The sequence below is a fragment of the Niastella sp. sgz303648 genome (genome assembly GCF_059587045.1).
Genome location: NZ_JCAPSW010000031.1, coordinates 1 through 42,708 on the forward strand (window position 1 = coordinate 1; position 42,708 = coordinate 42,708).

A 42,708-nucleotide genomic window follows, 5' to 3' on the forward strand; every position below is an offset into this window, starting at 1 on the left:
ATGTGTCATAATGTGTCATTTTGAGTGCCCACATTTGGATTTCGCTTTTTGATGACCGTATATTTGTTTTAACAAAGGTACCCAAATGAGTAACCGAAATCACTGGTCACTACGTAGCCAGGTTAATAAGTCAGATTACTTCAATTGTTAAACCGGTATATTGATTTGACTCACTTAACCTGAGGATCTGCCAGCGAAGAAAGTATACCAACAGGCGCCATTTCATCCCGTACGGCCCTGCTTTCACTAAACTTCATGTGACATACGTCAAAAAATAGCTTTAGGCGGTTACGCCAAAGTTTTTATTACCGAAGCGCGGTGCGCAATCCGGCGGGACAGGTTATTGCTTTGATAAGTAGCGATGGAAATTCGATTCATTAACTTATAAAAATTAAAAATCATGAACAACAAACTAATATCTATTAAGAGAACACGCCAAAGTGATCTGATCACTATTAGTCAGCGGGTAATAGAAAAGATGGAGAACAATCCAACATTTCCTAATCCACCCGCAGCACTTGCAGATCTTAAAAAGGCATTGCCCGAGTATCAGACTGCCCTTGCCAACGCCCAGGGACGCGACAAGATGATGGTGTCTATTAAAAACGACAAAAAGGCCATCGTGTTGCAATTACTGTCAACACTTGCCGACTATGTAACGGTAATCTGTAAAGGCGACAGGACACTGTTGCTGAGCAGCGGATTCGATGTTACGGGCGAAGGCGGTAGTACGTTGCCACTTGCCATCGAAAAACTGGTGGTTGAAACGGGGCAAACCGGTGAAGCAACAACGCGTATCAAAAATGCAACGGCTGCCATAGCCTTTGTACATCAGTACGCCACCGAGTCGCCCGGTTTAAACACCGCCTGGACCAGTGAAGGAAGTTCTTTCGGCTATTACAGGTTCGAAGGACTTACTTCAGACAAGCGCTACTGGTTCCGCGTTGTAGCCATCGGTCGCAACGGTCAAAGGGCCTACTCCCCTGTTGTTTCGAAGGTAATTCAGTAAAGAGAAAACAATTATTATTTAACAAAAATGAGCCCTGACCGAGAGGTTGGGGCTTTTTTGGGGTTAACCTCGTCACCAGGGACTCCTTCAGGAATATATATGCGCCATTCCTCCGTTAAGCATTCTGCAAAATAATAATCAATCGCTGTTATTTTCTTTCTATTTTTAAAATATGCGTATTCGAAGCAACAACAGGTATGGTCAATGTACCTCTATAGCTTTTTTCGTGAAAAGTTACTCCCGGTACATACCCAACACCAGCCCGAAACGTATAAAGGAAATGTTTATTCGGCAGCTTGAATATTCTTTCGTAATTGACAGAGATATAGCTTTTGCTATGTCCTAAACATTCAATAAAAGCGGTGTTTTTAAGAATTGTCGTACTCGTATCCTTTGGAAACGGGGGGATCTTGAACTGGCTGTAAGAATGAAAAAAGAACAACAGGAAAAAAAGCAATATACAGGGTCGAATTACCATTGTGTTACTCATTGAGCGCATTTCATTTCTTTTAAGATCGCACCGGATTCAGGATAAGTCAATCCTCTATTCGCGTATGCTTTTGGGTAGGGCGTTATTTTTAGCGATCTGTTAAATGTAAAAGAATTTTTACCATTCCTGCCATGCCCTGTTTAATTTTAAACAAACTAATATAATATTATCTGTTTTTTATTATGTAACCAATGAAATTGCCCTTCACTCATTTTATTTATGACACCCTCTTTTTCATTTCCGGATTATAATTTTGTCGCCTTTTTCCAAATCAACTCATACCCCCAATATTACCTTTGCCCTATGACAAAATAATACTGAATTTAGCCACAACATTAGATGGCTTTATCGAAGGGGCCAATGGCGAATTGGACTGGTGCAAAAGACGTCGAATTCGACCCCTTTGAAATCATTGGGTACATTCTCATACCTGTAAGTTAATCGGGCCAGTCGGGTGTATTTCTGTTGAACCCACTTGCGAGAGACTATAACCTGCTTCAGTAAGGCATGATAAATAATCGTACAGGTTAAATACAACCGCCGGCCATAAGTTTTCGGGATAATCACCGCCAAACGTTATACCTGCCTGAAGGCCCAATTGCTCCATCTCTATCTACCTGCAGCTGTTTTAATACACAAACTATAAATTAATTTGAAACAAGAGCCTATGTGTCAAAGTTCATACTCAGCCCTCTTTAAATTTATATCTTATCGTAAAACAGATCTCTAAAACATTGCAGCACATATTCATGGGGTATACGCTCCTGCTCTAACCGGTTTTTGTCAGGACAACCTTTCAAGCATTGGTATAAGGACGACTCTTCTTCAGTCAAATTCAACGGTGCAGTTACATTACTCTTTGTTCCATTACAGCACAGATACTTGAATAAGTCATATACGGTTTTATTCATTAAAACAGATTGGGTTTGTGGGAACATGCCACGTAATGCGGAGAGTATTTCAAAACCTTGCACATCAATATCTCCCCAATAGTATAATTTTATATCCTTTAACCAAGATACGCGCTTCAGGTCATGTAAAGCATAACCACTACCAAAAATGACTATTGTATCACGGAGTTGTGGCAGGGTAAGGAAGTTTTCAATATTACTATAATTGGTTTTATTCTCCATTATAATAACCCTTTTGCATGGCAAATTCAACATAGCCAAATCATGTAAAGTAATACCAACATGCGAAATACCGCTGAAGTATTGCGCCAGCTCTTTGAAAATGGAATCTCCGATCAATTCTTTGAGCAGACTTTCCAGAATTCCTTTATTTTCTTCATGTTACCTGCGGGAAATACCCGCGCAACCGCAACTGGAAAGCTGGTTGATGATAAATCCGCTCAAGGTTATAATTAATGCAGGAAAATGGCTCGGCTTACTACGAGTGTGCCAATGGTTTATCTCAAAGTTGGGTGTTGTAAGGGTCTTATCGCCTCGAATTATTAATGGAAAAATTTCCCGACTTTCCACCCAGGCGTTGAGCACTTCAGCTATTTTGTTTTCCGCCTTTTTAGATATGTCTTTTGGTTTAATCAATTGTATTGTGATTTAGTTCATTTTTCTTTTTGTTCGTAATACTGAGATATTTTCAAGTTTAAAAGTTACTAAACTTTTAGAGGTTGTCCTATACAGGTTTACAGAACAGCTATGAATATCAGTTAGCAGCTCTCGAAGGAGAACTTATCTCCTCCCCATTTGTACAAACCATGACCGGTGCGAAGAAAACGGGTAACTGTCACCATATGTACGATTCACACGTGCAAAAGCTTGCATTCAATTATCAAATATTCGTACCTTTCACCTTTGAGCTAATCGAAAAAGGAGGTATTATGCCAGCAGTGACAACAAAAAAGGAACAAACAAGCAATGTAACCATTGTAAAGAAAATGAGGGACTACAGTAACGAACCTGCTTTTAAGAAAAAGACTGAAAACGCAATTAAGTTTTTGAAGAAACATGGTATACCAGAATCATTTAAAAAAAAGAAATAAAAGTGTAATTAGTAATTTAATCATAAAATAAGACCCCACATGTTATTTACAAATACTTGTGGGGTTTTACTTTGTAAGCGAAAAGCGATATCTGGTATTTAAGGCTAAGTGTCTGGGTTATTTGGGTTATTAACCGTCGATCCACGGATTTAACCAGGCACAAAACAGTACCATAGGTATGCAATGCCTGCAATTCGCTCATGGGTCCAAAAAAATTACACGCTCGAAGCGAGCCTTATCGCCTTCCCGTCTTGTACAACGAACAAATTTTGCGAGAGACTATAACCCGCTTCAGTAAGGCATGATAAATAATCGTACAGGTTAAATACAACCGCCGGCCATAAGTTTTCAGGATAATCACCGCCAAATGTTATACCTGCCTGAAACCAATCCCACAGCTCACGCCGGATATATGTTACAGGAAATTTTTTAAAGAACGCGGTTACAACTGTTACAGGGTTTGCCAATTGCTCTTTTGAAAGTAATGCCGGTTTTTTACCGGTTTGGGCTATTTAATTCAGGGTGATGTTCACTAATACTACACAGCGCGTCAATCAACAACAGCAGCTCATTATAAAAAGATAGTAAACAAGACCGCTGACCGCCAAAGGCATATTTTGTGCTTTCTGATACCAATCCAACCTGAAGCCAGGCAGCCAGACTTTCTTTTATAAACTCCAGCGATTCAATTTTAAAAACTTCGCTGATAACGTGCAAAGGATCATCGGTCACTCTTTCGATGAGGCGTTTGGGTTTGTTGAATGGATCTTCAGCAGAAATATCCTGTTCATCTGCATTTGAGCTATCTTTTGCACTACAGGCGGAAAGCTTTAAACGATTATTATGCCCGATGCCATTTTGATAAATCAGCCAGGCAGCCTCCACCAGTTTTTGCACCTCATTATGTGTAGATACATGTTGTTTTGATTCGATGGTAGGTTTGGCAAGCGCATCCTGCAGCCAGTTATCAAGACAGCCTCTGATATCCGGCAAATGGTAACAATCAAAAAATTGATCCAGAACAAGTGCAGGATGCTCAATTTCCTGAACGGATAAGTGAAGTGGTTGGTTATGCCACGCAGGCAGGTGGCCGGCGGTGCTTTGGTTTAATGGCTCTTTCATGTGGGTGGTTTTAGGTTACATGAAATGGTTTGAGCCTGCAGCAAGGGCGGTTTTGAGCCGGATAAAACAGGCCCAAAACAATAAGGTTGAAACCTGCCTGCCCTTTGTCCGACGGGCTCTGACAAGCCCACGCCTTTCGGCGACCACATTCAAAGAGCATAAGCAGGCCCAACCCTATTTGCGATATATAGATTGGGCGCTTACTTAGCCTCACATGTGGTGAATTGTCAGATTCGTCGGGAGAGACTCAGTATCGCGGTACTCACGGTACCAGTTATATTATTTCAAATTTATAGAACCCTGTAATTTTTTTTGCTTAGTATGACTAAGTAAAATGCCAGGTTCCCAAAAAACAAAATTTGAGATGGTTGTAATTAATAAGATTACAGAAAATGCGAAGGAAGAAAAATCTTTCACAGGATGAAATTGCCGTTATCTTAGGACTAACCAGAGGGTATATTGGTCAAATCGAAAGTCCTAATAGTCCGAGTACCTACAACCTCAACCATCTTAACCGGTTAGCTTACGAGTTTGGCTGCTCGCCACAGGATTTTTGCCAGGGAAGGCGGTGGTGGAGGGAGATTGGGAGTGAGGGAAACTAATTAAGTTAAGATTGGTTATTGGGTGAAGGGATTGAATGACGTCGAATTCGACCCCTTTGAACCAAAATATGCGATTTTCCCGTTAAGCCAGTCCAATATAGCCATATAAAATATTGTGAAATCAATTTTATACAATGACTTTGTTAATAAGTCTCGGCATAAAATAATTTAATAGTTCTGCATTTCGGCATTAGGTTCTAATCAATGACCTTATGTCCTGACCGTTATAAATTAGCCTATAAAGTATCATTTCCCTTCCTAATCTACCCGCAGCCATGGCCGAGCTTAAAAAAGTATTGTCCGAGTATCAGGCTGCCCTTTCAAGGCTCAGGGATGCGATAAAGAAATGATGCCTGTTAAACACGACAAAAGGCCATTGACCTGCAATTACTATCATCACTCGCCCAGGTATGTAACGACAATCTGTATTAGCGACAGAACCCGGTTGCTTATCAGCGGATTCGATGTTGCAGGCAAAGGCGGTAGTATGTTGCCACATACTAACTGGGACAGACTAGTGAAGCAACCACGCTTATCTAAAATGCAACGGCTACCATAGCCTTTGTACGTACGCCATTTTGATAAATAAAAAGTTGATCTAACTCAAACAAATAAAAGTTGTGTCGATTTGTAATAAATTTATATAATTTAATACATTGAACTGCCGGTCATATCAATGTGACTGAGAGGGCGAAGCTATGGAATAAAGATAAAGGCCAAAGCTTCTACACTTCAAACCAATTTATATATCTATAAAGAATATACGAATATGTATATTATGCAAGTAATTTCATAATGAAATAACATGACAAGAACAGAATATTTAGAGTCTATAGAAGGCCAATCCTACGAAAGGACAAAGCGTTGGATGAAGACAAACTATTTAATAATTAAACAAGAGCCAAAAAGCAAAAAAAGCATAACAAGAGAAGAAAAAATATTTTTTAGGAAAGAGGTAAAGCGTCAACTTAAAGAAAGGAACCGAAAATCTCATATCGGAGATATAATTTTAGAAATTGATTTTTATACTACTAAACATAATCCCCCATCTCTTCAAACCTTAAGTAAGAACTACCTTGATTTACTTCATAAAGATATTGAAGAAGATAGCTTAAAAGGAATACTCTTCAAAGACGACAAACAAGTTAAAATCCTTATAGCGAATTACCATCTTGACATATTTGGAGGGCAAGAACCGGAGATTAGAATTACATCTTATTCCCTCTCAAGTTTCATACAAGACATCGAACTAACAGACAGAATTATTTCTAACAGATTCATCGATGCTGACTCTTTTATGCATCATAGATTTATTGATACAATTGAACGAGATAAAAATAGCTTTGATTCTTTAGATTATTTGGAAGATCTCAAATTCTTAGAAAAAAATAAAGTAAAGCATGTTAATCAAACAGGACAAGCATTTTATGATTTGCAAAGGCATTTTCTAGTAAGGCAAATTCAAGAAAAATATCTAAAGCAAAATGAAATTGGGATTAGAGATTTGACTTCCATATTTCAACATAATTTCTCATATAACAAGAAGTATTCAAAAGATAATAAATTTCAAAAAATTTGGAGTATAACAAGAGGATATATTTATTTCACTTCTAATTTTATCAACTTAGGAAATGCTCCAATTGAAGATGGAGAAACAAAACTATTTAAAAGCAAAACCCAAGAACAACTAAAAGAGTTTAAGGAAAAACACAAAATACTTTTTCCATTACTCCAACCTGTAAATGTTACGATCACTTTTGTGCCGCCCAAACATAACGTTATTGACTTGGACAATTTAGCAAGATACATTGTGCCATTTATAAATCAAATTTTTCAACCTCCAGCAACGCATCACTTATCATATGACAAAAAATATTTTAATCCCTTATTGAAGAGAGAAGTGGAAATTACTCAGAGATTTCCACCATACTCTATCACAGGGTATCAACTTATCCATATTCCGAGGAAGCAAGATGATCCAGAGGACGGAAGGATTGATTTTATAATTACAGATGGCTTGGGACTAAAATCAAATGTATGGCACTTAGTAGATGATATAATTGACAAATGGGAGAACCGATTTTGATTGTTCTGATAAATTAAGACACAACAAACAAATTCAAAAATTAGGTTTGGCAAAAACTTGGCTTAGCAAATCGTACATTAATTTGTGATTTGCTACTCTGCTTTAACTTCATCAGAGAATACTGGGAAAGAATAACTGCCTAGCGGATAACCATGTGATTTTACGGGTGACTGCTCCAAAGTAATCTCCATCACATTGCACGGCAATCAAAACAAACCGCTAATATTGTATTTGTTCATCTAATAGTTGATTAATAGCATGGGAGGAATTACATTTACAATAAGAAGTTATTTGGATAATCTTATTGAAATAGTCAGTATCAAATCAGGATTAATACTAACTTATGAGGAAGTAAGAAATTTCCTACATGAAAAGCATAGTGATTGGTTTTTAAAGGAAGAAGATATAGATAAAGGAATGCATATTCGGAGTGAAACTTTTGACGCTCATGCCAGTTTCCTTCGGATTAAGGTAGGAAATATTACACCAGGCATGGAAAACCCTCATCTTTTTTCCGGAAATTTAATGAAATGGGTAAAAATAGGTTACAATCCAGTAGAAGCCTTAGAAGTAATAACCAATTATGTAAGAAAACATCCCGGTCAAGTTACTGATCCCTCGATTCTTGTGCAAGAAATAACGTCTCAAACAGGCTTTCCTCATGAAATGGCCATTGACATATTAATAGATGTTGCACACGCGCATGAATCCAGTAATTTTATTCACCCTACATCACCAAAAAATTGGAAGGATGGAACACCTTTAAGTAATTTATTTAATTGTGAAATCAAGGGAGAAGAAAATCAATTTATACCACAAAGATTTTTGGATTACTTAGCCGTAAACCAAGACAAGTTAGAGATCATGCATTGGCACAACTTTGAACAGTTTTGTGCAGAATATTTTGCTAGGCAAAATTACAAAGTTGAACTTGGGCCAGGAACGAATGATGGTGGTATAGATATCCGTGCCTATGATAAAAGCATTTCAGAAAAGCCTACTATTGTAATCCAATGTAAACGACATAAAAAAAGCAACAAAGTAAAAATTGAAGTAGTGAAAGCTTTTTACGCAGATGTTCTTTTTGATGAAGCAAAACATGGTGTTCTAATTACCACATCATACATTGAGCCAGGTGGTAAGACGATTTCCAGTGTACGTGAATATCCCCTCTCTTTTATAGAAAATGAGCAGGTAAAAAAATAGCTGCCACTATGTGGAGGTATCATAAGCCTAAGTGACATTACTTTAAGTTTTTTTTCTTTTTAAATTGAAAGATAATGAAATTAAAATATCCGGTTGAATAACCAATTTGATAAATACAGGTTATTATATTTCGTGAAAGTCCTTGAACAATGCGAAGGTGGTTTTTCGATAAAACATTTGGAAGGGAAGAAAAGTTATGTTACCGAGCTACAATTCGAAATGCTCCATTTTCTATGGATAATTTATGTATTCGGCAATTGTTCTATATGGTCTATAATTTTTTCAAAAAAGGTTTTGACCCAATCTCCATCTTCGGTAGTTCGAGAAGAATTATACAATCGTATTATTTCTGCCTGTAAATGTTCTAAAAGTATAGTCTTGTCAATATTATCCAAATACAAACTTAAATCTTCTACATAAACTGTATACAGATTTTTTGTAAAGGAAAATGTATATTGAATCGGGGATTTAAAAAAGATTTTCACTATATCATTTGACACTGAATCTAAAAGCAGATGTAATTCATCCAATTGTTGGCTAAAGAGCAGCCCTGACTGTAAAAGGCGTTTGTTGATTTCAGAAACATCTTGCCCCTCCGCTAATTCTACAACCATATTAATAAATTTTTTCCCTTTTGTCACTTCTTGTTCAATATTCTTTTTGGATGGCACAACAATTTCCCCTTTAGATTTCTCTATCTTATGGTAAACCTTTACTATTTTATTAGCTTTATCTTTTACAACAAATTCATAATGTGGGTTATTAATAATCTTAATATAGGGATCATATATTTTTGCTCTGGCTGATTCAGAATACTTTTCTGCAATTATATTTAATTGATTTATATCATTGTAATCAATATTAACAACATCTTTTTCATATTCTGGTAAAAGATTATGTTGCCAATCAGAGAAGCCATCTAATTCAATTTTTTTGACGACATCGACACCTACTAGAACTTCAAAACTCCCAAACCGTAAACCAAAAAGCCTAGGTGATAAAATAGCCTTTGCTTCACTTAAAAGACGGTTATAATCGGTAGCACTATTTATCACAGCTTTATACCTGTTCCAAAAATTCTCCTCAATAAAACCATTAATAGATCGAGTTAATCTAGAAAGGAAACTGCCAGCATCGTGAGTAGTAACAGCTCTTGCAAAATTTAAAACAGTAGGACTAATGTTAAAAATAATACTTTTCTGCTTCATTAACACTTTGTAATAATTGTCACTTCTTTCATACTCATCAATAAATTCAATGGCAAATTTGGGTAGCGGCAGTTTGTAAAAGGATTTAGATTCTGGTAAATAATCTGATGGAATTCTCTTAACTTCAATTGGAGTTACATTAGAATAGTTCAACTGATCATCGATATCTACACTGAAAACGTAATCTTTGTCCTCGAACGCAAGCAAATCTCGTAGGCTAATTTCTTGAGTTAAATAATAATAAAGATTTTCATCTTTTACTTTCCAAACCAGCCAGCGATTATAAGAATTATCATGATCAACCCAATAAAAAAAATAATATTGATTCAAATCATCATTGAATAATGATAGAATAGGGCCATCATAATTCAACAAATCTCCTATTTTTTTTAGTCCTGAGATTGGAAGTGAATTTTGACTATATGTTGGAAGAAGAAATAACATTATAAGGAATGTAATATTGAAAACTTCGGATCTAAAAGTACGCCAATAAACTCGAAAAATATGAAATGACCATGTTCATCAATAAGACTTGCCACACCATCATCAACTGTTAAGTTTCCTTGTGCAAGATGAGTATATCCTAATAACTTTGTGACCTTGCTTACGCCACCCATCGCTTCAGCATTTACCTTAGATGCTTCAATACTATCAAAAAATGATAATGCACACATCCCACATTTAATATTATCTGATGGATCATTTTTTCTTGGCTTTTTCCCTCTATTCTTATCGTATATAAGGTTAGGTAAAAAACTTTGCCCATCCGAAAAGTCTTCCTTCACCCAGCGATAAGTTTTCTTTTCTATTGGGTTACAACCATCTGGACATTGTACAGTAAGATTTAAACTATCAATAAGAGATTGATACTTAAGAGGCTTGTTCATAAACTATCGTGATGGTGAATTTGCCTGCCCAATATAAAAAATTGATAATTAAAATACAAAAGGTGTTTTACACGTTTTTACCTAATTAATGTTGTTTTTCCGAAAAAAACAGATAATTCAATGATCTACTATAATATGTGATTCAGATTGGAAAACAAAAATCGAACCAATGACCTACTGCTTAGCTTACCCGCTACAGGTTTCCCTGCATCACGCTGTGGCGTGAATTGTCATCTGGACTATATCTTCAGCATTTCAGGTGTGTTATGTGTAGTCTCTACAGAGCCCTTTCAGGATTCGCTATCCTCCTTTTAATAGAATTCCCTTTACCATTCAGTCCCCCCTGAGCCACCCGCACAACCTCTTTGAGCCATAAGCGAAACCCGCTAAGGTGCGCATAAACGCCAATCTTTGTGTAGTTAAATCAAATAGCAACAATGGCAACAATAGCAACAACCACAAAGATCCCCTCGGCAAAAATGGCCCACTCGTGTCTAACCCGGATTAGGCTGTATGCGCATGTCATCAGTATGGGGAGGCCCGGTGAATGACGAAAGTGAAAGTATAGCTACCATTCAGATGGCATTGGATAGCGGCATCAATTTTTTGAATACAGGCGACTTTTACGGCAGCGGCCACAATGAGCTGCTTGTAGGCAAAGCCATCAAAAGCAGAAGAAACGACGCCTTTATAAGCGTAAAGTTTGGCGGCATCGTCTACGGCGGTCGATTTCTCGGCCTTGACCTGCTTCCCATAGCCATCAGGAAATTCATCAATTATTCTTTGGTGCGGCTGGGTATCGATACCATTGATTGTATCAGCCGTGCCGGCTGCCCGGTGAGGATAATTATGAAACATCGTCATAACCCTGCAGGAAGATCCGGTACTTCCCATTTTATCCCGCCATTTGATTTCCTCCCCCCAAACTAAAATCTGTATTATATTTAGTAAATGAAACCAATCCTGCTAATGATTGCAGTTATGGCCTCATCTGCACTATTTGCACAGGCGCCCGTAGAAAATTATCCTGTTGACGCTGCCAGTGTGGAACAACCGGGTGTGCCAAAAGGAGAAGTACTGAAATTCACTTTTGATCATTCTGCCATCTTTCCTGGCACCTGGCGTGAATACTGGATATACATACCTGCCCAGTACCGGCCCGATAAGCCTGCCTGTGTGTACGTGAACCAGGATGGTATACAATGGAATGCACCTACGGTATTCGATAATCTTATTTACAGAAAAGAAATGCCGGTTACCATTGGGGTTTTCGTTACGCCGGGCAGGGTAATGCCCGATACAGCTGCAAGCAGTACAACAGCACTTCCACGCTTTAACCGTAGTTTTGAATACGATGGATTAGGAGGCGCTTATGCCCAATTTATTTTGAACGAGATCTTACCCGAAGTTGAAAAACAAAAAACAACCGACGGTCGGGCAATACGTTTGTCCAAAAGCGGTAACGACCGCGCCATTGGTGGTTCCAGCAGCGGGGCTATTTGTGCCTTCACGGCGGCATGGGAATATCCCAATGAATTTTCGCGCGTATTCAGCGCCATTGGTACGTATGTAGGTCTACGTGGCGGTGACCGCTACCCGGTGCTGATCCGAAAATACGAACCAAAACCGATAAGGATCTTCCTGCAGGACGGGGCCAATGACAACAACAAATATGGCGGCGACTGGTTTAAAGCAAATGAAATGATGGAACGTTCATTCACCTTTGCCGGTTATGAAGTAAATCATGTTTGGGGTGAAGGCGGTCACAACCACAAACAGGGTACAGCCATTTTCCCCGAAGCCATGCGCTGGCTTTGGAAGAATTGGCCGGCGCCGGTAGCGAAAGGAAATTCAAAGAACGAGTTTTTAAAGGATATACTTATTCCCGGTGAAGACTGGCAATTGGTAGCACAAGGGTACAAGTTTACAGAAGGTACGGCAGCTAATGCGGCCGGAGAAGTTTTTTTCCAGGATATACCCAATGCAAAAACATATAAGGTTGAACCAGACGGGAAATTGGTTACGATAAACCCTGATTCCAAAAGAGCAAGTGGTACCAGCTTTGGCGCCGATGGTAAACGGTATGTGGTAGCCGGCGCCAACAAACAAATTATAAGCTATGATCAGCATGAAAAAGAAACAGTAGTAGCAGATAGCTTTCCCGGCAATGATCTTGTTGTAGCCGGCAATGGAAATATCTACGTTACAGTACCCGATGGCGCCGCCAAACCGGGTAAGATCTATCTTATCAGGCCCAATGGAGAAAAACTGGTCGTGGATGAGGGTTTAAAATACCCAAACGGTATCACGCTATCACCCGATCAGACACAGTTATATGTCGCTGAATCGGCATCTCACTGGATATGGATATACGAAATCCTGCCTGATGGGAAACTTGCCTATAAACAACGCTATGGCTGGCTGCATGTACCCGATACGGATGAAAACGCCTGGCCCGACGGCCTTAAATGTGATACAGCAGGAAGAGTATACACGACAACACGCCTGGGCATACAGGTACTTGACCAGATAGGCCGTGTAAATGCTATCATACCAGTGCCGTCAGGCACGCCTTCCAATTGCTGTTTTGGCGGCGTAGATTTTAATATCATCTATGTTTCCTGCGGCGACAAAGTCTATCGCCGCAAACTCAAAGTGCGTGGCAGCAATACATTTGAAAACCCGCACAAACCGGTTACGCCAAGGCTTTAAAAGTATTTGAATCCCTCCCTTATTGATGGTCATTTTGCAGTTAACCATTTTGTTCTATATTAATTCCCCGAAGTAGCCTTATCAAACACCCGCAAATAATTAGCGCCTCCGATTTTTTCTATTTCTTCTTCGGTAAATCCTGTTTGTAGCATGGCACACGCTGGTCTTTTAGGATGGCAGGAACTTGACAAAGATCAAGAATTGTTGAATTATATCTAACTGTTGTATTATGTAAATAACAGACCGTCAAGTCAACAATAACAGCACGTCTTGTTAAATTAACGTTTGTGATTAATATGTGTAAAATTGAAAAAGTTGAAACCGTTTTAAGCTCAATTAAAATAATAATATTGTATCTCTACCTCCATAATCCTGAAAAAATCATTGCTATCTCTTGATGCCACTTTTTCTGTAGATACCGACCAATATTTCATTGATTCCTCCATGGTACCAGGGTAAACATATTGTTTAACCAGTCAATCATTTGTTTATCAGCTACAATACTGTGGTTGAGCAGGCGAAGCTTTATACAATAAACCTGATTTTGGGCAATGAAAATAAAATTTAAAAACCACTGCAATGCGTCTATATCTGCAAGTTACCAGGAATAGCAAACCCATTTCATTTAATTATCAATCCTATTTAACTGGAGCTATTCATAAATGGTTAGGAAATAACGAACATCATGGCGCGTTAAGCCTGTACTCATTTTCCTGGTTTGAAAATGTAACAACAAGAAAAAATACCGGAATAATGCTTAATAACGATTCCTATTTTTTCATTAGTGCCTTTGAGGAAGATTTGATAAAGAAAATTATCAAAGGTATTATGACAGACCCTTCTATTTGCTTCGGTTCCGAAGTTGCAGAAATACAAATTACGGACACGCCTACCTTCTCTTCATCAGAAAAATTCTTTGTTGGTAGCCCTGTTTTTATTAAAAGAAGATTTGATAATAATGAAAAACATATTACATACGATCATCCCCAATGCAATTATTACTTAACCGAAACACTACAAAAGAAATTAAAAGCAGCTAACCTGCCTTTTGAAAATATACAGGTACGGTTTGACCCCTCCTATTCTTCTCCAAAAACAAAAATTATCAGGTATAAAGAAATAAGCAACCGCGTAAACATCTGCCCGGTAATTATTGAAGGCTCTCCTGAGCAAATTGCCTTTGCCTGGAATGTAGGAATTGGCAATTCTACGGGAGTAGGTTTTGGCGCTTTAAAATAAATACGTATGCATTACCATATTGTAAAATATTCAGGTCCCTTTGGTTTTATTAAACCCTGGACCGCGGTTCGAGACGGCGAAACATTTAGCCAACAGTTTTTAACACCTTCTATTATCGAGGGTATGGAGAAAAAACTATTCCCGGAATTATTGTCCGCAAATGGCTTGCAAGGCTATATTGTTGGTCATCGAATTAACTATACCGGAATAAGCCGGCAGCAGGAACAAACCTGGTCAAAGGCCTGGGTTGAAAAAAAAGGTGAGCCAATTATAGAGCAACGATTGGTCCATAAGAAAGGAAAAGAAGAGTATAAGCAAGTTACTATTCCTACTGTTACCCGGCGTCCTGCAACAGGTATCCTGACCAGAGGTGTTTTAATTGAACCCAATCTTTACCTGGCTTTTTCCTCGCCCGAATTGGCTGGTAAAGCCACTCTCCAGCATTTGTGCCTGTGCCGAAATGAAGATGTATTGTTACCTGAAGAAACATATGAGGTAACTCAGTCAGCGTGGGAATCAGACTTGTTTCCTGGCTTTGAATTATTATTCGGCAATATGGAAGAACCTACTTTCAAGGTAGGCTATAACCGGTTTGCCAATGCGGTTCCCATGTATGGCAAAGTGATCTCTTTTGGGGATCCCATTCGTAAAAGAACGGATTATTTATGATACCTGCACCACAACAGTTGCTGGCCAAAAGTAAACGCAACGGAGGTACTACCCTGCGCGATCATACACAACATGTAATGCAGGCCATAGAGCATATAACCAAAGCGTTAGGCTGGTCAGATGTTACATTACCCCTACAAGCCGCCGCCTTACACGACCTTGGCAAGGCACATCCCAAATTTCAGTTACAATTACAGGAAGCAGACGGCTTAAATCCGTGGAAGTCGCTTCACGAAAAAAAACAGTGGACATTTGTACATCGCCATGAATTGTCCTCCCTGCTGCTATTACCCTGTTTTGAGCAGGAACATTGGGACATATTAATAGAAATGATTGTATCCCACCACAAGTCGCTAAAGGAAGATGTCAGCCAGCGCGGACTTATGGATATAATAGCAAATGACGGAAGAGATGCTCCCTTTAATAATCACATTAAACAGGGAGAAGATTGGATTCCCCTGGCTGTTGAAATACTACGAAGTTTTGGATTCCAGGTGAATGATATTGAGCAGGCAAGTGCCAGAGTAGCGTGGGAGTATGTTGTAAATTATTGCAAAGACCGGTTACAGCATAATGAATGGTCAAAATGGCGGGGTTTGTTAATGGCTTCAGATCATTTTGCATCTGCCATGGTTGACCGTACGGCCACTGAATTAATAAGTAGATTTTGTATTCCCGATACTTCTGTATTCAATCCTGTTGAACCCGGCGGTAAGTTATTTCCCTTATCAGATATTCCAGTAAACGATCCTCGCATCCATACGCTTCTGGTTGCGCCTACAGGTGCAGGTAAAACCGACTTTTTAATGCGTCGTTGCTCCGGCAAACGTATTTTTTATACACTACCCTTCCAGGCGTCTATTAATGCCATGTGGGTACGCTTTCGGAATAAGATGCCAGGAACAGCCATTCATTTACAACACGCGGCAGCTCCCCTGGTCTTGAAACACGAAAATCCCGACAACTTTGAAGAAGAATATCCATTACATGGTTTGGTGGGCAGTGCAGTAAAAGTGCTGACCCCTCACCAGCTGGCCGCCATTGTATTTGGCTTACCAGGGTTTGAGGCTGTAATGCTGGACCTGCAAGGCACTGCTGTGGTGCTTGATGAAATACACACCTATTCAGATGTGAGCCGTAGCATGGTGTTGGAAATTGTGAAAGTATTATTGAAGCTAAATTGTTCCATACACATTGGAACGGCAACCATGCCTACGGCCTTATACCAGGAATTACTTGATTTACTTGGCGGTGATGAAAAAACTTACCAGGTTACGCTACCTGCCCATCAATTGCAATGGTATAACCGGCACAATGTATACAAACTGGCCAGTTGGGACGAAGTGAGTGACATAATAGCGCAAGCTATGGCAACCAGCGAAAAATTGTTAATCGTTTGCAACACCGTAAAAAAGGCGCAGGCTGTATTTAACCGGCTACAAGAAAATTACGGCCATTATAAACACCTGCTTATTCACAGTCGTTTTCGCCGGAAAGACCGGGCCCAAAAAGAACAATTGCTGCGCGATGAATTTGAAAAGGGAACAAATCCTTGTTGGGTAGTTGCTACCCAGGTGGTGGAAGTGAGTCTTGACATCAGTTTCGATCGAATGATAACGGACTGTGCTCCCCTGGATGCGTTGATCCAACGATTTGGAAGGATCAATCGCCGGCGCACGAAAGAAGGATTGGGAAAACAAAAACCTGTATATGTTGTGGCGCCTGAAGGCGATCAACGGCCTTATGACCGGCAGGTAGTCGAAAAAACTTTTTCGGTATTACCCGATCATGGCACTACCCTACAGGAAGATACATTGCAAGCCCTGCTTGATGCTGTTTATCCAAATACGCCAACACCTGTAGATATCGCAGCCCACCTCGTTTGGGAAAATGGCAGCTTCCGTTTACCCCCGCTTTGCAACCATCAATCATCTGTATTACAGGAAACATTGGAGATCAATTCAGCAACCTGCATACTGGAGAGCGACCGGAGTGCTTATGAAACCGGCACCTGGGATATCCGTGCCGGTTTGGAAATTCCGGTTTCCCGGAATGCCATCATTCGAACAGCCCGATTGCATGGTTATTTGCAATTAGAAATAGCGAGCAAACCGTTTGTGGTACCGCAGGCTGAAAGCGAACACCAGGATAAAGGTTTGGTATTCCGTGAGCATGATAGCTTTTTATAATAGTATCAATCATTCATTATGTATACAAGCTATATAGGGTTAAAATTTTTAGATCTGTATAACCATAGAACGGGTAACTGCTACACCGCAGAAGAGTTTTTTGATAAAGAAATGTATCCCTTGCTTTTTGACGATGACCGGCATCTGATGCACGTATCCAATTCTCCATTTTTTCAAAGTCCTTCAGACAAAGAACTCAAACAGTCGGGCCTTACACGATCTAAATTGCAATATCAAAAACTTCAACAAAAGATAGCCCAGGTTGCAGTGCATAGAAGCGAACAACCCGATGCTTCTATTTACGTAGGATATGCAGCGAACGGTCCCGATCAAACTACAGCAGGTCAGGTAAGCAATATAACCTGGGAAACTTCGACCAATGAACTATACGCTTCCTGGATAGGAAATGCGCTGTGCGCGAGAGTGGAAGGCAGCCAATGCCTGTTGATAGATAGTGAGCCCGTACTTTGGCATTTATATGAAGGGTGGAAAGTATATCGTCAATATATACAACCAGTACAACAAATGGATGGCAGGCAAATAGAAACCTGGAATGGTTACTGGCTGGCTAAAGGAGCGTTAAACCAAAAGCCGGACCCGCCAATCAAAGGAAATAAACTGGACACCTATCCCTGGGTTGAAGTGCTCGCCAGGCTGTTGCAATGGCATAGTAACCAGACTTTGCCCGTTTACATTTTTAGTTTGGGACAAACCAACACCACGTATGGATTTATCAATATTCACTTTCCACAATTGCAATGTTTAAGTGAAGCCCGATTTACTTTAAAACAAGGCATTTTTTCTTATGAAGAAGATGACGCAGTATTCTGGCAACAATATATACCGGATTTCTCCTTAAGGGAAGCCTGCCAGTTTGGTGAGATCGGATTACGATCATTACGCCCAAAGGATTTTGGAAAATTGATGGAAGGAAAATACAGCCCCGTAAAGCTTACTGATAAAAACAAACAAACATTCTTCAATATTCAAACCTGGATTATTGCTATGCTTAACAACAAATCAGACCTGCAACAGTTAGCTTCCGAACTGGCCGCTGAATTGGTGGCCGCAGAATCGAAAGGAAATGGCAAAGAAAGAGGTAAGATGACAGATAATGCTGAATCTAAGTCTCTGTTCGAGGCCAAAGGGCTTACCACTTTTATTGAAGCCTTGACATCCTTCCTTGAAAAGAACGAATCAGCCAAATCTGTTTGCCGGGCGGTTGCCGACCAGTCTATACGCATCCCGGGAGAACAATTTCCCCTATTCAAAGCATTGATACGCTTTGAATATACCTTCCAAAAAAATAAATAAACAACCCTTTCTAATTAAAACAATATTAACAATGAATCCATTTTTGTATGTACGCGTATTACGTCATTGCGAACACACCGTGTTTAGTGTAGCCGATGGACAGAAATATTACAAAGAACCAATATTCGGAGAAAAGATCGCTTACTCAAGCGGACAGCAAATAAAACGATCGGTCCTGGATGCCATGACGAGCCGATTAAATATACCTTTTGCTCCGATAACTTTTAACTGGACCATCAACAAAGAAGATAAAGCCGAGCAGGGAGAGGCCTGGTCACTCTGTGATCCCTCTTTTCCCGACCAATTAATTGGTGGATACATGAAAGCTGAAAAAGATACAGCAACTGTGAAACGGCGAAGTCCTTTATCTATTTCGGCTATGCGCCCTTTACATCCTTTGTTGGGCGGACTGGAAGATAAAGGAGAAGCCATGTCATTTGACAGAGGCTCTACTGCAGACAGGCATAAAGTAAACGTTTTCCGTGAGGTTGGAGGGAAAAGGGAATTGATGACAGACGAAGATGTGGCAAACTGGTTGCAAACGAATAAACGGACACTGCCACCACGAAAATGGATAGAGCCACAACAGCGCGCTTCCGGTCTTTTCGTATATGATGTAGCCATAGACCTGCGTACCCTGTTTTGTGTTTCAGTGAACCAGATGGAACCGGAAGTATATCCAGAGACATTAGAAAAACTGAAAGGAAGTGGCTGGCAGGAAACAGAAAATGTTTTTGGTCGGTGTGTGGTTTGTCCTGAGGCAGACCGCAAGAGGATCATTGAATCATTAACTGATGCCTTATTGAACTGGCGTATCACCAGCAATCAGTCGCGAACTTTTTCGTTGATGGAAACGCTGGCGGTTGCCATTAGCAACAATGCTAATCAGGTAGCTTATGCCGTACGAGCTGAGCTGGATACGGAATCGGACTACAAAGCCAGGCCGGTTATTGACGAAACAGCCCGGGCCCAAATGTTCCTCACCCCTACAATATCTGCATTTATTAAAGGTACATCAGGCAATGCCCAGGCATTGGATGATGCGGCCGCTTATTTAATTGAACAAATGCAGGCTTTTCCATTTGAGAAACAAATGGTTCAATAAGCTAACTTTTACCTGCCATGCATATTACAGCAACACACATTAGTTACTTTCACATCTGCCACCGGAAACTTTGGTTATTTACACAGGGAGTTTATATGGAACATACGTCAGACAACGTTGCTGAGGGAAAACTGATTGGAGAAACCAGTTACCGTCAACGGGCAGAAAAATATACCGAAATAGAGATTGGAGGTAGTAAGATAGATTTTTATGATGCTGCCAGGAAAGTGATTCATGAAGTTAAGAAAAGTAACAAAATGGAAGAGGCCCATGCATGGCAGGTAAAATTCTACATCTGGCTGCTGGAAAACGCAGGCGTTGAAAATGTAACTGCAATTATTGAATATCCCACATTAAAACAAACACGGCAAATTATTTTTGGAGACGAAGATCGCCGGTACATTCTTCAAACAATAAAGCAAATTGAAAACATAGCACGGAGCCAACAGTGTCCTCCACTTATAAACAGTAAAATATGCAAGCAATGTGCATACTATGATTTTTGTTATATTAATACTCCATGAAAAAAAGCTATTATCTTTTTAATCCCGGCCGCATAAGCCGCAAAGACAACACACTTCAATTTACGGCAATCAATGAGGAAGGTGCAGAAGGTACAGTTAAATACATTCCAATTGAAACGGTGGATAACCTGTACGCTTTTGGCAGCCTTGATGCTAACAGCGCTTTGTATAATTTTTTGGGTAAGGAAAAAATCAGTGTTCATTTTTTTGATTATTATGAGCATTACACAGGTTCCTTTATGCCAAAAGATTATTTGTTATCAGGAAAAATGGTAATAGCGCAGGCAGAGGTGTATCAAAACCCAGACAGAAGAACAATATTGGCAAAAAAAATAATTGAAGGAGCGGTTGCTAATATGCTGAAAAACCTGAAATATTACAATAATCGGGAAAAAGACACTTCCTTGCAAATTGCTGCAATAGAGGCGCTGCAGTTTTCTATAGCAACAGCCCCGGATGTAGAATCACTAATGGGCATCGAAGGAAATATCCGAATACATTATTATGCAGCTTTTTCAACAATAATTAACGATTATAATATGGGGCCGCGAGTCAGGCAACCGCCCTCAAACGAATTGAATACCATGATTTCGTTTGTGAACAGTTTATGTTATACGCTTTGCCTTGACATGATTTATCACACCCAATTAAATCCGACCATTAGTTTTTTACATCAACCAGGCGAACGTCGGTATTCGCTGGCGTTGGATTTGGCTGAAATATTTAAACCAGTGCTGGCCGACCGGTTAATATTTACATTACTTAATAAAAGGCAGGTTCAGGAATCAGATTTTGATATACATCTAAATAAATGCATGCTAAGAGAAACCGGCCGCAAGAAAGTAGTAAAAGCATGGGATGAAAAATTGAATGAAACAATTAAACACAGGTCGCTAGGCCGAAACGTTAGTTACAAGCACCTTGTAAAACTGGAATGCTATAAATTGGCCAAACATATTTTAGGGATTGAGGAATATCAACCATTTAAAACATGGTGGTAGAGCATCTTCAATGACATACTCAGTTTAACCATTTATAAAAGCATGTACGTAATATTAGTATACGACATTGAAGAAAGGCGGGTTGCTAAAATGCTTAAGTTGTGTCGACGTTATTTAAACTGGATACAAAACAGTGTATTTGAAGGAGAACTCACACAAGTGAAACTAAAAGAATTATTACAGGAGGTCAAACAAATTATGGATGAAGAGAAAGACAGTTGTATTATATTTAAAAGTCGTGAGGAAAAATGGCTTGACAAGCTAGTGATTGGGAAGGAAAAAAATGAGTTGGATAATATATTATAGTCGTCGGTGAAAAGAAAACCAGAAACAAACTGATTTATATTACTCCAACTAAACTACTTAAATCATTGAAAGTCATAAGCATATTTAAGTCGTCGCTCCCTAAGGTGACTTATAGTATTGGGAACAGACGATTTTTTTCTCACAATCAATACCATTATTACTTGTAAGTACATTCAACATCAATGAAATAATAATTTGTTATAAACGAGTTTGAATCGCACCATATAGGAATTGAAACAACAAAGCAAGCAACGGTTAATGGAAGGCTTGGCTGGTTTGAATCGCACCATATAGGAATTGAAACACCGGTAAATCATTTTCAGCGGAAACAACCTTCCAGTTTGAATCGCACCATATAGGAATTGAAACGTTAGTAAAGAAGAGGCAAAGCAACTACTCGAAGAAAGTTTGAATCGCACCATATAGGAATTGAAACATACTTAATAGTAACTTTTACCCACTCATAATCGATTGTTTGAATCGCACCATATAGGAATTGAAACATATTGGGCATCGTTGCAGCGTGTGACAGACGAGCTGTTTGAATCGCACCATATAGGAATTGAAACCTGGTAGGGTACGGTGGAGAAGATAAAGTTTATTGTTTGAATCGCACCATATAGGAATTGAAACGAAAGTTTTCCACAACTATAAGTCGTAACCCCGGTACGGTTTGAATCGCACCATATAGGAATTGAAACGTTTAATAACCTGGCTGCACTTTGTCAGCGTTGCGTTTGAATCGCACCATATAGGAATTGAAACTGGATGGCAGCGACAAAAATGAAATCACGCTCAATGGTTTGAATCGCACCATATAGGAATTGAAACCATAAAAAACAACCCTGCCGGCTATTTGCCAACTGAGTTTGAATCGCACCATATAGGAATTGAAACATTTATAAAGTAAGCTCCGTACCAAACGGATCAGAAGTTTGAATCGCACCATATAGGAATTGAAACACAGGATTAGTAAAATGGAAAGAAACTATACAATATGTTTGAATCGCACCATATAGGAATTGAAACCTGGTTAAGTATGGTCAATCCTTTACCTGCACCTGGTTTGAATCGCACCATATAGGAATTGAAACTTGCGGGTACTACTGTATTCATTGGGTTCGACTCCAAGTTTGAATCGCACCATATAGGAATTGAAACATATAACTGTAGCGGAAAATTGTTTTGCTATCATGGTTTGAATCGCACCATATAGGAATTGAAACTTTAGAACAGGACAGGATGATACCTATATTTCGCCGGGTTTGAATCGCACCATATAGGAATTGAAACTTGCGTGTATTGATCAGTCAACAGGCATCAATCGTGTTTGAATCGCACCATATAGGAATTGAAACATTGTAGTGGTAGAGCCAGTAGATACAGCCGTCATGTTTGAATCGCACCATATAGGAATTGAAACTCGACTGGCGCGGCCAGCAATTCAACAACGACCGGTTTGAATCGCACCATATAGGAATTGAAACACTGTTGATACTGTTTTCTTCCCGCATGGAAAATTTGTTTGAATCGCACCATATAGGAATTGAAACATGAGTTAGAGGCCGGCAAGCTATATATTTCCACCGTTTGAATCGCACCATATAGGAATTGAAACCAGAAGAAAAAAGGCAGATTAAGGCAGGGCTCCATAGTTTGAATCGCACCATATAGGAATTGAAACCTGTATACGTCAAGTTAAACGGCTCCTGAAAGCCGTTGTTTGAATCGCACCATATAGGAATTGAAACACAGTCTAAAGAGGCTGAAATGAATGCCTTCGCTGTTTGAATCGCACCATATAGGAATTGAAACTAACTGCACCTGAAATGTATAAACTCGGGTTTGCTAGTTTGAATCGCACCATATAGGAATTGAAACTTATTTTTTTCAATAAATATGCTTGTGGGCTGTCCAGTTTGAATCGCACCATATAGGAATTGAAACATGGATATCAGGATTGTTTTTCCTGGGCTTTCGAGTTTGAATCGCACCATATAGGAATTGAAACATGATAAGATTATATGCGCCTATGAGCGCCTTTTTAGTTTGAATCGCACCATATAGGAATTGAAACGTGCCTGATCACAGTAATGAAGGCTGCGCCTATTTTGTTTGAATCGCACCATATAGGAATTGAAACGTGCCTGGCGCCGATGCTCTTCATCAGTGATCGCATAGTTTGAATCGCACCATATAGGAATTGAAACTCCTTCATCCCCTGAATAATCGTTTCGAAATCGGTAGTTTGAATCGCACCATATAGGAATTGAAACAGATGAATCAGCGGGATCGAAAACATAAAACTTATGGTTTGAATCGCACCATATAGGAATTGAAACATTGCTGCCCCGGTCACTGTTGCTGTTGTAGTACTGGTTTGAATCGCACCATATAGGAATTGAAACTTCGTTTCAGATACAGTTATTGCTACGCTTCAAAGTTTGAATCGCACCATATAGGAATTGAAACTTTACCTGACATGTGGCTCCATTATCAGCCCCAGCGTTTGAATCGCACCATATAGGAATTGAAACAATTTTAACTCAAGAGCAATAACCTTGTCTTTATGTTTGAATCGCACCATATAGGAATTGAAACGAAGTCTTCTCAGACTGAGGAAACATCAGTTAATGTTTGAATCGCACCATATAGGAATTGAAACTTAGGTGTACTTTGTACTTGTATATCGGTAATGAAAGTTTGAATCGCACCATATAGGAATTGAAACGCAGGAAACCACCAGCAACAGCAAGCAACTTTAAGGTTTGAATCGCACCATATAGGAATTGAAACTAAGGGAAGGGAGTTCTTAAAGAACGACTTTCCAGTTTGAATCGCACCATATAGGAATTGAAACGAAGATATGGCAATCGCAGTAGAAAGTACTCAATGTTTGAATCGCACCATATAGGAATTGAAACTTTTTTTGAAGCTGTTGGTGAGCGCCCGGTTTGGATTGTTTGAATCGCACCATATAGGAATTGAAACTCAGGTATCATCCGGTCTTCCTTCATGGCAATCGACAGTTTGAATCGCACCATATAGGAATTGAAACAAAAGTCAATCATGTAACGACAGGTTCCCCCCTGGTAGTTTGAATCGCACCATATAGGAATTGAAACGGAGGAAAATATAAAATCGCAGACCTCGGCCCTTCGTTTGAATCGCACCATATAGGAATTGAAACCTGGTAAGTCCGCGATGCCGCAGTGAACACAATACTGTTTGAATCGCACCATATAGGAATTGAAACAAGAATGAACCCACTTAGACCTTTAACACCATATTGTTTGAATCGCACCATATAGGAATTGAAACATTTTTTTTGCATAGAGAACCCAATTGGCCGATTAGTTTGAATCGCACCATATAGGAATTGAAACATAGTAACGGATATGGACAACAAGGCGGTCAACGAAGTTTGAATCGCACCATATAGGAATTGAAACTGTGGTTCAGCCGCCCTTTGTGCTGACTTATTAAGGTTTGAATCGCACCATATAGGAATTGAAACTTTGCAAATAAGACCAAACGAAATCATGTCTGGCATGTTTGAATCGCACCATATAGGAATTGAAACAAGGCTACACCGGATGTTATTGCTGCTGCAATAGGGTTTGAATCGCACCATATAGGAATTGAAACTTTACTAAACCAGTGCCCGAATCGGCTGCATTTTCAGTTTGAATCGCACCATATAGGAATTGAAACTGTAAATAGCGTCCCTTCCTGTAGCACGTTCGAGGTTTGAATCGCACCATATAGGAATTGAAACCCGTTCGACTAAGTCCTGGTTAACTACACCCCCGGGTTTGAATCGCACCATATAGGAATTGAAACAATAATTTAGGGCACCATCACATTACCGATGGAAGTTTGAATCGCACCATATAGGAATTGAAACATATGTATATTGATAAGGTGCAGGGGAAGCTGAGTAGTTTGAATCGCACCATATAGGAATTGAAACCTAGTACGCAGGCGGCTGCCGCCATTAATACTGCTAGTTTGAATCGCACCATATAGGAATTGAAACATTTATAAAGTAAGCTCTGCGCCTACCGGATCTGAATGTTTGAATCGCACCATATAGGAATTGAAACGTATAAGAGGCAAAGTAACAGCCGGACCACGCTGGTTTGAATCGCACCATATAGGAATTGAAACTGGTATGAAGGTGATGATGAAAGCATTGCTCGTGAGTTTGAATCGCACCATATAGGAATTGAAACTGAATAACGCGACACATCCCAGTAGGGCGTTGCGGTTTGAATCGCACCATATAGGAATTGAAACTTTGAAATGTTCGACGTTTTATGAATCCATAAGACAGTTTGAATCGCACCATATAGGAATTGAAACATTAATTGCCGGAAGGCACCTACTACCATGCCCAGTTTGAATCGCACCATATAGGAATTGAAACTAGTGTTCATTCGGAAGTTCGCGGTATGCTTTCGAGTTTGAATCGCACCATATAGGAATTGAAACAAGCATCTTTGAAGTAAGGACTTTCTTTAAATTTTGGGTTTGAATCGCACCATATAGGAATTGAAACCTATACTAATTCAAGTAACCATTAATGTTATAACAGTTTGAATCGCACCATATAGGAATTGAAACACAGGTGCAGGAAATGTATACAGCCCTTGTCGGTGAGTTTGAATCGCACCATATAGGAATTGAAACTGGGCAATGGCCTTATTGCGCATAATCCTATATGCAGTTTGAATCGCACCATATAGGAATTGAAACTGTATTCCCTGACCCTCGTAAGAGTCGACCAGTTTAGTTTGAATCGCACCATATAGGAATTGAAACAAGGCTGCAGTCTGTTGTGTTTGATTTGATATCCAGTTTGAATCGCACCATATAGGAATTGAAACACTGCACCGATTACGGGAACATTGACGCCGACCGGTTTGAATCGCACCATATAGGAATTGAAACGATCGTGCAGAATACCTCTAATGTAGACTTTACAGTTTGAATCGCACCATATAGGAATTGAAACTTAGCTTCCAATGATGTAATGATTGCCCTTTGGTTGGGTTTGAATCGCACCATATAGGAATTGAAACAATATAAGTACGATGAAGTTAAGGGCGAATGTGACGTGTTTGAATCGCACCATATAGGAATTGAAACTTGAATAAAGATGAAGTTTGGGTTGAAGACGCTAAGTTTGAATCGCACCATATAGGAATTGAAACTAGAGGTAGGCCGTGTAAGGTTAACTGATGAGAGTTGTTTGAATCGCACCATATAGGAATTGAAACGAAGAATATAAAGGATGGGCCAGCGCTGTAAACAATGTTTGAATCGCACCATATAGGAATTGAAACTTTACTGACGCCGTTGGCAACGTTAGCGTCCTTCCGTTTGAATCGCACCATATAGGAATTGAAACAACCAGAAAGACCAGCAAAACCAACACGACCACATAGTTTGAATCGCACCATATAGGAATTGAAACGGAAGTGGTTTGCAAACTTGCCGTTGGTGTACCGGTTTGAATCGCACCATATAGGAATTGAAACATTCATAAATCAAGTAATTCTAAGTAAGCCAGAAAGGTTTGAATCGCACCATATAGGAATTGAAACATCTAAGTTCCGATTGTGTTAATTTGAACTCTTTGGTTTGAATCGCACCATATAGGAATTGAAACATAACCTTTTGCGACTTCCTGAGCACACAAGGTCCCGTTTGAATCGCACCATATAGGAATTGAAACGTTTCTTATCGAGGGTAATATCGATGGCCCCTTGCGGTTTGAATCACACCATATAGGAATTGAAACTCGGTTTGATTGTTCATATCAATGGTTTCGATTACAGTTTGAATCGCACCATATAGGAATTGAAACGTAAACCTTCCCTGACCGCTTTGAGTTGTTGATGGTTTGAATCGCACCATATAGGAATTGAAACTCGTTTGGTTTGAATGGATCCGCATAAAATTCAATTGTTTGAATCGCACCATATAGGAATTGAAACATTCCTGCACTTGCATTCTTAAGTCGCCTAACGAATAGTTTGAATCGCACCATATAGGAATTGAAACATTGGCACCGCAAACGTTGCTTTGAGTGGTGGCTATAGTTTGAATCGCACCATATAGGAATTGAAACAAGAAGAGGGACCCGGCTACTAATGGTACTTCGCGTTTGAATCGCACCATATAGGAATTGAAACGGATCGGTTGTAATCACTGGTGAAACCGAAATGGCAGTTTGAATCGCACCATATAGGAATTGAAACTCAGATGTAATCCTGATAATGTAATCCGCACGGATTGTTTGAATCGCACCATTTAGGAATTGAAACATAATAAGCAACTGCAGGGCTACTATAAAGATCTGGGTTGAATCGCACCATATAGGAATTGAAACTTTTGATCATTCGTTTCTCTTTCTGTCCTCTTCATGTTTGAATCGCACCATACAGGAATTGAAACGAGCCTGTCTCACCTATATACATCTGTCAGAAATCGTTTGAATTGCACCATATAGGAATTGAAACTGGACTTGGGGTGGTTTTGACTTTCTCGACGATACCGTTTGAATCGCACCATTAGGAATTGAAATAACGCTGAGGTCTGCTGTGTCTGATTTGATACCCAAGTTTGAATCGCACCATATAGGAATTGAAACCAAAAAACTCCGGCTAAGTAAGCAATAGGAGTAGAGGTTTGAATTGCGTCATATAGGAATTGAAACAAGAAAGGTTCCTACGGTTTCTTTGCACCTAAAAGTTGAATTGCGCCATATAGGAATTGAAACGGGTGAAGGTACCACGATTAAGTACACGTAGTTTTGTTTGAATAGCACCACTTAGGAATAGAAACATGCCGAAAAGACTAAAAACAACTTTTTCTTTTAATGGTTTGAATCGTACCAAATAGGAATTGAAACAAAGCGCGAGAGCTTTGGTGAGCAGATCCGGATTGGAGAATTGTCGAACCAGGAAATAGGATTTGAGGATTAATTTAAACTTAAACAACTATTTAATAATCAAATATGAATTTTAATATAATAAAAAAGGGAGCAATTGAATTGTGTCAATAAAATGTGGTGTGTTTTAGGGATAATTCTACCTATATTATCGTCCAAAATCGTCTATTTTAGTTAATTTTGGCTGAATATAGGTTATCATTTACGTCCATTTTAATAAAATTATCCTCATTTTGGCTGATAATATCATAGGCAGGCTGGAAGAAAAAAAGATTCTCCTTGCGAGGTTAGAGACACCCGAATCGGAATTAATAGCTGTTTACGGACGGCGCCGGGTAGGAAAAACCTATTTAATTCATGCCTTCTACAAAGACCACCTTGTATTTGAATTCACAGGGATACATGAAGCCAGTACAAAAGACCAATTGGAGAATTTTAGTCTTGCTCTTCAGTCCGCAACCAAAAGCCCAATTCGCATTGCTATTCCTGAAAGTTGGCTGCAAGCGTTTGATATGCTAACTAACTATATATCACATATACCAACCAGCCAACCAGCCGTTTTGTTCTTTGATGAATTTCCATGGATAGAAACACGCAAATCAGGTTTTTTGAAGGCATTTGATCACTGGTGGAATACCCAGGCGTCAAAGTTATCACATATCAAAGTTGTTATATGTGGATCAGCGGCCTCATGGATGATCGATAAAGTCATCAACAACAGGGGCGGTTTACACAATCGTGTTACACAAACCATACGGCTCCTGCCATTCACGCTTGGAGAAACAGAACAGTACTTACAAAGCCGTGGTATAGTACTGGAAAAATATAGTTTATTGCAGATTTATATGGCGATGGGAGGCATACCTCATTATCTGCGCAATATTAATCCTGGCGAAAGCCCTGCACAAATAATAGACCGGCTTTGTTTTACAAAAGATGGATTGCTGAAAAAGGAGTTCAATAATTTATATGCCGCCTTGTTTGCAAACGCCCAACAACACGAATTGGTGATCAGAACGTTGGCTGGTAAAGGAAAAGGGTTAACAAGGAACGAAATCATTGCTGAATGCGGTTTTTCTTCCGGAGGAACAACCAGCAAAATACTTAACGAATTAGAAGAGTCAGGCTTTATTACTCCGTATATTCCATTTGAAAAAACGAAGAACGAAAGCATCTATAAACTGTCCGACGAGTACTCGCTTTTTTATCTGAAATTCATTGAACATGCAAAAGATATGGGTTCGGGCGCATGGCTGCGACAATACAGTACCTCAGCCTATACTATTTGGAGTGGTTTTGCATTTGAAACCGTTTGCCTTAAACATGTACTCCAAATTAGACGAGCCTTAGGTATTGAAGGTGTTCTTACCCATGCTTCTACCTGGAGACACAAGCCCGGAAAAGGTGAGCAAGGTGCACAGATAGATCTTTTGCTTGATCGCCAGGACCGTTGTATCAATATTTGTGAAATGAAATTTTCCAGCGCACCGTTTATCATCGATAAGAAATATGCGCCTGATCTTGATAATAAAATCAATATTTTCCGTAACGGAACAAAGACAAAGAGCAACTTATTTCTAACGATGATAACAACTTACGGTACAAAGAAAAATGAATATTATCTCGGACGTGTCCAGTCCGAGGTGGTCATGGAAGATTTATTCAGGTAGCACAGTTCATTCTATGTTATCCTGAAAAACAAGTCATGCGCTTTCCGGTTTTTTTTGCATACAACAGGATGCACCATAATCCATGTGGAAATGGCGTCGTTAAGTCTTTCGACTCCTCCCCCACTTGTACAAATCATGACCGGTGTTGCGAGAGACTATAACCAGCGTCAGTAAGGCATGATAAATAATTGTACAGGTTAAATACAACGGCAGGCCATAAATTTTCAGGATAAACACCGCCAAATGTTATACCTGCTTGAAACCAGCCCCACAGCTCACGCCGGATATAGGTTACAGGAAATTTTTTAAAAAACGCGGTTACAACTGATACAGGGTTTGTCAATTGTTCTTTAGTAAGTAATGCCGGCATGTTTACCGGTTGTGTCTTTTAATCCAGACTGATAGCAAAATAACGATACGTTTGAATCGCACCATACAGGAATTGAAACTCGTATAGCTCTCCATTAGACATTCCTGCGCCGTGTTTGAATCGCACCATATAGGAATTGAAACTATAGAGAAGAGTCGCCTTTGAATTGGAACTTCAAGTTTGAATCGCACCATATAGGAATTGAAACATAGGGTACAAGTATTATTCTGGTTCGTTGTGGCAGGTTTGAATTGCACCATATAGGAATTGAAACTTCGCAAGGATGTAGATCTTCTGTTGCATCGCACGGTTTGAATCGCACCATATAGGAATTGAAACTTGGTTAAATTGACCATTGGTGATAATATGATTATTGTTTGATTCGTACCATATAGGAATTGAAACAATCTAATTGCACCCGAATCAACATTTAATACCCATGGTTTGAATCGCACCATATAGGAATTGAAACTTGTGGTTGTTGAGTCGGTGGATACAGCCGCCATTGTTTGAATCGCACTATATAGGAATTGAAACGGTGTGATCACGCAGGAGTTGGACGACCTGATCAGTTTGAACCGCACCATAGAGGAATTGAAACTATAAAAAAGAGTCGCCTTTGAATTGGAGCTTCAAGTTTGAATCGCACCACATAGGAATTGAAACACGTTAGCCGGCCCCCCATGATCGTCAGCGTTCATTGTTTGAATCGCACCATTTAGGAATTGAAACCAGGAGGATGAACGCGGATATTTAGATGATCCCGCAAGTTTGAATTGCACCATATAGGAATTGAAAAGGCAATGACTGCTTCGACACTTTCGCAGAACAGGCTTGCTTGAATCGCACCATTTAGGAATTGAAAGTTGGCGAACTGCAAGTAGGACTTTGGCCAGTCAACAGTTTGAATTGTTCCATATGGGAATTGAAATATAACCATGAAGATCAGGTAGCCCGCGTCAGTGGCGATTATAATCGCACCGTAGAGGAATTGAAAGGTATCACCCTGATAGGTATATTGAGTTTGCATCCAGGCTTGAATCGCACCATACTGGAATTGAAACCGTTTACTTATGTACTTAAGCGTACACCCTACTGAGTTTGAATCGCACCATATAGGAATTGAAACGGCAATAGTTGGGCGGGTGCCAACAATGTTGGGCGCGGTTTGAATCGCACCGTAAAGGAATTGAAACGAGGCAGTATTGGTAGGACTTACCAAAATTGCAGGTTTGAATTGCACCGTATAGGAATTTGAAACATACAAAATGCAGTTTATGAAATGCGCTTTGTAAGGAGCTGAATCGGCAGTGGCTTCAACAAAAATGGTTAATAGAGGCACACCACCATATAGAAAAAAAGAATAAGAACCAGTCTGCAATCTACCTCGACTTAGGTTTGAAAGCCTCTCCCCTTCGCCAGTGCCCAAATATGATTTAGCCAATACGTAGCCGCCATCACTGGTGAGTTCCCAAAAATAATCAGTTGAAGTACGGCCCACACCAACATTGGCGGTACCAGGCCCGGGAACAAAATCAACCACACCTGAAATACCTTCGGCCAGGTACAGGTGGTATCTAAGTATTGATGCTCATTTTGCGTCTAACCATTTTATTTATATCAATGCCCCAAAGTCGCTTCATCAAACACACGGCAATAATTACCGCCTCCAATCTTTTCTATTTCTTCTTCGGTAAATCCTGTTTGTAGCATGGCATCAACAACTGCGTAATAAAAACCGTTTTTCTGATCAGCCCAGGCTTCATTGGTTCTTTCACCGGGGCGTTTGCCATTGTTCGGGGAATTCGGTGGTCTTTTATTCTGCCCGGCGCTGTCGTGCTTAAATTCAGGTTTTATTCCGGAAGGCTGTGCGCCGGGTTTTCCGCCAAAATCATTTGAAGAGCGGTAAGGTGGGGTTAGTTTGGTATCGGTGCCTATACAAACATGATCAATGCCAGCCACATCAACTAAAGCACGAATGTTTTGCGCATATTCCAGAGGGGTATCTGCCAAATGTGTCCATACACCAATAACACCTCCTGCATCTGCAACAATTTTAGCCTGCTCTTTACTGATCAATCTTGGCCGCATCATCTTTGCCATCATTTCATTTTTGCCCAATTGTGTGTCGAGTCCTGTATGAGAAATGATGACTGGTTTTGTGGTTATTTTCAATGCGGCATTAATGGTATCGTTGCTGGCATGTGTGAGGTCAATAAGCATCCCCAGGCGATTACATTCTTTTATCACCTGTGCACCGAAATCAGTAAGTCCGCCAAACTTTGCAGCATTGGTGTACACATCGCCAAGGGGCACAGAAGCATCGCTGTCGTGCAACAAACCCAAATGACGCAAGCCGCGATTGTAAGCTTCTTCTACACGCTCTGTTTTTCCTTCGAGAAAGTGGCAACCTTCCACAGATTGAACAACAACCGGCTTATGTTTTTTGTGCGCCCCCTTTATATCGGCGAGGTTAAGGGCGCGCTTTATATCGTTATCTGCCAAAACTTTGTCCATAGCGTCGAGTCCGTTGATAAATCGTTGGTAAGCTTCTCCGGGTTCGATATTTCTTTTGTAATCGGTGGCAAAGGTCATAACGATGGCCGACAAACCTGATTTTTTGAGTTCGTGGGATAAATCCAATGCAGGTCCGGGCAATTCCGACCTGACAAGCGGTACGTCAATATGATTGTGCGTGTCTATACCGAAGGTTTTGGCTACAATTTTAGCAATTCGTGGATCAGTATCGTTGATAGTCCAGGACCACAAAGGAGTTAATACAATAGCTGCTCCTGTTCCTGATATTGATGTAATGAACTTTCTGCGTGACCATTCCTGTTGCATCTTTCCCATATCTTTTGTTTTGTCAATCTAAGACGACAAACGGTCACCGGCCTTGCGGGTCGACTATATTTCCATCATATCAGGAGTGCCACGCCCGGTATCTGCACCGCTCCCTGTTGTTTCGTATCAGGTTGAGTGTCGCAATACGCCCTTATAATGTCGCGAACCCACCCTTTTAAGTTGTTTTATTAAGGTTAGTTTTGAATGGTTCACCGTATACTTACAACAGTAATCACAAACAACAAATAATCGATGAAACTCGACATCTATGTAAATTATCCGGGTAATTGCCGGCAGGCATTTGAGTTTTATGAGCAACACCTCGGTGGCAACATCACCATGATGATGACTCACGAACAGCAGCCCGACACAACTCAGGTTCCCGCAAACTGGAAAATGCCATTTTACACGCCAGGATCCAGATTGGTGAAACGGTGCTGATGGGCGCCGACATTCCCAATGCCGAGCCTATGCGCAGCGCTTATCTTACGCTTAGATTAACCAGCGCAGAAGAAGCAGAAAGAATTTATGCCCTCCTTTCTGACGGAGGCCAGATTTTTATGAAAATGGAGCAAACCTTTTTTGCCTCCCGCTTTGCAATGCTGCGAGACAGGTTTGGGACTTCGTGGATGCTGCTTTGTGAGGATAGATAAGGCACTGCTGCCTTACCTCCTCCCCCGCCTGAACCACTCATGACCGGTGTTGCTTAAACGCAAAAAACAACACTGATCAGGAGGGCAATGACAACAACGGTACGTTATTGCCGGAAGCCATCATCCTGGTTTTGCTTCGATGTACAATGGAATCCCAGAACCCGTATTTATAGGGCGACATAATGAGCAGGTCTGCATTCATTTCCTTTATCTCATCCTGAATGGCATTTATGATTTTGCGGGATTGTACGTTCCTATAGTAGTAGTTGATACCTGCAAAGGTTTTTTCAATAGAAACATGCTCTGCTTCTTCTTCCCCCTGAAGCTCCTCTATTTTATCCTTAACATAAAACACTTCTACGGTTGCACCGAACGTTGTTGCTATTTCATGAACGTTTTCCAGCACCTTATCTTCGACGCCTTTTTCAATATCACAGGCAAACAATATTTTGTGAAAGCCATGGTATTTTGTGGTAATGGGAATAGCCAGCAATGGAAATTGCAGCTTATGAATAGTAGCTGTGGTGGTGTTGCCCAACAGATCCTGTTCAACGGATTTATTGGCCATGCCCATGACCACCGCGGCGGCTTCAAATTGATTGATGCAAGCTACCAGACTTTCATAAAAATTACCTGTAGCCAAATGAGGCGTCACTTTTACATTATACTTTTTACTAAGCGCCCGGGCTGCTTTGCTCAGGTTTGCATGGTATATTTCCAGTATTTCGTCAATGGCGCTACCGGATGCCCTGGCATTTAAAACATGAATAGAAATTTCACTGTAGTTGAAAAGGATCAGTTCGTGGCCTTGTTCCGCTGCCACCGCGCCGGCGTAATCAGCTGCATTTTCAGCTTCTGCCGAATAATCAGTGGCGATAATTATCTTTTTCATATAAGGAAGGATTGTTTCCCATTTATAACATTAAAGATTCGTTGTTGTTGACTGAACCGACGAATTTCTTACCCGATTTCTTAAATTTTTTGTCAAAAAAACAATTATCTGCATCGGATTGAACCCATTTGCATCATGAACGCCAGCCGGTGAACGGAATGCATGTTTAAAGGAAACGATATACACAGAAATCGTTTCCGCTACACCCCCTCCTCTTCGTCGACCCATACTGCATTTGCTCAACGACCCCAATGCCTCCAATACCGGGTATAAAAACGCACCTGGTTATCCCAGCAGATAGTTGATGCATTTAGTAAAATCCGCAATTAAAAGAACGGACATTACTATAATGAATCTTCTAACTAGTATTTACTTTTAAGCGGATATTGCATTGGGCTGATTTTACAGACCAGGCTATCGTAGTAATCTTTCCTGACATGCTATGTTATTGGCGGTAGCTATCCGAAAGCTGTCAGGTGTCATTTATGTATTCTCATCTAAGGTGGGATATTATATTCCAACGCACTCAACGGTTGCCTGTTCCGATTAACATTGACTAATTCATAAAAACAATTTGTTATGTTCTATTTTATTACAATGGATGATAATAAGTGGACCATTGAACTATTTCGCCGATTTATCGGAGATTATTTAGAATTCCCTGTACAAATATTAAGTTACGAGGAAGCTCGCGCTGTTGATGATTTCAAAGATGCTGTAGTTATATTCTGTGATATCGAGCGTTTTTCCGGCAATTCAATACATGATGCCCAATCGCTTTATGACAGAGCGGCTGCACAGGGAGCAAGACGGTTGTTAAATAACCCGGGTAAAGTGCTGCGCAGATTTGAACTGTTAAAAGAAATGCACAAGCAAAATATCAACACTTTTAATGTGTATCGTGAGTTGAAGAATGCAAATGACTTTAGGTATCCTGTTTTTATACGGAATGAATTGGATCATTATGGTCCTGTCAGCGACCTGCTTCATTCACCGGAAGAACTGGAGAAAACATTATCTACTTCTAAAAGTAACAGTGTGGGGCCCTATGCTCCCATGATCGTCGAGTACTGCGATATAAATGTCGAGGGCGATGGCTTTCATAAATACGGAGCTTTTTGTATAGGGGACATGATCGTCCCTCACCACTTGTTCTTTTCATCCCAATGGATGGTCAAAGGAATTAAGGGTCAATTGCCGGAACATGACGAATTGGAAAAACGGTATCTGGTACAAAACTCATTCCGGGACAAAGTTTCTGAAATTTTTAAAATAGCAAACATCCAGTACGGAAGAATTGATTTTGCAAAAACAAAAGAAGGTCTTGCGATATTTGAGATCAATACGAATCCGGTGGTAATGAGGGACTGGGATTTGGAGCCCCACAGGGGATATGCTACATACGCCTTTCTTTCAAAATTTATATTGGCAATGCAGAATTTGTATTATACGGCTGATCATTAACACACGCACGAACAGAAAAATAGAACAATTAAAAAAAGGAAGTAGTATTCCGGAAAGCCATAGCCAAAAATGTTCAAGTGGGGAACTTTAATATTTCACAACTTTTCAACCTGATTTTTTTCCGTGAATTACTAAATGTTAGCAATTTTATTTAAGCCAGGTAATTGTTGTTAATTTGTCTTATTAATAACCCCTCACTATGAAAAAGCAATTGTTGCTTATTTCGTTTACCATTCTTTTTCTTTATTCTTTCACTCAGATTGATGTACAGCGGGATAACAGAGTAAACCCAATTTTGAAATTGGCCGCGACCAACAAAAGCGGTTATATCACTTATGGCAGATCTGGCTCCCCGCGGTTTATTAATATCGCTGTATTAAATCAATCATCCCACACAATAAGCTGGTTTACCTGTCATGGAAGGCTATTTGATTCCACTAAACTAACTGACCGGGAGTATGAACTGGTGGCCTCAAAACAGCTTGACCCATTTGTATTATATCAGCATATTTGTTTTGCATACCTCGATGATATTGCCACTGCCAAAGATATTTATCGGGTATATGGCGCCAGGCTAATTGTGGACAGCTTAAATCCCAATTACCGTGCATTGTTTACTTCGGAACCTGTGCAAATGGCCAAAACCCCTTTACAAAAATTAGCAGCGATAGAAAATATCCGGAAAAATATTCTCACACATATAACCTATCTGAATTGTGCCGATCCATTCATGCTGCAGAATAGCCCGCTTTTTACAACCAATAAAGAGCAGGCGGGCGCTATGGTAAAAACAAAGGACAGTACTATATATTATAATATTGATCCCACCAGCGCTGTTACCAAAATAGGTTTGTATAAAAACTCGCCCGAAAAACTATACATATATAACAGGCTATCTAAGTTAATTGATAGTGTACCCGTTTTGCCTGAGAAATATGATCTTTTGCTAAAAGAAAAAACAGACGTTTTCCTGTTGTACAGAGGCTGGCTTGAGATGCAATGGCAAGGAGCCCGGAGTAATATAATAAGGTTTACAAAAAGCATCTATACAAACAATGCCAGCATATACAGTCAGGCCAATGTAAAGGATGAAAAAGCAATTGAAAAAGAGCTATACAGCCAAATAAATGCTATTGAAACAAAGATTAATCTATTGATCTCGCCTGAAGCTCAGCGTATAGAGCAGGAAGTATATGAGACTTATAAAAATGAAACCTCTGAAATAACCTATATACCCTTATTAGGAATAGGATATGATCTGAATCAAAAAAGAGGGTTGAAAGAATATGAGCTAACCAACCATTTAGGGAATGTACTGGCCACAATATCAGATAAAAAATTTGGGATACCTTTAAGTGACACAAGCTCTTTGATCGATCACTACGAGGCGGATATTGTAAGTGCCCAGGATTATTATCCGTTTGGGATGTTACAACCTGGTCGTTCTTATCTTTCTTCCACTGCAGGAGACCGATATAGGTATGGTTTTAATGGTAAGGAGAATGATAATGAGGTAAAGGGAGAGGGAAATCAGCAGGATTATGGGATGAGGATTTATGATCCGAGAGTGGGTAAGTTTTTGTCTGTTGACCCGATTACAAGGCAGTATCCAGAGTTGACGCCTTATCAGTTTGCGAGTAATACACCGGTATGGGCAATAGACATAGATGGTTTAGAAGCTGGTTTAATGTGGCCTCAAAACTTTACAGCAAAAAATTATGACGATGTTTCTAAAGGTGTTTCTAAATGGTATAATCATGTTGACCCTGCACTTGCCAAGGAATATTTGTTTCTGAATGGTTGGGAACCTAAAACTAAAGGTGATTTAGCTTTGATTTTTGTGTCTACGGTGGGAGATCGTATGAGTCATTCATTCGGCGGTCCTCCAACTCCTAATCCCCGTCTTAGAGTTTCTGTTCCGCAACATCCTGAGGCAGAGGTAGAAACTAGCATTACTAGACCAAAGCAGAGCGTAACTGTACAAGAAGAGGTACCAAATACAACGAGTACACACGCAAGTCCTAATAGTGAAATTGCTTTAGCTGGCGGAAATAAAGTGAAAGTGATTAATGCCGATGGTAGTAACTTTGGCATAAAGAATATTAATGAAGTTGGAGGGAATGTAAACTGTGCATATTGTGTAATAGCAACTGATCATTATTTGAAGACTGGGTATCCAGTTAGTGCATTAAATAAAACAGAAGCAACATCGCCAATTGTGCTAGAAAATCATTTTGGCGCAAAATTTACTTATGGACTATCTATCGATCAAGTTAGTAAAATGGTTAGTAAATCGGGGCAGATGGGAATTGTTTATGGGTATAGGGGACCAAAAGATGCTCACGTATTTAATGTTATTAATCAAAATGGCAAAGTTAGTTTTATTGATGGTCAATCAGGCGGAAAGGCGAAACTTACTGGGTATAAATGGTTTGGATTTCTGCCTACAAATAAATAAAATATGATCACATTTAGTGAAGCGTTAAAGCGTATTGAAAATCAGATTAAAGAATACAATAATGAAAGAGAAGAAATAATAGTCACCGTTCTTTTGGAAGAAACAATTGAAACTGAAGATTATTGGGTATTCTTCTACAACAACGTAAAGTTTTTAGAAACAGGAAATTTTAGTTACTCTCTTATAGGCAATGCTCCACTTATTGTAGATAAGTACCAAGGAAGAATTCATGTAACAGGAACTGCAAACCCTGTTGAATTTTACATGGAGCAATTTGAGCAGACTAAGTTGCCTGGTTTAAAAGCTGATACATCGGGGACTTAACCCAGTGCAATTTCCAAAGAACTTAACACAATAATGGTAATGATCAAAGTAGTTGGGTCTTAAAGCCAGATGTAACAGTCTGGCTTTTTTTATAACCATTGAAAGAGGTCTAACACGGCTTCCTTTTTTTATTTAACCCATAAACGCAATTACATGACTGCAACACTCAATACAGAAAACCGGGAGTATATCACTTATCAATACGAGCAATTGAATTTTAGACTTTTAGGAGGGCTTAAAATAGAAGGATTAGAACGCATGCGGGTAACCCTGAAAGTCGAATATAAGCAACAGGCGGTACGGCACAATTTAGACCTGTAATGAAGCAAAACCACTTGCAAAATAGAAATATCCGCAAAAGCACAATTGACTTTAATCAACTTCCCATTCATTCAACCCTTTCAGCCCCGCCTGATTATAACCAATAACAGGTGGGATCTTTTTTGACTTGATCCGAAATGCTTATCTTAGAAAAATATATTTGAATCCCCACCCTCCCGCCTTTTCCGCCGTCACCTTTGAACTTCTTCATTATTTAAAACTTAGAACTAACTTTTATGAGAAAGATCTGTCTTTTCACAGCGATTGCTTTTTTAGCAGCCTGCACCTCCAACCCCGACAAATCAAAAACGGAAACGGTCAAGGAATCCGGTTCCGATTCGACAAAACAGGTAAACATAACCTATCCTTACAAAGCTGATTATTCTTCAGATTTTGAGATGGGCGACCCCAAAAATGCAAAAACATTGCTCGAATTGTACAAAAACTGGGACAACAACATGCTCGACAATTCAAAGAGTTCTTTCGCGGAAAATGACACTATGTATTTTGCCGATGGCAATATGTTTGCCGGCAGCCGCGACAGTCTTTTTGCTGTTGCCAACAAAATGAGGGGGCGGTTAGGCAGTGTCGTTGATTCTGTTCATGCCTGGATACCTCTCAGAAGTAAGGATAAAAAAGAAGACTGGGTATCGATATGGACAAGGGAAATTTCAACAGACGCCAAAGGAAAAAAAACAACCAAAGAACTGCACGAAGTATGGCGGTTTGATAATAATGGGAAAGTTAATTTGATGTATCAATACGAGCAGCAACCTCCCAAAATGCCGCCACCACCACCGAAAAAATAATATCTGTTTGCTGTTGCCTAAAAAAAACAGGTTCGCAATGTTGCGAACCTGTTTACCTGGGAATTGCTAACCACAAAAGGTTTCTGCTACTGCTTCAAATATCTCAAAGTTTTTTCTAAGACTTCATCTCTTCCTTCTTTAATAGCGTTTGTTGTTTCCGGCACCGCAATGTCTACATGCACACCCACACGCTGCGTTGGTCTTTTATCAGGATAATATACGCCATAGCCTGAATAAGAAATATGAAGATTGCCTCCCATAGGAATAGAAGTCACAACGCCATCGCACCCGGCTGTTTGTCGACCAATAGTGATCGCCTGGGGAACCAGTTGTAAAATCATGGTGGAATATTCACCCTGACTTTGCGTTCGCTCATCCACTAAAATCACGACCTTTCCTTTGTAATGATCTGGTTTATTGTTACCAAGCGTTGGCGAAACATGCCATCTGAAATATCCCGGAAATGGATGTACAGGCAATGTGCTATAAGTTAAGATAGTTGGCCTGGGAAGCAGTATATCAAACATCGCGTAAAATGCATCGTTATTCGGATAGTTGCGCACATCAAAAATAACAGCCCTGGATTGCATAATCTTTTCTTTCACCACACCTACATTGGCAGCCTCAATTTGTCCGGTATAAACAAGCAAAACCGAATCCTGAACCCATTTACACACTGTATCACCCGTTGAATGATTAATAAAACTTCTCCATTCTTTTGCGAACGTTGCAGCATAATCTACCCTTTTGATATCAACAGGGATGATTTTGTTCTCCCTTTCTACTATAACACGAGTATTTAGCTTATTGTCATTTAAGATATACCAGCTTACAATAAATTTCCTATTGAGCATATTAGAAGCGGATATGTAAGGCATTCTCTTCTTAATCAGGCTTTCTACCGGCGTATTGCCCACTCTAATGATTTTGTCACCCACCTGTATGTTTAAACTATCAGTAGTTTGATGTTGCAGAATATGCCGCACGATTAAAGAGTCTCCAACAATCTGGCAGTTAAAAGGAACCGTGTATTTACCAAAAACAAGATCCGTAACAGGTGTTGACTGAAAATTATAGGTTAATTGCGCATGACCATCATTTAAAGAAGCTGCCAATAAAGAAAGGCTTTTATAATAACTTATGGTATCGTTAGCTTGTACCATCAATGGAATAAATTTCTTCAAGCTATTATTCCAATCATCACCAATAAGATATTTATAAGGTGCAAAATAATTGATGATATTCCAAAAACGCGAAAGAAACAATAAACGGTAACGAACATCCGGCAGCAACAAATTCCTGTATTCTGTTTCACCACTGAAATCAGAAGTCTCGTAATACCTTTTTACATATTTATTATCACCATGATAAGGTTTATTACAAATGGCAATTAGCTCGTTTTTTACTGCCGGGTCAAATAAGGTTGATTGTTTTATCCATGTTATGTTATCATCTTTATTTGCCATAAAAAGATTGTCGGGCGGATTGACAGCTTCCGAAGAATGAGGTCCTACTGCATGAAGAATTTGTTGCAATAGGGTATTGAACTGTTTTTTATCGGCCACTCTGAATTTGTAAACATTTTTTACAAATACAGAATCCCAATTTAAATGGCCTTGTGCAACGTTTGAGTGATGATATTTTAAAAAGCCCCAGGTTTTTGAAAATTGAAAGAGATTATTGATTTCATAAGGAGTTTGAGCAAATGCCGGTAATTGCAAAACTGCAAAAAGCAAAACAAGTATAATCTTCTTTTTCATATTAACGATCTTAATTTTTCAAACCCTGGTTTACAGGCTTTGCAAAATTACTCCCACTGAGCCACCCAAACAACTAAATTGAGCCATAAGCGAAATCGGCTAAGGCGCATAAACGAAGATCTTTGTGCTGTCAATAAAATAACAATAATGACAACAATAACAAAGATTTCCCTCGGTAAAAATGGCCCGCTCGTGTCTAAACTCGGATTAGGATGTATGCGCATGTCATCAGTTTGGGGTGGCCCGGTCAATGACGAAGCTGAAAGTATAGCTACCATTCAGATGGCTTTGGATAGCGGCATCAATTTTTTGAATACAGGCGACTTTTACGGCAGCGGCCACAATGAGCTGCTGGTAGGCAAAGCCATCAAAGGCAGAAGGAACGACGCCTTTATAAGCGTTAAGTTTGGCGGCATCGTTTACGGCGGTCGATTTCTCGGCCTTGACCTGCGTCCCATAGCCATCAAAAACTTCATCAATTATTCTTTGGTGCGGCTGGGTATCGATACCATTG

31 protein-coding genes and 2 CRISPR repeat arrays are annotated in these 42,708 nt (G+C 39.8%); of the genes, 24 read left to right on the top strand and 7 right to left on the bottom strand.

Annotated features, from left to right (window positions below):
* Positions 1 to 400: 400 nt before the first annotated feature.
* Positions 401 to 1,009 carry a hypothetical protein gene (locus AC59IL_RS38100; RefSeq protein ID WP_496557505.1) on the top strand — a complete coding sequence of 203 codons (609 nt, stop codon included), beginning with the start codon at positions 401 to 403 and terminating at the stop codon, positions 1,007 to 1,009.
* Between the two features lie 1,191 nt (positions 1,010 to 2,200).
* Here the strand turns inward: AC59IL_RS38100 and AC59IL_RS38105 are convergent.
* Complete coding sequence (locus AC59IL_RS38105) at positions 2,201 to 2,665, bottom strand: Wadjet anti-phage system protein JetD domain-containing protein (RefSeq protein ID WP_496557506.1); 465 nt, start codon at positions 2,663 to 2,665, stop codon at positions 2,201 to 2,203.
* 27 nt (positions 2,666 to 2,692) lie between these two features.
* On the opposite strand from AC59IL_RS38105, the gene AC59IL_RS38110 reads away from it, so the two are divergent.
* The gene (locus tag AC59IL_RS38110) at positions 2,693 to 2,866 is read left to right on the top strand and encodes a hypothetical protein (protein WP_496557507.1); all 174 of its coding nucleotides are present in this window, start codon (positions 2,693 to 2,695) and stop codon (positions 2,864 to 2,866) included.
* A gap of 263 nt (positions 2,867 to 3,129) precedes the next feature.
* Positions 3,130 to 3,501, top strand: a complete 372-nt coding sequence (locus AC59IL_RS38115) for a hypothetical protein (RefSeq protein ID WP_496557508.1) — start codon at positions 3,130 to 3,132, stop codon at positions 3,499 to 3,501.
* A 495-nt stretch (positions 3,502 to 3,996) separates the two neighbouring features.
* Here the strand turns inward: AC59IL_RS38115 and AC59IL_RS38120 are convergent, their stop codons facing one another.
* The gene (locus AC59IL_RS38120; RefSeq protein WP_496557509.1) at positions 3,997 to 4,623 is read right to left on the bottom strand and encodes a hypothetical protein; all 627 of its coding nucleotides are present in this window, start codon (positions 4,621 to 4,623) and stop codon (positions 3,997 to 3,999) included.
* A gap of 392 nt (positions 4,624 to 5,015) precedes the next feature.
* Here AC59IL_RS38120 and AC59IL_RS38125 point away from each other — a divergent pair, with 392 nt between their 5' ends.
* The 3 genes from AC59IL_RS38125 (at position 5,016) to AC59IL_RS38135 (ending at position 8,517) form a co-directional block, all read left to right on the top strand.
* A complete protein-coding gene (locus AC59IL_RS38125) occupies positions 5,016 to 5,225 on the top strand; it encodes a helix-turn-helix domain-containing protein (protein WP_496557510.1) in 210 nt (69 codons plus the stop codon).
* A gap of 805 nt (positions 5,226 to 6,030) precedes the next feature.
* On the top strand, positions 6,031 to 7,311 hold the full coding sequence (locus AC59IL_RS38130; protein ID WP_496557511.1) for a hypothetical protein: 1,281 nt from the start codon (positions 6,031 to 6,033) through the stop codon (positions 7,309 to 7,311).
* A 258-nt stretch (positions 7,312 to 7,569) separates the two neighbouring features.
* Entirely contained in the window at positions 7,570 to 8,517 is a 948-nt protein-coding gene (locus tag AC59IL_RS38135; RefSeq protein WP_496557512.1) for a restriction endonuclease, read from the top strand.
* Positions 8,518 to 8,759: 242 nt separating this feature from the next.
* Here AC59IL_RS38135 and AC59IL_RS38140 read toward each other — a convergent pair whose 3' ends face one another.
* Both AC59IL_RS38140 and AC59IL_RS38145 read right to left on the bottom strand, forming a co-directional pair.
* Positions 8,760 to 10,169 carry a DUF6575 domain-containing protein gene (locus AC59IL_RS38140; RefSeq protein ID WP_496557513.1) on the bottom strand — a complete coding sequence of 470 codons (1,410 nt, stop codon included), beginning with the start codon at positions 10,167 to 10,169 and terminating at the stop codon, positions 8,760 to 8,762.
* A complete protein-coding gene (locus tag AC59IL_RS38145; RefSeq protein WP_496557514.1) occupies positions 10,169 to 10,612 on the bottom strand; it encodes a hypothetical protein in 444 nt (147 codons plus the stop codon). Before AC59IL_RS38145 ends, AC59IL_RS38140 begins: the two co-directional genes overlap by 1 nt.
* A 513-nt stretch (positions 10,613 to 11,125) precedes the next feature.
* Between AC59IL_RS38145 and AC59IL_RS38150 the strand changes: the two genes are divergently transcribed.
* From AC59IL_RS38150 to AC59IL_RS38200, 11 genes are all read left to right on the top strand, one after another.
* Positions 11,126 to 11,542: an aldo/keto reductase gene (locus AC59IL_RS38150; protein WP_496557515.1), complete on the top strand. Its 417-nt coding sequence runs from the start codon at positions 11,126 to 11,128 to the stop codon at positions 11,540 to 11,542.
* A gap of 21 nt (positions 11,543 to 11,563) precedes the next feature.
* Positions 11,564 to 13,324 carry an SMP-30/gluconolactonase/LRE family protein gene (locus tag AC59IL_RS38155; protein WP_496557516.1) on the top strand — a complete coding sequence of 587 codons (1,761 nt, stop codon included), beginning with the start codon at positions 11,564 to 11,566 and terminating at the stop codon, positions 13,322 to 13,324.
* Between the two features lie 579 nt (positions 13,325 to 13,903).
* Positions 13,904 to 14,563 (top strand): CRISPR-associated endoribonuclease Cas6, encoded by a 660-nt coding sequence (cas6, locus tag AC59IL_RS38160; protein ID WP_496557517.1) that lies wholly within the window; start codon positions 13,904 to 13,906, stop codon positions 14,561 to 14,563.
* Positions 14,564 to 14,569: 6 nt separating this feature from the next.
* On the top strand, positions 14,570 to 15,232 hold the full coding sequence (locus AC59IL_RS38165) for a hypothetical protein (RefSeq protein WP_496557518.1): 663 nt from the start codon (positions 14,570 to 14,572) through the stop codon (positions 15,230 to 15,232).
* A complete protein-coding gene (gene cas3, locus AC59IL_RS38170) occupies positions 15,229 to 17,421 on the top strand; it encodes a CRISPR-associated helicase Cas3' (protein ID WP_496557519.1) in 2,193 nt (730 codons plus the stop codon). Before AC59IL_RS38165 ends, cas3 begins: the two co-directional genes overlap by 4 nt.
* An 18-nt stretch (positions 17,422 to 17,439) precedes the next feature.
* Complete coding sequence (locus AC59IL_RS38175; protein ID WP_496557520.1) at positions 17,440 to 18,735, top strand: hypothetical protein; 1,296 nt, start codon at positions 17,440 to 17,442, stop codon at positions 18,733 to 18,735.
* Between the two features lie 31 nt (positions 18,736 to 18,766).
* Complete coding sequence (locus AC59IL_RS38180) at positions 18,767 to 19,840, top strand: hypothetical protein (protein ID WP_496557521.1); 1,074 nt, start codon at positions 18,767 to 18,769, stop codon at positions 19,838 to 19,840.
* A gap of 17 nt (positions 19,841 to 19,857) precedes the next feature.
* On the top strand, positions 19,858 to 20,364 hold the full coding sequence (gene cas4 / locus AC59IL_RS38185; RefSeq protein ID WP_496557522.1) for a CRISPR-associated protein Cas4: 507 nt from the start codon (positions 19,858 to 19,860) through the stop codon (positions 20,362 to 20,364).
* Positions 20,361 to 21,365: a type I-B CRISPR-associated endonuclease Cas1b gene (gene cas1b, locus AC59IL_RS38190; protein WP_496557523.1), complete on the top strand. Its 1,005-nt coding sequence runs from the start codon at positions 20,361 to 20,363 to the stop codon at positions 21,363 to 21,365. Before cas4 ends, cas1b begins: the two co-directional genes overlap by 4 nt.
* Before the next feature lie 42 nt (positions 21,366 to 21,407).
* On the top strand, positions 21,408 to 21,671 hold the full coding sequence (gene cas2, locus AC59IL_RS38195) for a CRISPR-associated endonuclease Cas2 (RefSeq protein WP_496557524.1): 264 nt from the start codon (positions 21,408 to 21,410) through the stop codon (positions 21,669 to 21,671).
* Between the two features lie 208 nt (positions 21,672 to 21,879).
* A CRISPR array of direct repeats spans positions 21,880 to 28,198; the repeat unit is 30 nt; unit sequence GTTTGAATCGCACCATATAGGAATTGAAAC.
* Positions 28,199 to 28,862: 664 nt separating this feature from the next.
* Positions 28,863 to 30,299, top strand: a complete 1,437-nt coding sequence (locus AC59IL_RS38200) for an AAA family ATPase (protein ID WP_496557525.1) — start codon at positions 28,863 to 28,865, stop codon at positions 30,297 to 30,299.
* A gap of 419 nt (positions 30,300 to 30,718) precedes the next feature.
* A CRISPR array of direct repeats spans positions 30,719 to 31,401; the repeat unit is 30 nt; unit sequence GTTTGAATCGCACCATATAGGAATTGAAAC.
* Between the two features lie 888 nt (positions 31,402 to 32,289).
* On the opposite strand, the gene AC59IL_RS38205 is transcribed toward AC59IL_RS38200, so the two are convergent.
* Complete coding sequence (locus AC59IL_RS38205; RefSeq protein ID WP_496557526.1) at positions 32,290 to 33,522, bottom strand: dipeptidase; 1,233 nt, start codon at positions 33,520 to 33,522, stop codon at positions 32,290 to 32,292.
* Between the two features lie 243 nt (positions 33,523 to 33,765).
* Between AC59IL_RS38205 and AC59IL_RS38210 the strand changes: the two genes are divergently transcribed.
* Positions 33,766 to 33,954, top strand: coding sequence for a hypothetical protein (locus tag AC59IL_RS38210; RefSeq protein ID WP_496557527.1), 189 nt, complete (start codon positions 33,766 to 33,768; stop codon positions 33,952 to 33,954).
* A gap of 288 nt (positions 33,955 to 34,242) precedes the next feature.
* Here the strand turns inward: AC59IL_RS38210 and AC59IL_RS38215 are convergent, their stop codons facing one another.
* Positions 34,243 to 35,058 (bottom strand): universal stress protein, encoded by an 816-nt coding sequence (locus AC59IL_RS38215; RefSeq protein ID WP_496557528.1) that lies wholly within the window; start codon positions 35,056 to 35,058, stop codon positions 34,243 to 34,245.
* 579 nt (positions 35,059 to 35,637) lie between these two features.
* On the opposite strand from AC59IL_RS38215, the gene AC59IL_RS38220 reads away from it, so the two are divergent.
* The 5 genes from AC59IL_RS38220 to AC59IL_RS38240 all read left to right on the top strand — a co-directional run bounded on the left by AC59IL_RS38220 (position 35,638) and on the right by AC59IL_RS38240 (position 40,434).
* Positions 35,638 to 36,522: an ATP-grasp domain-containing protein gene (locus AC59IL_RS38220; protein ID WP_496557529.1), complete on the top strand. Its 885-nt coding sequence runs from the start codon at positions 35,638 to 35,640 to the stop codon at positions 36,520 to 36,522.
* A gap of 199 nt (positions 36,523 to 36,721) precedes the next feature.
* On the top strand, positions 36,722 to 38,980 hold the full coding sequence (locus AC59IL_RS38225; RefSeq protein WP_496557530.1) for an RHS repeat-associated core domain-containing protein: 2,259 nt from the start codon (positions 36,722 to 36,724) through the stop codon (positions 38,978 to 38,980).
* Positions 38,981 to 38,983: 3 nt separating this feature from the next.
* Positions 38,984 to 39,304, top strand: a complete 321-nt coding sequence (locus AC59IL_RS38230) for a YrhB domain-containing protein (RefSeq protein WP_496557531.1) — start codon at positions 38,984 to 38,986, stop codon at positions 39,302 to 39,304.
* A 153-nt stretch (positions 39,305 to 39,457) separates the two neighbouring features.
* Entirely contained in the window at positions 39,458 to 39,625 is a 168-nt protein-coding gene (locus tag AC59IL_RS38235) for a hypothetical protein (protein ID WP_496557532.1), read from the top strand.
* A 236-nt stretch (positions 39,626 to 39,861) separates the two neighbouring features.
* Positions 39,862 to 40,434 (top strand): hypothetical protein, encoded by a 573-nt coding sequence (locus AC59IL_RS38240; protein WP_496557533.1) that lies wholly within the window; start codon positions 39,862 to 39,864, stop codon positions 40,432 to 40,434.
* Positions 40,435 to 40,520: 86 nt separating this feature from the next.
* Here the strand turns inward: AC59IL_RS38240 and AC59IL_RS38245 are convergent, their stop codons facing one another.
* A complete protein-coding gene (locus AC59IL_RS38245; protein ID WP_496557534.1) occupies positions 40,521 to 42,194 on the bottom strand; it encodes a S41 family peptidase in 1,674 nt (557 codons plus the stop codon).
* A gap of 147 nt (positions 42,195 to 42,341) precedes the next feature.
* Here AC59IL_RS38245 and AC59IL_RS38250 point away from each other — a divergent pair.
* Positions 42,342 to 42,708: aldo/keto reductase (locus tag AC59IL_RS38250; RefSeq protein ID WP_496557535.1), on the top strand; the 367-nt coding region annotated here is incomplete at its 3' end.

Bases quoted from the DNA above. Each gene is read 5' to 3' on its own strand.
- AC59IL_RS38140 (WP_496557513.1), bottom strand. From the start codon at position 10,169: ATGTTATTTCTTCTTCCAACATATAGTCAAAATTCACTTCCAATCTCA.
- AC59IL_RS38100 (WP_496557505.1), top strand. From the start codon at position 401: ATGAACAACAAACTAATATCTATTAAGAGAACACGCCAAAGTGATCTG.
- AC59IL_RS38180 (WP_496557521.1), top strand. From the start codon at position 18,767: ATGAATCCATTTTTGTATGTACGCGTATTACGTCATTGCGAACACACC.
- cas2 (WP_496557524.1), top strand. From the start codon at position 21,408: ATGTACGTAATATTAGTATACGACATTGAAGAAAGGCGGGTTGCTAAA.
- AC59IL_RS38240 (WP_496557533.1), top strand. From the start codon at position 39,862: ATGAGAAAGATCTGTCTTTTCACAGCGATTGCTTTTTTAGCAGCCTGC.
- AC59IL_RS38125 (WP_496557510.1), top strand. From the start codon at position 5,016: ATGCGAAGGAAGAAAAATCTTTCACAGGATGAAATTGCCGTTATCTTA.
- AC59IL_RS38105 (WP_496557506.1), bottom strand. From the start codon at position 2,665: ATGTTGAATTTGCCATGCAAAAGGGTTATTATAATGGAGAATAAAACC.
- AC59IL_RS38235 (WP_496557532.1), top strand. From the start codon at position 39,458: ATGACTGCAACACTCAATACAGAAAACCGGGAGTATATCACTTATCAA.
- AC59IL_RS38225 (WP_496557530.1), top strand. From the start codon at position 36,722: ATGAAAAAGCAATTGTTGCTTATTTCGTTTACCATTCTTTTTCTTTAT.
- cas4 (WP_496557522.1), top strand. From the start codon at position 19,858: ATGCATATTACAGCAACACACATTAGTTACTTTCACATCTGCCACCGG.
- AC59IL_RS38120 (WP_496557509.1), bottom strand. From the start codon at position 4,623: ATGAAAGAGCCATTAAACCAAAGCACCGCCGGCCACCTGCCTGCGTGG.
- AC59IL_RS38205 (WP_496557526.1), bottom strand. From the start codon at position 33,522: ATGGGAAAGATGCAACAGGAATGGTCACGCAGAAAGTTCATTACATCA.
- AC59IL_RS38145 (WP_496557514.1), bottom strand. From the start codon at position 10,612: ATGAACAAGCCTCTTAAGTATCAATCTCTTATTGATAGTTTAAATCTT.
- AC59IL_RS38245 (WP_496557534.1), bottom strand. From the start codon at position 42,194: ATGAAAAAGAAGATTATACTTGTTTTGCTTTTTGCAGTTTTGCAATTA.
- cas6 (WP_496557517.1), top strand. From the start codon at position 13,904: ATGCGTCTATATCTGCAAGTTACCAGGAATAGCAAACCCATTTCATTT.
- cas1b (WP_496557523.1), top strand. From the start codon at position 20,361: ATGAAAAAAAGCTATTATCTTTTTAATCCCGGCCGCATAAGCCGCAAA.
- AC59IL_RS38175 (WP_496557520.1), top strand. From the start codon at position 17,440: ATGTATACAAGCTATATAGGGTTAAAATTTTTAGATCTGTATAACCAT.
- AC59IL_RS38130 (WP_496557511.1), top strand. From the start codon at position 6,031: ATGACAAGAACAGAATATTTAGAGTCTATAGAAGGCCAATCCTACGAA.
- AC59IL_RS38220 (WP_496557529.1), top strand. From the start codon at position 35,638: ATGTTCTATTTTATTACAATGGATGATAATAAGTGGACCATTGAACTA.
- AC59IL_RS38165 (WP_496557518.1), top strand. From the start codon at position 14,570: ATGCATTACCATATTGTAAAATATTCAGGTCCCTTTGGTTTTATTAAA.
- AC59IL_RS38230 (WP_496557531.1), top strand. From the start codon at position 38,984: ATGATCACATTTAGTGAAGCGTTAAAGCGTATTGAAAATCAGATTAAA.
- AC59IL_RS38135 (WP_496557512.1), top strand. From the start codon at position 7,570: ATGGGAGGAATTACATTTACAATAAGAAGTTATTTGGATAATCTTATT.
- AC59IL_RS38150 (WP_496557515.1), top strand. From the start codon at position 11,126: ATGCGCATGTCATCAGTATGGGGAGGCCCGGTGAATGACGAAAGTGAA.
- AC59IL_RS38210 (WP_496557527.1), top strand. From the start codon at position 33,766: ATGAAACTCGACATCTATGTAAATTATCCGGGTAATTGCCGGCAGGCA.
- AC59IL_RS38215 (WP_496557528.1), bottom strand. From the start codon at position 35,058: ATGAAAAAGATAATTATCGCCACTGATTATTCGGCAGAAGCTGAAAAT.
- AC59IL_RS38155 (WP_496557516.1), top strand. From the start codon at position 11,564: ATGAAACCAATCCTGCTAATGATTGCAGTTATGGCCTCATCTGCACTA.
- AC59IL_RS38110 (WP_496557507.1), top strand. From the start codon at position 2,693: ATGCGAAATACCGCTGAAGTATTGCGCCAGCTCTTTGAAAATGGAATC.
- cas3 (WP_496557519.1), top strand. From the start codon at position 15,229: ATGATACCTGCACCACAACAGTTGCTGGCCAAAAGTAAACGCAACGGA.